49 protein-coding genes and 1 pseudogene (2 of these 50 only partly in view) are annotated in these 56,909 nt (G+C 72.2%); 27 read left to right on the top strand and 23 right to left on the bottom strand.

Annotation, left to right across the window (positions count from 1 at the left end):
• Both ACYSUO_RS13995 and ACYSUO_RS13990 read left to right on the top strand, forming a co-directional pair.
• Positions 1–58: the final stretch of a PucR family transcriptional regulator gene (locus ACYSUO_RS13995; RefSeq protein ID WP_461776403.1), read on the top strand. Its footprint begins 1,517 nt before the window's first position; the window shows 58 of its 1,575 coding nt (coding positions 1,518–1,575); the start codon falls outside the window, past its left edge; it ends in the stop codon at positions 56–58.
• Positions 59–175: 117 nt separating this feature from the next.
• On the top strand, positions 176–727 hold the full coding sequence (locus tag ACYSUO_RS13990; protein WP_461776402.1) for a DinB family protein: 552 nt from the start codon (positions 176–178) through the stop codon (positions 725–727).
• Between the two features lie 54 nt (positions 728–781).
• Here the strand turns inward: ACYSUO_RS13990 and ACYSUO_RS13985 are convergent, their stop codons facing one another.
• Positions 782–2,164: an MFS transporter gene (locus tag ACYSUO_RS13985; protein WP_461776401.1), complete on the bottom strand. Its 1,383-nt coding sequence runs from the start codon at positions 2,162–2,164 to the stop codon at positions 782–784.
• A 306-nt stretch (positions 2,165–2,470) separates the two neighbouring features.
• Here ACYSUO_RS13985 and ACYSUO_RS13980 point away from each other — a divergent pair, with 306 nt between their 5' ends.
• Genes ACYSUO_RS13980 through ACYSUO_RS13970 form a run of 3 tightly spaced genes read left to right on the top strand, consistent with a single transcriptional unit; the run spans position 2,471 to position 6,268 of the window.
• A complete protein-coding gene (locus tag ACYSUO_RS13980; protein WP_461776400.1) occupies positions 2,471–3,745 on the top strand; it encodes a glucarate dehydratase family protein in 1,275 nt (424 codons plus the stop codon).
• A gap of 49 nt (positions 3,746–3,794) precedes the next feature.
• Positions 3,795–4,613: a cyclase family protein gene (locus ACYSUO_RS13975; protein WP_461776399.1), complete on the top strand. Its 819-nt coding sequence runs from the start codon at positions 3,795–3,797 to the stop codon at positions 4,611–4,613.
• A 2-nt stretch (positions 4,614–4,615) separates the two neighbouring features.
• The gene (locus ACYSUO_RS13970) at positions 4,616–6,268 is read left to right on the top strand and encodes a thiamine pyrophosphate-binding protein (protein WP_461776397.1); all 1,653 of its coding nucleotides are present in this window, start codon (positions 4,616–4,618) and stop codon (positions 6,266–6,268) included.
• Between the two features lie 385 nt (positions 6,269–6,653).
• Here the strand turns inward: ACYSUO_RS13970 and ACYSUO_RS13965 are convergent, their stop codons facing one another.
• On the bottom strand, positions 6,654–7,547 hold the full coding sequence (locus ACYSUO_RS13965) for a LysR family transcriptional regulator (RefSeq protein WP_461776396.1): 894 nt from the start codon (positions 7,545–7,547) through the stop codon (positions 6,654–6,656).
• 148 nt (positions 7,548–7,695) lie between these two features.
• Between ACYSUO_RS13965 and ACYSUO_RS13960 the strand changes: the two genes are divergently transcribed.
• The 8 genes from ACYSUO_RS13960 (at position 7,696) to ACYSUO_RS13925 (ending at position 17,230) form a co-directional block, all read left to right on the top strand.
• The gene (locus ACYSUO_RS13960) at positions 7,696–8,946 is read left to right on the top strand and encodes an MFS transporter (RefSeq protein ID WP_461776395.1); all 1,251 of its coding nucleotides are present in this window, start codon (positions 7,696–7,698) and stop codon (positions 8,944–8,946) included.
• A gap of 177 nt (positions 8,947–9,123) precedes the next feature.
• Complete coding sequence (locus ACYSUO_RS13955) at positions 9,124–10,146, top strand: LacI family DNA-binding transcriptional regulator (RefSeq protein ID WP_461776394.1); 1,023 nt, start codon at positions 9,124–9,126, stop codon at positions 10,144–10,146.
• 112 nt (positions 10,147–10,258) lie between these two features.
• Complete coding sequence (locus ACYSUO_RS13950) at positions 10,259–11,551, top strand: ABC transporter substrate-binding protein (RefSeq protein ID WP_461776393.1); 1,293 nt, start codon at positions 10,259–10,261, stop codon at positions 11,549–11,551.
• The gene (locus tag ACYSUO_RS13945; RefSeq protein WP_461776392.1) at positions 11,548–12,483 is read left to right on the top strand and encodes a carbohydrate ABC transporter permease; all 936 of its coding nucleotides are present in this window, start codon (positions 11,548–11,550) and stop codon (positions 12,481–12,483) included. Before ACYSUO_RS13950 ends, ACYSUO_RS13945 begins: the two co-directional genes overlap by 4 nt.
• Before the next feature lies 1 nt (position 12,484).
• Complete coding sequence (locus ACYSUO_RS13940; RefSeq protein WP_461776391.1) at positions 12,485–13,345, top strand: carbohydrate ABC transporter permease; 861 nt, start codon at positions 12,485–12,487, stop codon at positions 13,343–13,345.
• A gap of 8 nt (positions 13,346–13,353) precedes the next feature.
• Entirely contained in the window at positions 13,354–14,439 is a 1,086-nt protein-coding gene (locus tag ACYSUO_RS13935) for a glycoside hydrolase family 130 protein (RefSeq protein ID WP_461776390.1), read from the top strand.
• Entirely contained in the window at positions 14,436–15,656 is a 1,221-nt protein-coding gene (locus ACYSUO_RS13930; protein ID WP_461776389.1) for a Gfo/Idh/MocA family protein, read from the top strand. Before ACYSUO_RS13935 ends, ACYSUO_RS13930 begins: the two co-directional genes overlap by 4 nt.
• The gene (locus ACYSUO_RS13925) at positions 15,653–17,230 is read left to right on the top strand and encodes a glycoside hydrolase family 13 protein (protein ID WP_461776388.1); all 1,578 of its coding nucleotides are present in this window, start codon (positions 15,653–15,655) and stop codon (positions 17,228–17,230) included. Before ACYSUO_RS13930 ends, ACYSUO_RS13925 begins: the two co-directional genes overlap by 4 nt.
• 26 nt (positions 17,231–17,256) lie before the next feature.
• Here ACYSUO_RS13925 and ACYSUO_RS13920 read toward each other — a convergent pair whose 3' ends face one another.
• On the bottom strand, positions 17,257–18,537 hold the full coding sequence (locus ACYSUO_RS13920) for a low temperature requirement protein A (protein WP_461776387.1): 1,281 nt from the start codon (positions 18,535–18,537) through the stop codon (positions 17,257–17,259).
• A gap of 190 nt (positions 18,538–18,727) precedes the next feature.
• Between ACYSUO_RS13920 and ACYSUO_RS13915 the strand changes: the two genes are divergently transcribed.
• Both ACYSUO_RS13915 and ACYSUO_RS13910 read left to right on the top strand, forming a co-directional pair.
• Positions 18,728–19,243, top strand: coding sequence for a hypothetical protein (locus ACYSUO_RS13915; protein WP_461776386.1), 516 nt, complete (start codon positions 18,728–18,730; stop codon positions 19,241–19,243).
• Between the two features lie 112 nt (positions 19,244–19,355).
• Positions 19,356–20,090: a dienelactone hydrolase family protein gene (locus tag ACYSUO_RS13910; RefSeq protein ID WP_461776385.1), complete on the top strand. Its 735-nt coding sequence runs from the start codon at positions 19,356–19,358 to the stop codon at positions 20,088–20,090.
• A gap of 67 nt (positions 20,091–20,157) precedes the next feature.
• Here the strand turns inward: ACYSUO_RS13910 and ACYSUO_RS13905 are convergent, their stop codons facing one another.
• From ACYSUO_RS13905 to ACYSUO_RS13880, 6 genes are all read right to left on the bottom strand, one after another.
• Positions 20,158–21,375, bottom strand: coding sequence for a 4-hydroxybenzoate 3-monooxygenase (locus tag ACYSUO_RS13905; RefSeq protein ID WP_461776384.1), 1,218 nt, complete (start codon positions 21,373–21,375; stop codon positions 20,158–20,160).
• 39 nt (positions 21,376–21,414) lie between these two features.
• Positions 21,415–22,410: an ornithine cyclodeaminase family protein gene (locus ACYSUO_RS13900; protein ID WP_461776383.1), complete on the bottom strand. Its 996-nt coding sequence runs from the start codon at positions 22,408–22,410 to the stop codon at positions 21,415–21,417.
• Positions 22,411–22,459: 49 nt separating this feature from the next.
• Entirely contained in the window at positions 22,460–23,386 is a 927-nt protein-coding gene (locus tag ACYSUO_RS13895) for an ABC transporter permease (RefSeq protein ID WP_461776382.1), read from the bottom strand.
• On the bottom strand, positions 23,383–24,525 hold the full coding sequence (locus tag ACYSUO_RS13890) for an ABC transporter permease (RefSeq protein ID WP_461776381.1): 1,143 nt from the start codon (positions 24,523–24,525) through the stop codon (positions 23,383–23,385). The genes ACYSUO_RS13895 and ACYSUO_RS13890 overlap by 4 nt, the downstream gene beginning before the upstream one ends.
• Before the next feature lie 318 nt (positions 24,526–24,843).
• A complete protein-coding gene (locus ACYSUO_RS13885) occupies positions 24,844–26,406 on the bottom strand; it encodes an ABC transporter ATP-binding protein (protein WP_461776380.1) in 1,563 nt (520 codons plus the stop codon).
• Positions 26,403–27,422 carry a BMP family ABC transporter substrate-binding protein gene (locus tag ACYSUO_RS13880; protein ID WP_461776379.1) on the bottom strand — a complete coding sequence of 340 codons (1,020 nt, stop codon included), beginning with the start codon at positions 27,420–27,422 and terminating at the stop codon, positions 26,403–26,405. The genes ACYSUO_RS13885 and ACYSUO_RS13880 overlap by 4 nt, the downstream gene beginning before the upstream one ends.
• A gap of 168 nt (positions 27,423–27,590) precedes the next feature.
• Between ACYSUO_RS13880 and ACYSUO_RS13875 the strand changes: the two genes are divergently transcribed.
• On the top strand, positions 27,591–28,310 hold the full coding sequence (locus tag ACYSUO_RS13875; protein ID WP_461776378.1) for a GntR family transcriptional regulator: 720 nt from the start codon (positions 27,591–27,593) through the stop codon (positions 28,308–28,310).
• A 55-nt stretch (positions 28,311–28,365) separates the two neighbouring features.
• Here ACYSUO_RS13875 and glsA read toward each other — a convergent pair whose 3' ends face one another.
• Complete coding sequence (gene glsA / locus ACYSUO_RS13870) at positions 28,366–30,168, bottom strand: glutaminase A (RefSeq protein WP_461776377.1); 1,803 nt, start codon at positions 30,166–30,168, stop codon at positions 28,366–28,368.
• Between the two features lie 83 nt (positions 30,169–30,251).
• Here glsA and ACYSUO_RS13865 point away from each other — a divergent pair, with 83 nt between their 5' ends.
• Positions 30,252–30,830, top strand: coding sequence for a DinB family protein (locus ACYSUO_RS13865; RefSeq protein WP_461776376.1), 579 nt, complete (start codon positions 30,252–30,254; stop codon positions 30,828–30,830).
• Between the two features lie 29 nt (positions 30,831–30,859).
• Here ACYSUO_RS13865 and ACYSUO_RS13860 read toward each other — a convergent pair whose 3' ends face one another.
• Positions 30,860–32,668, bottom strand: a complete 1,809-nt coding sequence (locus ACYSUO_RS13860; protein WP_461776375.1) for a TIM barrel protein — start codon at positions 32,666–32,668, stop codon at positions 30,860–30,862.
• A gap of 142 nt (positions 32,669–32,810) precedes the next feature.
• Positions 32,811–33,713 carry a shikimate dehydrogenase gene (locus tag ACYSUO_RS13855; protein WP_461776374.1) on the bottom strand — a complete coding sequence of 301 codons (903 nt, stop codon included), beginning with the start codon at positions 33,711–33,713 and terminating at the stop codon, positions 32,811–32,813.
• 125 nt (positions 33,714–33,838) lie between these two features.
• Between ACYSUO_RS13855 and ACYSUO_RS13850 the strand changes: the two genes are divergently transcribed.
• Positions 33,839–34,504: a TetR family transcriptional regulator gene (locus ACYSUO_RS13850; protein WP_461776373.1), complete on the top strand. Its 666-nt coding sequence runs from the start codon at positions 33,839–33,841 to the stop codon at positions 34,502–34,504.
• Positions 34,505–34,655: 151 nt separating this feature from the next.
• On the top strand, positions 34,656–36,014 hold the full coding sequence (locus ACYSUO_RS13845; RefSeq protein ID WP_461776372.1) for an MFS transporter: 1,359 nt from the start codon (positions 34,656–34,658) through the stop codon (positions 36,012–36,014).
• Between the two features lie 25 nt (positions 36,015–36,039).
• Here ACYSUO_RS13845 and ACYSUO_RS13840 read toward each other — a convergent pair whose 3' ends face one another.
• On the bottom strand, positions 36,040–36,342 hold the full coding sequence (locus ACYSUO_RS13840) for a YkvA family protein (protein WP_461776371.1): 303 nt from the start codon (positions 36,340–36,342) through the stop codon (positions 36,040–36,042).
• 143 nt (positions 36,343–36,485) lie between these two features.
• Here ACYSUO_RS13840 and ACYSUO_RS13835 point away from each other — a divergent pair, with 143 nt between their 5' ends.
• Complete coding sequence (locus ACYSUO_RS13835) at positions 36,486–36,656, top strand: hypothetical protein (RefSeq protein WP_461776370.1); 171 nt, start codon at positions 36,486–36,488, stop codon at positions 36,654–36,656.
• A 25-nt stretch (positions 36,657–36,681) separates the two neighbouring features.
• Here the strand turns inward: ACYSUO_RS13835 and ACYSUO_RS13830 are convergent, their stop codons facing one another.
• Positions 36,682–37,182, bottom strand: a complete 501-nt coding sequence (locus ACYSUO_RS13830; protein ID WP_461776369.1) for a DUF5709 domain-containing protein — start codon at positions 37,180–37,182, stop codon at positions 36,682–36,684.
• A gap of 313 nt (positions 37,183–37,495) precedes the next feature.
• Between ACYSUO_RS13830 and ACYSUO_RS13825 the strand changes: the two genes are divergently transcribed.
• Complete coding sequence (locus ACYSUO_RS13825; RefSeq protein WP_461776368.1) at positions 37,496–37,855, top strand: Ser-Thr-rich GPI-anchored membrane family protein; 360 nt, start codon at positions 37,496–37,498, stop codon at positions 37,853–37,855.
• Here the strand turns inward: ACYSUO_RS13825 and ACYSUO_RS13820 are convergent.
• The gene (locus tag ACYSUO_RS13820) at positions 37,830–39,050 is read right to left on the bottom strand and encodes an MFS transporter (protein WP_461776367.1); all 1,221 of its coding nucleotides are present in this window, start codon (positions 39,048–39,050) and stop codon (positions 37,830–37,832) included. The two genes, ACYSUO_RS13825 and ACYSUO_RS13820, sit on opposite strands and share 26 nt — an antisense overlap.
• A 71-nt stretch (positions 39,051–39,121) precedes the next feature.
• Here ACYSUO_RS13820 and ACYSUO_RS13815 point away from each other — a divergent pair, with 71 nt between their 5' ends.
• On the top strand, positions 39,122–39,892 hold the full coding sequence (locus ACYSUO_RS13815) for an AraC family transcriptional regulator (protein WP_461776366.1): 771 nt from the start codon (positions 39,122–39,124) through the stop codon (positions 39,890–39,892).
• A 48-nt stretch (positions 39,893–39,940) separates the two neighbouring features.
• On the opposite strand, the gene ACYSUO_RS13810 is transcribed toward ACYSUO_RS13815, so the two are convergent.
• The 4 genes from ACYSUO_RS13810 to ACYSUO_RS13795 form a co-directional block, all read right to left on the bottom strand.
• On the bottom strand, positions 39,941–40,279 hold the full coding sequence (locus tag ACYSUO_RS13810; protein WP_461776365.1) for a hypothetical protein: 339 nt from the start codon (positions 40,277–40,279) through the stop codon (positions 39,941–39,943).
• Positions 40,276–41,970, bottom strand: coding sequence for an aa3-type cytochrome oxidase subunit I (ctaD, locus tag ACYSUO_RS13805; RefSeq protein ID WP_461776364.1), 1,695 nt, complete (start codon positions 41,968–41,970; stop codon positions 40,276–40,278). The genes ACYSUO_RS13810 and ctaD overlap by 4 nt, the downstream gene beginning before the upstream one ends.
• A gap of 123 nt (positions 41,971–42,093) precedes the next feature.
• Entirely contained in the window at positions 42,094–44,811 is a 2,718-nt protein-coding gene (locus ACYSUO_RS13800) for an FUSC family protein (protein WP_461776363.1), read from the bottom strand.
• Complete coding sequence (locus ACYSUO_RS13795) at positions 44,808–45,281, bottom strand: MarR family winged helix-turn-helix transcriptional regulator (protein ID WP_461776362.1); 474 nt, start codon at positions 45,279–45,281, stop codon at positions 44,808–44,810. The genes ACYSUO_RS13800 and ACYSUO_RS13795 overlap by 4 nt, the downstream gene beginning before the upstream one ends.
• 331 nt (positions 45,282–45,612) lie before the next feature.
• Here ACYSUO_RS13795 and ACYSUO_RS13790 point away from each other — a divergent pair, with 331 nt between their 5' ends.
• From ACYSUO_RS13790 to ACYSUO_RS13780, 3 genes are all read left to right on the top strand, one after another.
• On the top strand, positions 45,613–48,210 hold the full coding sequence (locus tag ACYSUO_RS13790) for an ATP-binding protein (protein WP_461776361.1): 2,598 nt from the start codon (positions 45,613–45,615) through the stop codon (positions 48,208–48,210).
• Positions 48,211–48,310: 100 nt separating this feature from the next.
• Positions 48,311–49,726, top strand: a complete 1,416-nt coding sequence (locus ACYSUO_RS13785) for an FAD-binding oxidoreductase (RefSeq protein WP_461776360.1) — start codon at positions 48,311–48,313, stop codon at positions 49,724–49,726.
• 55 nt (positions 49,727–49,781) lie between these two features.
• The gene (locus tag ACYSUO_RS13780; protein WP_461776359.1) at positions 49,782–50,390 is read left to right on the top strand and encodes a DUF6629 family protein; all 609 of its coding nucleotides are present in this window, start codon (positions 49,782–49,784) and stop codon (positions 50,388–50,390) included.
• 16 nt (positions 50,391–50,406) lie between these two features.
• Here ACYSUO_RS13780 and ACYSUO_RS13775 read toward each other — a convergent pair whose 3' ends face one another.
• The 3 genes and pseudogenes from ACYSUO_RS13775 to ACYSUO_RS13765 form a co-directional block, all read right to left on the bottom strand.
• Positions 50,407–50,805: a hypothetical protein gene (locus ACYSUO_RS13775; protein ID WP_461776358.1), complete on the bottom strand. Its 399-nt coding sequence runs from the start codon at positions 50,803–50,805 to the stop codon at positions 50,407–50,409.
• An 86-nt stretch (positions 50,806–50,891) separates the two neighbouring features.
• The gene (locus tag ACYSUO_RS13770) at positions 50,892–53,417 is read right to left on the bottom strand and encodes an ATP-dependent Clp protease ATP-binding subunit (protein WP_461776357.1); all 2,526 of its coding nucleotides are present in this window, start codon (positions 53,415–53,417) and stop codon (positions 50,892–50,894) included.
• 121 nt (positions 53,418–53,538) lie between these two features.
• Positions 53,539–53,925: pseudogene (locus tag ACYSUO_RS13765) on the bottom strand (GlxA family transcriptional regulator); the annotation flags it as partial.
• A 111-nt stretch (positions 53,926–54,036) separates the two neighbouring features.
• Here ACYSUO_RS13765 and ACYSUO_RS13760 point away from each other — a divergent pair.
• Positions 54,037–55,575 carry a PstS family phosphate ABC transporter substrate-binding protein gene (locus tag ACYSUO_RS13760; protein ID WP_461776356.1) on the top strand — a complete coding sequence of 513 codons (1,539 nt, stop codon included), beginning with the start codon at positions 54,037–54,039 and terminating at the stop codon, positions 55,573–55,575.
• Between the two features lie 151 nt (positions 55,576–55,726).
• Positions 55,727–56,548 (top strand): LolA-like protein, encoded by an 822-nt coding sequence (locus tag ACYSUO_RS13755; protein ID WP_461776355.1) that lies wholly within the window; start codon positions 55,727–55,729, stop codon positions 56,546–56,548.
• Between the two features lie 13 nt (positions 56,549–56,561).
• On the opposite strand, the gene ACYSUO_RS13750 is transcribed toward ACYSUO_RS13755, so the two are convergent.
• Positions 56,562–56,909: the 3' portion of a helix-turn-helix domain-containing protein gene (locus ACYSUO_RS13750; RefSeq protein ID WP_461776354.1), read on the bottom strand. The gene runs 192 nt beyond the window's last position; 348 of the gene's 540 nt are visible here — the last part of the coding sequence; its start codon lies beyond the right edge, outside the window — the gene reads right to left on this strand; the stop codon is at positions 56,562–56,564.

The following is a 56,909-nucleotide window of genomic DNA, read 5'->3' as shown; positions in this document are numbered from 1 at the left end:
GGATCCGGACGAGCGCCTGGCCCTGCACCTGGCGTGCCGGACGGCCATGGACGGATGAATCAAGCGGAACAGGAAACGACCCCAACAAACGAACTAGGACACGATCCGACCTACTTGCTGGCTACCGTGACGGAACCGAACACCAAGCGGGCATTCCACGCGAGAGGCGAACACCATGACCACCAGCGAGCCGACCCCCCAGGCCCCCACCGTCACCGTCACTGGCGAACGGGCCGACATCTTTGAGTCGTTGGCCAAGCAGCGGCACTTCCTGGCCTTCACCACGCGGGATCTGACGGACGACCAGGCCCGGCAGCGGACCACGGCGAGCGAGTTGTGTCTCGGCGGTCTGATCAAGCACGTCACCGGGGTGGAGCGCGGCTGGGTGAGCTTCATCCTCGAAGGCCCGGCCGCCATGCCGGACTTCACGGCGATGACCGAGGAGGACTTCGCGGCCCGGGCGGACAGCTTCCGGCTGCTGCCCGACGAGACGCTGGCCGGCGTGCTGGCCGACTACGAGAAGGCCGCGGCCGCGACCGACGAGCTGGTGGCGACCGTGCCCGACCTGGACCACAAGTGGCCGCTGCCGAAGGCCCCTTGGAACGAGCCGGGCGCGGAGTGGTCCGTGCGCAGGGTCCTGATGCACATCGTCGCCGAGACCGCGCAGCACGCGGGACACGCGGACATCATCCGCGAGTCCCTGGACGGCTCGAAGAGCATGGGCTAGCACTCTCCCTGTCCCCACCGTCACGGCGCGCTCGCGTGGGCGCGCCGTGCGGGCTCATGCTTCTCCCGCGGTGAGTCGGTCCTTCGGGGCGTTGGCGGGGACCGGGTCGGAGGGGCCGCGGCCGTGGTTGCGGATGAGGGCCACGCCTATGAGGGCGAGGAGGGAGGCCGCGGAGAGGGTGTAGAGACCGCCGTTGGTGCTGCCCGTGGTGTCCTTGAGGTAGCCGAAGAGGGTCGGTGAGACGAAGCCGCCCAGATTGCCCAGCGAGTTGACGAGGGCCAGGCCCGGAGCGGCGATCTTCACGTCCAGGCCGTGCTGGGCCATCGGCCAGAACACACCCGCGGCCACCTTGCCACCGACCGCGGCCAGCGTGATCGCGACCAGCCCGAACCAGGGCGATCCGAGGGTCGCCAGGAAGGTGCCGAGCGCCGACAGGACCAGCGCCGCGGCCAAGTAGGGGCGCCGGTCGGGGAGTCGGTCGGTGAAGTGGTTGGTGGTGTACATCGCGACGACGGCGCAGATCCACGGGATCGCGGAGAGCAGTCCGACCTGGAAGGGCGACAGTCCGCCGATCTCTTCCACGAGGCTCGGCAGCCAGAAGGTGATGGCGTAGCCGGTGAGCGCCATGGCGAAGAACACGCAGGTCAGCGCGGCGACCTGCCCCTGGAAGAGGAGCTTGATGCCGCTGGTGCCGGGGGCCCGGGTGCGCTCCTGCCGGTCGCTCTCGACCGCCGAACTCAGCGCCTCCTTCTCCTCGTCGGTCAGCCAGCGGGCGTCACGGATGCGAGAGACGAGGAAGAATCCGGCGAAGATGCCGAAGACGATCGAGAAGCCGCCTTCGAGCGCGAACATCCAGCGCCATCCGGCGATGCCGCCGACGCCGTGCATCTCCAGGAGGGCTCCGGTGATCGGCCCGGTCACGATGTACGCGGTGGCCGAACCGCCCAGGAAGATCGCGCTGGCCTTGCCCCGGTGGGAGTTCGGCAGCCACTGGGTGAAGTACAGCATGACGCCGGGGAAGAACCCCGCCTCGGCGACGCCGAGCAGGAAGCGCAGCCCGTAGAAGGCCCACACGTCGTGGATGAAGCACATGCCGAGGATCACGGCGCCCCACGTGATCATGATCCGGGTGAGCCAGACACGTGCGCCGAGCCGCTCGAGGAGCATGTTGCTGGGCACCTCGAACAGGGCGTAGCCGATGAAGAAGAGGCCGGCGCCCAGTCCGTACGCGGTGGCGCTGACGCCGACGTCCGCACGGAGGTCGTCCTGGACGAAGCCCACGTTCGTCCGGTCCATCTGGTTGATCACCAGCATCAGGACGAGCACGGGCAGCATTCTGGTCAGGAACTTCCGGATCGCACGCTCCTCAGCGGTGCGTTCGGCCGCCGCCGCGGCCCTTTCGGCCCGGGTCTTCCACTTGAACGGTTGCGCGGCCATGCGGGCTCCCAAGTCTGGTGCCTCGTGGGGACGTTGGTTCGCGTTTCTGAATACTGATCAAGATCGTGGGCAATCTACGGACCGACCGGCACAGCGTCAATGGATCACACAGCATCAGTGATTCACGCATGTGAAAGGCCTTGTCAGGCCGCCCGTCGGGCCGCCCGTCAGGCCCGTGGGGATCGGTCAGACTGTTCACGGATACGAATCATGTGCTCTGATCTGAATGCCCGTCGCTCCCGCGAACAGACCACCGGACAGCCACTGACAGCCACCGGACAGCCGCCAGACAGAAGGGCCCGAGACATGAAGTCGCCCACCGCTCCCCCGGACGCCAGCACCCGCATCCGTGAACTCATCGTGACGCCCATCGCCTTCGCGGACCCTCCCCTGCTCAACGCCGACGGGGTGCACGAGCCCCTCGCGCTGCGCTGCGTCCTCCAACTCGTCCTGGAGGACGGCACCGTCGGGTTGGGCGAATCACCCGGCGGCAGCGCGCGGCTCGCCCGCCTGGAGCGGGCCGCGAAGATGCTGCCGGGCCGGGACGTCTTCGACACCACGGCCCTGTGCTCTGCCGTCGACGACGCGCTGAGCGCCGACGTACCGAGCGCGCACGAGCGCGGCTGGACCACCTCGGCGATCGAGGTGGCCTGCCTCGACGCACAGGGCAAGCTCACCGGCCGCCCGGTCAGCGACCTCCTGGGCGGCGCGGTGCGCGACAGCGTGCCGTTCGCCGGATATCTCTTCTACAAATGGGCCCAGCACCCCGCCCTCGACGGACGAGCGGCGATCGCGGACGAGTGGGGGGAGGCGCTCACTCCGGACGGCATCGTCGCTCAGGCGCGGCGCATGCGGGAGCTGTACGGGTTCGAGTCCTTCAAGCTCAAGGGCGGCGTCTTCGCGCCCGACGAGGAGATCGCCGCCGTCGAGGCGCTGCGCGACGCCTTCCCGGACGCGCCGCTGCGCCTGGACCCGAACACGGCCTGGACAGTGGAGACTTCGGCATACGTGGCCCGGCGCCTGGCCGGCACCCTGGAGTACCTGGAGGATCCGACCGGGACCATCGCGGGCATGGCCGAGGTGGCCCGCAGGTCCCCCATGCCGCTGGCGACCAACATGTGTGTGATCGCCTGGGAGCATCTGCGCCCGGCCGTGCGGGAGGACGCCGTCCAGGTCCTGCTCACCGACCACCACTACTGGGGCGGACTGCGCCGCACCCGTGAACTCGCCGCCGTTTGCGAGGCGTTCGGGCTCGGCCTTTCCATGCACTCCAATTCCCACCTGGGTATCAGCCTCGCCGCGATGACGCACGTCGCCGCTTCACTGCCTCGCCTGGACCACTCCTGCGACACCCATTACCCCTGGAACGCCGACAGCGACATCGTGGAGCCGGGCGTTCTGAAGCTGGAGAACGGGGCGGTTCGCGTGCCCACAGGGCCCGGGCTCGGTGTCACCCTCGACCGTGACGCGCTGGAACGGATGCACCGCGTCTATCTGGAGTCCGGCATCCGGGACCGCGACGACTCCGGCTACATGCGCCGTGTCCAGCCGGACTTCCGGCCGGGGCTGCCCCGTTGGTGACCGCGCCCGGCCATTGGCTCGGGCGGCACAAGCGTCGATGATGATGACCATGACTTCAGCACCGAACACACCCGGCGCGGGGAACGCGTCGACGCTCGATCTGGCGGCCGCGCTCGCCACCGGCTCCGTCCGTGTCGTCGACCTCACGGCGCCCCTCTCCTCCGGGACGCCGATCCTGCCGCTGCCCGAACCGATGCACCCGATACCCCACTTCGAGCTGGAGCGGCTCAACGACTGGGACGATCCCGGTGAGATCTCCTTCCAGAACCACATCCACACCGGCGAGCACGTGGGCACCCACTTCGACGCTCCGGTGCACTGGTCGTCCGGGCGTGACCTGGAGGACGTGGGCAGTGTGCCGGCGACGCGACTCGTGGGCCCCGCCGCGGTCGTGGACAAGTCGGCCGAGTGTGCCAAGGACCCCGACTACCTGCTCGGCCTCGACGAGTTGAAGGCGTGGGAGCGTGAGCACGGCGCGCTGCCCGAGGGCGGCTGGCTGGTGTACCGCACCGGTTGGGACGCCCGCTCCGACGACCAGGCGGCCTTTCTCAACGCCGACGACAACGGCCCGCACACGCCGGGCCTCACCCCGGAGTGCGCCCGCTACCTGGCCGAGGAGACCGGCATCGTGGGGATCGGCGTGGAGACCGTCGGCACGGACGCGGGTCAGGCGTTCCGCTTCGAACCGCCCTTCCCCGTCCACCACTTCATGCTCGGCAACGGAAAGTACGGCGTGACGCAGCTGCGGGGCGTCGGGGAGCTTCCGCCGGTCGGTGCGGTACTCGTGGTCGCGCCGCTGCGCATCGTCGGCGGTTCCGGCAGCCCCGCGCGCGTCCTGGCGCTGACTCCCGCCGCGGAAGGCAAGTGAGCATGCTCGTACGGGAAGCCATCGGCCGCGAGCTCCACCGGCTGGGTGTGCGCACCGCGTTCGGCGTGGTGGGCAGCGGCAACTTTCATGTGACGGGCGCGCTCGTGGCCGCGGGCGCGCGCTTCGTCGCGGCGCGGCACGAGGGTGGCGCAGCCGTCATGGCGGACGCGCACGCCCGCACCAGTGGCGAGGTCACCGTCCTCTCCGTGCACCAGGGCTGCGGCTACACCAACTCCCTCACCGGGGTGGCCGAGGCCGCGAAGAGCCGTACTCCGCTGCTGGTCGTGACGGCGGAGGCGACCGAGCGGACCTCGAACTTCCACGTCGATCAGCCGGCGATCGCCGAGGGCGTCGGGGCGGTGTCGGCGCGGGTCCGCTCCGCGCGCACGGCGCTGGACGACGTCACCCGCGCGTTCCGACTGTGCGCCGAGGAGCGCCGCACGGTGGTCCTCAACGTCCCCATCGACGTACAGGACGAGGCGCTGCCCGAGGACGCGGTGGCCCCTCGGCGCCGCCCGGCCCCCGGCCTGCCGCGCCCGGCCGCGGCCGACGCCGAGGGCTTCGCCGAGCTGCTGCGCCGCGCCGAACGGCCGGTGTTCGTGGCGGGCCGCGGTGCCCGTTCCGGCGAGGCGGGGGAGGCGATCGCTGCGCTCGCCTCGCGGACGGGCGCGCTGCTCGCCACGTCCGCGGTGGCGCGCGGGCTGTTCAACGGGCGGCCGGGCGAGGAGTGGTGCCTGGACGTGGCGGGCGGTTTCTCCACGCCGCTGGCCGCGGAACTCATCTCGGGCGCCGATCTGATCGTGGGCTGGGGCTGCGCCCTGAACATGTGGACCATGCGGCACGGGCGCCTCATCTCGGAATCCGCGAAGGTGGTCCAGGTGGACGTCGACCGCGACGCCCTCGGCCGCACCCGCGACATCGACCTGGGACTGTGGGGCGGCGTCACGGAGACCGCGCACGAGGTCGCCGCGCTCCTCGCGGACGGTCCCGCGGCGGGCGGCTACCGCACGCCGGACGTCGCCAAGCGGATTGCCACCGAGGGCCGTTGGCCCCACGTCCCGTTCGAGGACGGCACGGGCGACGGCCGCATCGACCCTCGGGCGCTCACCCTCGCGCTCAACGGCATGCTCCCGGCCGAGCGCACGGTCGCCGTCGACTCGGGAAACTTCATGGGCTACCCGAGCATGTACCTCGACGTGCCCGACCAGTACGGGCTGTGCTTCACGCAGGCATTCCAGTCGATCGGCCTCGGCCTGTCGACGGCGATCGGCGCGGCGCTGGCCCGGCCGGATCGGCTCCCGGTGGCGGCCTGCGGCGACGGCGGATTCCTCATGGGCGTCTCGGAGTTGGAGACGGCCGTGCGCCTCGGCCTGCCGCTCCTGGTGGTGGTCTACAACGACGCCATGTACGGGGCCGAGGTCCACCACTTCGGCCACCCCGGCGAGGCGGCGGACCTGTCCACGGTCACCTTCCCCGACACCGACATCGCGGCGCTCGCCCGCGGCCACGGCTGCGCGGCCCTCACGGTGACGGGGCCGAAGGACCTGGATCCGCTCGCCGAGTGGCTCACCGCCCCGGACCGGCCGATGGTGATCGACGCCAAGACGACGCGGGACGAGGGCTCTTGGTGGCTGCAGGAGGCGTTCGGCCACTGACCATTCACCCGGCCTCACAGGTCGGCCACCGACTTCCGCCCGGCCTCACGGTCGGCCACTGACACCCGCCCGACCGCTCGGGAAGGGCAGCAGCGACCCCCGCCGGAAATCGCTTCCGAACATCGGCGGGGGCCACACACGAGAAAGCACGGCTCCCCTTCGCGCGCTTCCTCGTCTGTTCCGTCCGGTGGCGCCGCGGGACCGCGGGAGGAAGCCCCAGCAGGCACACCTCGGACGGAGAACCACAGTCGCGTTGTCGGCGATGCGACTGTGGCGTCTTCTACCAAGTTGCCCGGGGACCAGGGGCGTTGAAGAGGGTAACCCTCTTCGGCGCATCCAAACGTATGGCACATGCCAGAGGCGTCTCAAGTATTCGTTTGCGCCGTCATGCGGTGGTGTCGGCCGAATCCCGCAGCAGTTGCGTGAGCGCGCGGGCCGCCGCGCTCGGCGGGCGGTCCGCCGGGGTCGCGAGGTAGAGCGACCAGCCCAGGTCCGCGTCCGTCACCGGCAGGACGGCCAGGCCGTGCGCGGTGTCGGCGAGGAAGCGCGGCACCAGGGCGACGCCCAGGCCCGCCCTGACGTAGTCGGCGCTGGTGGCGAGGTCCGTGATCTCGATGGTGACGTGGCGCGGGACGCCCGCCGTGGCGAAGGCGCGGTCGGCGACGGAGCGGTTGCCGTAGCCGACGGGACAGTCGATGAACCGCAGCCCGGCCAGTTCGCGGATCGCCACGCCGTCCCGCCCGGCGAGCGGATGGTCGGCCGGCACCACGAGGTCGAGGGTCGAGCCGGCCAGCGGCGTCAGCTCGACCTCGGCGGGACTTGCCCCCGGCAGGGACACGAGGGCAAGGTCGAGACGGCGTTCCGCGAGCGCCGTGAGATGTCCCTGGGACCCGGTCGGCGCGACGGTGATCTGCACCTGGATGCCCGGATGACGTCGGTGGAACTCGCCCAGCAGACCCGGCAGATCGATCAGCCGGATCGATGTGAGGGTGCCCAGGCGCAGGGTGCCGTGCAGCGCGCCCCGCACCTCGGCCACGGCGTCCGCCGCGTCGCGCGCGGCCTCCAGGACGGTCCGGGCGCGCGGCAGCAGCGCCCGCCCCTCGTCGGTCAGCAGCACCCGCTTGGAATTGCGGTCCAGCAGCCGCGCGTCCAGCTCCCGCTCCAGCGTTTTGACGGCGGCGGAGACCGCGGACTGGACGATGTGCAGACGGGCCGCCGCGCGCGTGAAGTTCTGCTCCTCCGCGACGGCCACGAAGTACTCGAGATGACGTAGTTCCACTCGTCGACTATCGCAGCAACCATCTGCCTTCGCGATCGTCACCAGCGCGAAGATTCGTTGGACGTGATGGCTGCGCGCGCGGAGAGTGGAACGCACCCACCCGCACCAGCCCACCCGCACCTCCCCGAGCCGAACGGACTCCTGCCCCATGGCCACGCCGACGCGCGCCCGCACCCCGTCCCACTCCCCCACCGCACGCCCCGCCGCCGGTTCACGCCGACACGGCATCGGCTTCTGGATCGTCGCGCTCGCCTTCCTCACGTCGATGGCGTTCTCGACGGTGCCCACCCCGCTGTACCCGCTCTACGAGGAGCGGGACGGCTTCTCGACCTTCATGGTCACCATCGTCTTCGCGGTGTACGCGGTGGGTGTCGTGGTCAGCCTGATGCTGGCCGGGCACGTGTCGGACTGGGTGGGGCGCAAGAAGATCCTGCTGCCGGCGCTCGGCCTGGAGTTCGTCGCCGCCCTGCTGTTCCTGTCGAGTCCGGAGCTTCCGGTGCTGCTCGTCGGCCGGTTCGTGTGCGGTCTCGGTATCGGCATGCTCAGCGCGACGGCCACCGCCCACCTGGCCGAACTGCACGGCGCGCACCGTCCTGACGCATCCCCGGGGCGCTTCGAGACGGTGTCGACGGCCGCCAACATCGGCGGACTGGGCCTCGGCCCGCTGGTCTCCGGTTTCCTCGCGCAGTACGTGACGGCTCCGCTGCGGCTGCCGTATCTGGTGTTCGCCGTCCTTCTCGCGGTTGTGACAGCGGCCCTGTCCTGCGTCCCGGAGACCGTGCGCGAGCTGCCGGTCAGGCCGCGCTACCGGCCGCAGCGGGTGAGCGCCGACCATGGCGACCGGGCCGGGTATGTGGCCGCGGCGGCCGGCGCGTTCGCGTCCTTCGCGGTGTTCGGCCTGTTCTCGTCGATCGCCGCCGGGTTCGTCGCGAACACTCTGCACCACCCGTCGCACCTGCTGGCCGGGGCGATCTCGTTCCTGGTGTTCGGGGGCGCGGCCCTCGCCCAGATCCTCACCAACCGCCTCGCGCCGCGGACGAAGTCGACGCTGGGGCTGCTCGCGGAGGGCGCGGGCTTCCTCACGCTCGTCGTCGGGATGCACACCGCCGACCTCGCCACGTTCCTGGTGGGTGGTGCGGTCGCGGGCGTCGGGGCGGGGCTGCTGTTCAAGGCGGCGGTCGGGGCCGTGGTCGCGATGGCGGCTTCCGCCCGGCGCGGCGAGGCGCTCGCGGGCCTGTTCCTGGTCGCCTATCTGGGGCTGAGCGGTCCGGCCGTCGCCCTCGGCGTCGCCACGCTCTCGCTCACGGCGACCTCGGCGATGACCTGGTTCGCCGTGGCCCTCTTCGCGCTCCTGGCGACGGTCGCCGTGCTCAACCGCCGCTCGCACGGCGGTCGTTGAACGACACCAAGACACCACCATCGCCACCACACTCGCCACCACACCTCTGAGCGACGCAGATCACATCGGCCAACCTCTTGACGCCTCCACGTTCAAACCGGTTTAGTCAACGCCGTTCGGCCGTTCAAACCGGTTTGAACGCCCATCCAGAGGCCGCCCTCGAGGAGTTGCGTACGCATGGCCCGCAAGCCCACCATCGCGGACGTCGCACGCCACGCCGGGGTCTCCCGCGCCACGGTCTCCTTCGCCCTCAACGACCGCCCCGGCATCGCGGAGGACACCAAGGCCCGCGTGCTCGCGGCGGCCGCCGACCTCGGGTGGACGCCGAGCCGCCAGGCCCGCGCGCTCTCGCTCGGCAAGGCCGGGGCGTTCGGTCTCGTCCTGACCCGCGAACCGGAGCAGATCGGGGCGGACCTCTTCTTTCCGGCGTTCATCGCGGGCGTCGAGGCCGTCATCGGGCAGCGCGGCGACGGCCTGATGGTGCACGTGACCACGCCGGAGAAGGAGCAGGGGGTGTACGAGCGGCTCGCGGCCGAGCGCCAGGTCGACGGCGTACTCCTCACGGACCTCCGGCACGACGACCCGCGCCCCCCGCTGATGCGCCGGCTCGGCCTGCCCGCCGTGGTGGTGGGCCAGCCCGAGTGGGGCGGCGGCCTGCCCACAGTCAGCCTGGACGACGAGCCCGCCTACTCCGCCGCGGTCCGGCGCCTCGCCGATCTCGGTCACCGGCGGATCGCGCACGTCGAGGGGCCCCGCGAGTTCCGGCACGCACACCGGCGCCGCCTCGCCTGGGAGCAGGCGCTGCGCGACCTGGGCCTGCCCGAGGGCCCGGTGCTGCCCGGCGGGTTCAGCGCCGAGGGCGGTGCGCGGGCCACCCGTGAGCTGCTCGCGCTCGACACCCCGCCGACCGCGATCGTCTACGGCAACGACCTGGCCGCGATGGCCGGGCTCTCGGTCGCCCAGGAGCTGGGTGTCCCGGTGCCCGAGCGGCTCTCGGTCGTCGGCTACGACGACGCGCCCCTGACCCGCTACAGCTATCCGCCGCTCTCCTCCGCCCGCGCGGACGCCCGCGGTTGGGGCGAGGCCGCGGCCCGCGCCCTGGACGCGGTGCTCGCCGGGGACGAGCGCGCGGCGCATGTGGCGCTGCCGCCCGCCGAGTTCATTCCCCGTGCGTCGATCGGTCCCGCCCCGCGCGACTGAGTCCGCACGACGCAGCGACAAAGCGATAGAGCAACAGACTTCGGCCGCGCCGTGCGCGGACCGGGAATTGCGCACGGCGACGAGGCCGCGCGTGAACAGTTCGGAGATCATCATGCTGAGGAGAACGGCGTCCTCGCTGCTCGTGCTCGCTCTCGCGGGGACGGCGACAGCCTGCGGCCGGGCCGCCCCCGACGCGAACGTCGCCGCCGACGCGCGTGGACCGATCACGGTCTGGCTGTCCAACAACGCCCAAGAGGTGCAGTGGGGCGAGCAGATGGTGGCCGCGTGGAACAAACGCCATCCCGATCAGCACGTCACCGCCCAGCAGATCCCTGCGGGCAAGACGTCCGAGGAGGCGATCAGCGCCTCGATCATCGCGGGCACGACGGCGTGTCTGGCCTTCAACACCTCGCCGGCGGCGGTGCCGACCTTCCAGAAGCAGAACGGGCTCGTGCCACTGGACGACTTCCCGGGCGGCACGTCGTACGTCACCGGGCGCAGCGGCGGCCTCGCCGACCAGTACAGGTCGCCGGACGGGAAGTTCTACCAGCTGCCCTGGAAGAGCAACCCGGTGATGATTCTCTACAACAAGAAGCTGTTCAAGAAGGCCGGCCTCGATCCGGAGCACCCGAAGCTCGCCACGTACAAGGAGTTCCTGAAGACCTCCCGCACGCTGGTGCACAGCGGCGCCGCGAAGGCGGCGATCTGGCCCTCGCCGTCGAGTGACTTCTTCCAGCCCTGGTACGACTTCTATCCCGCGTTCGCCGCGCAGAGCGGCGGCAAGCAGCTGATCGAGGACGGCAAGCCGCAGTTCGACTCCGCGGCCGGGCGCCAAGTGGCGGCCTTCTGGCGGGAGTTGTACGCCGAGAAGCTGGCGCCGCAGGAGGCGTATCCGGGCGACGCCCTCAACGACGGGAAGGCCGCGATGGCCACCGTCGGGCCGTGGGCCGTCTCCGCGTACAAGAACGCCGTGGACATCGGCGTCGCGCCGGTCCCCACCTCCGAGGGAGGCAGCGGCAAGCACTCGTTCAGCGACGAGAAGTCGGTGGCGATGTTCAGCGCGTGCAAGAACCGGGCGACGGCCTGGGACCTGCTGAAGTTCGCGACGTCCAGCGCGCAGGACGGCCGGTTCCTGGAGACGACCGGGCAGATGCCGATGCGCGAGGACCTGACGAAGCGCTACGCCGGCTACTTCGCCGAGCACCCCACGTACAGGGCCTTCGCCGACCAGGCGGAGCGCGTCGTCGAGGTGCCGAACGTGCCGGGTTCGGTCGACATCTGGCAGGCCTTCCGTGACGAGTGGACGAAGTCGGTCGTCTTCGGCCGCGAGTCCACGCGTACGGGCCTGCGCAACGCCTCGTCCGAGATCACCGACCTGCTGAACGAGTACGGAGACCAGTCATGAGCCTGACTCTCCAGTCGCGCCCCGCCGCGGCCTCCTCCACGGAGCGGCCGCCCGCGCGCAGGAACCGCTTCCGTTCCCGCGTCGGCGCCCTGTTCGTGTCCCCGTACGTGCTGTTCCTGCTCGTCGTCTTCGCGATCCCGCTGGTCTACACGGTGTGGATGTCGTTCCACCGCTTCTACTTCACGGCTCCCGGCACGGACGTGGACGCGCCGTGGGTGGGACTGTCCAACTACAAGGACGTGTTCACCGACCCGGTGGTCGGCCGGGCGTTCCTCAACATCCTGATCTTCCTGGTCATCAACGTGCCGCTGACCGTGGGCCTCTCGCTGGTCCTGGCCGCCGCGCTGAACGCGAAGATGCGGGGGCGGGCGTTCTTCCGCGCCGCGTTCTACCTCCCGTACGTGACCGCGAGCGTCGCGCTCGTCGCGGTGTGGCAGTTCCTCTTCGGCCAGGACGGCTTCGTCAACCATCTGCTCGGCTCGCACGCGCCGGACCCGTCGTGGCTGGTCAACTCGCATCTCGCGATGCCGATGATCGCCGTCTTCGTGACCTGGAAGCAGCTCGGCTTCTTCGTGATGCTGTACCTCGCCGCACTCCAGAACGTCGGCAAGGAGCTGTACGAGGCGTCCGCGATGGACGGCGCCGGCAAGGTGCGGCAGTTCTTCTCGGTGACCGTGCCGGGTGTGCGTCCCGCGACGACGCTGGTCGTCATCTACGCGATCATCACCGGCGCCAACATGTTCAGCGAGCCCTACCTGCTGACCGGTGGCGGCGGCCCGGACCACGCGTCCACGTCGCCGGTGCTGCTCATGTACCAGAAGGGCATCGAGCAGGGGCACCCCGATGTCGCGGCCGCGCTCGGCGTCGTCCTCATCGCCTTCGTCATGGTCGTCTCGCTCGCCGCCCGCAAGCTCACCGAGAGGGGCAACTGACATGAGTGCCACCACCCCGTCGGCGCCCCGCCGCTTCGGCTTCGGCGGCAAGGCCCTGCGCTACGTACTGCTGTCGCTCGGCGCGGTCGTCTTCCTGTTCCCCTTCTACTACATGGTCGTCGGCTCGCTGCGGAAGGTCACGGCCGGCGATCTGTCGGCGGCCGTCCCCTCCGGCCTGACCGGCGCCAACTACGCGGCGATCAACAGCACGATCTCGCTGGGCCGTTCGCTGCTGAACTCCGGGATCATGACGATCGGCGTCCTCATCTGCACGCTCGTCTTCGGTGTGCTCGCCGGGTACGCGCTCGCGGTGCTGAAGTTCCGCGGCAAGGGCGCCGTGTTCGGGGCGCTGCTGCTCGTGCAGATGATCCCGTTCCAGCTCCTGACTCTGCCGCTGTACGTTCTCGTGGTCCGTGACTACGGGCTCGGCGACAACTACTTCGGCATGATCCTGCCGTTCGCGATCAACTCCACGGCCGTCTTCCTCTTCCGCCAATTCTTCTCGCAGATGCCGCAGTCCCTCTTCGAGGCGGCGCGCATCGACGGCGCGAGCGAGCTGCGGATCCTGTGGAGGATCGCGCTGCCGATGGCCAAGCCGGCCATCCTGACCGCGCTGCTCCTGACGTTCATCGGGCCGTGGAACGAGTTCCTGTGGCCGTTCCTCGTCACCAAGAACGCCGACATGCAGCCCCTCGCGGTCTCCCTCGCGAGCTTCCTCTCCAATCTTCAGGGCACGGTCGCCAACCCGGCGGGCGCCCTGCTGGCCGGCGCGTGTGTGCTGGCCGTCCCCGCGGTGGTCCTGTTCCTCGTGTTCCAGCGCCACTTCACCTCCACCGACATCGACTCCGCTACCAAGGGCTGAATCCGCACATGAGCAACACCACCGACGACACTGCCACCACGATCCCCTACCGCATGGTCCGCAAGGGTGTGGTCATGTCGCCCCTCGCCGGTGAGGCGAACGAGGTCGAGGGCGTCCTCAACCCGGCCGCGGGACGCACCCCCGACGGCACGCTGCACCTCCTCCCCCGCCTCGTCTCCGAGGGCAATGTCTCCCGCGTCGGCCTCGCCGAGGTCACTTTCGACGCGCAGGGCGTGCCGAACGGTGTCGAGCGCCGCGGCGTCGTCCTCGCCCCCGACGAGGGCTGGGAGCGCGGCAAGAACAACGCGGGCGTCGAGGACCCCCGCATCACGTGGGTCCCCTCGCTCGGCAAGCACGTCATGTCGTACGTCGCCTACGGCCCGCTCGGCCCGAAGCCCGCGCTCGCCGTCTCCGAGAACCTCACCGACTGGACGCGTCTCGGCCCGATCCAGTTCGCGTACCAGGCCGACCTCGACACCGACCTCAACCTCTTCCCGAACAAGGACGTCGTCCACTTCCCCGAGCCGGTCCCGGCCCCCGACGGCGAGCTGTCGTACGCGATGCTGCACCGCCCGATGTGGGACCTCGGATGGTTCCGCGAGGGGGAGGGCGTGCACCTGCCCGCCGGTGTCACCGACGAGCGGCCCGGCATCTGGATCTCGTACGTGCCGGTCAAGGAGGTCGAGGCCGACATCCGCGCCCTCGTCCGCCCGCGTCAGCACACCCTCGTCGCGCTGTCCGAGTACGAGTGGGAGTCGCTGAAGATCGGCGGCGGCCCGGCCCCGATCCGCGTGCCCGAGGGGTGGCTGCTCATCCACCACGGTGTCTCCGGCACCATCGAGGACCCGTGGGCGCAGAACCAGAAGGTGTCGTACGCGGCCGGAGCGATGATCCTCGACCCGGTCGACCCGTCGAAGATCCTTGCCCGCTCCGACCAGCCGCTGATGGCGCCCGAGACCGAGGAGGAGCTGTCCGGCACCGTCCCGAACGTCGTGTTCCCGACGGCGATCGAGGAGATCGACGGCGAGCTGTACGTCTTCTACGGCATGGCCGACGCGCACATCGGCGTGGCCCTCCTGGAGCGCACCGCATGACACCCCCTGCCCTGGGCATCGGCCTGGTCGGCTGCGGCGGTTTCGCCGAGTTCGTCCTGGACGCCGTCGCCGGGCTGCCGGGCCTGCGCCTGGTGGCGGTCGCCGACCCGTCGCGCGAGCGGGCTTCGCGGCTCGCCGCGCGGCACGGCGTGGCGGCGCTCGGCTCCCTCGACGAGCTGCTCGAACGGGACGACGTGGCGGCGGTGTTGATCGCCACGCCGCCCGCCACCCATGCCGCGATGGCCACCCAGGCGCTGCGTGCGGGGCGCCATGTCTTCTGCGAGAAGCCCCTCGCCACCACGACGGAGGACGCGGCATCGGTCGCCGACGAGGCGCGCCGCGCAGGCCGCGTCCTGGTCGTGGATCATGTGCTGCGCTACAACCCGCTGCTGCGGGCGGTCCAGCGGCTCACCGAGCGGGAGCTGCTCGCGCCCGTCCGCCGGTTCCTGTTCGAGAACGACGCCGCCGACGAGGACCTCGACCCCGACCACTGGTTCTGGGACCCGGCGCACTCCGGTGGCATCTTTGTCGAGCACGGTGTGCACTTCTTCGACGCGGCGCGGGCGCTGCTCGGCACGGACCCGGTGAGCGTGCGGGCCACGGCGGTGGCGCGGCCGGGCGGACCGGTCGACATGGTGAGCGCGGATGTCGTGCACCCCGGCGGCGTCCTCGCCTCCCATCTGCACTCCTTCACCCACGCCCACCGCGCCGAGCGGCAACTCATGCGCCTGGACCACGGGTTCGAGGAGACGCGGATCACCGGCTGGATCCCGGCCTACGCGGAGATCTCGGCGTGGACCGACGAGGCGGGCGCCCGCCGCTGGGAGCAACTGTCGCTCCAGCTCGGCCCGTTGCTGGCGGTCGAAGGGTTCCGGCCGCACGGCGACGAACAGCTCACGGTCCACGTCGAACGCGACGCGGGACCGGCCGCGCCCGCCCGTGGACGCGGCGAGCGGCGCACCGCGCCGCACCACGTCCACGCCGTCATCGACCTCGGCGGCGAGGCCCGCAAGCCGTACGTGTACGCGCAGAGCGTGCGCGCCGCGATGGCCGACCTCGTCCGGGCGGTGCGCGAAGGCACCCCGCCGGCGGCGGACGCCCGCAGTGGCTTCGGCGCGGTGGCGGTCGCCGAGGCGGCCACGGTCGCCGCCGCGACGGGCCGCGAACAGCCGGTCCTCCCCGCGTTCCCGTGGGCTTCGGAAGGAGTCGTCGCATGAGCTGGTGGCAGGACATGGTCTGCTACGAGGTGTACCCGCGGGCGTTCGCCGACTCCGACGGCGACGGCGTCGGGGACCTGCGCGGGCTGACCGAACGCCTCGAACACATCAAGGATTTGGGCGCGGACGCGGTGTGGTGCACGCCGTTCTATCCGTCTCCGCTGGCCGACGGCGGCTATGACATCGCCGACTACACGGGCGTCGCCCCTGACCTCGGGACGACCGCCGACGTCGACGAACTCACCGCCCGGGCACACGCGTTGGGCCTGAAGTTCATCGTCGACCTCGTCCCGAACCACACCTCCGACCGGCACCCCTGGTTCCTGGAGGCGCTGACCGCCGGGCCAGGTTCGGCGGAGCGGGAGAGGTATCTTTTCCGGCCCGGCCGGGGTGCGGGCGGTGAACTGCCGCCCAACGACTGGCAGTCGGCGTTCGGCGGGCCCGCCTGGACGCGGGTCGCGGACGGCGAGTGGTACTGCCACCTGCACGCGGCCGAACAACCGGACCTCAACTGGCGCAACCCCAAGGTGCGCGACGACTTCGCCGACGTGCTGCGGCACTGGCTCGACCGGGGCGTGGACGGGTTCCGGGTGGACGTGGCGCACGCCCTGTTCAAGGCGGAGGGCCTGCCCGACGCGGGCCCGGGGCAGCACACCGACCCGCTGCGCAACCACCTCATGCCCTATTACGACCAGGAGGAGTTGCACCCGCTCTACCGCGAGTGGCGGACTCTGCTCGACACGCATCCCGCGCCACCGGGTGCGGTGGCGCCCGAGGACCGGGTGATGGTCGCGGAGTCGGCGGTCTTCGACCCGGCCCGGCTCGGCCGCTACATCCGCCCCGACGAGATGCACCAGGCCTTCAACTTCGCCTTCCTGGAGGCCTCTTGGGACGCGGCGGAGCTGCGCGAGGTGATCGACGGCTCGTTCGCGGTGCCCGGTTCCGCCGTGACCTGGCTGCTCTCGAGCCATGACGCGCCGCGGCCCGTCACCCGGCACGGGTCCCTGGCGCGCGCCCGTGCGGCCGCGCTCCTCATGCTGGCGCTGCCCGGATCCGCGTACCTCTACCAGGGCGAGGAGCTGGGTCTTCCGCAGGCGTTCGTGCCCGACGACCGCATCCTCGACCCGCTGTGGGAACGCTCCGGGCACACCGAGCGGGGCCGCGACGGCGCACGCGTCCCGCTGCCCTGGTCCGGCACAGCGGCGCCGTACGGCTTCAGCAGCGCGGCACCCGAGGCGACCTGGCTGCCGCAGCCCGACGACTGGGCGCAGCTCACGGTGGCCGCGCAACAGGCGGACCCGGGTTCGACGCTCGCCCTGTACCGGCGGGCGCTCAGGCTGCGCCGCATCCACCCGGCGCCGGATCCGGCGGCGCCGCCGCAGTGGCTCTCCGTGCCCGATGCGCCCCATCTCGCTTTCCACCGCGGGAACTTGGTGTGCGTGGTGAACCTGTCCGAGCAGCCGCTCCCCCTCTCCACCCTCGGCCTCACCGGCCCTCCGGTCCTCACCAGCGGCCCCCTCACGGCGGGCGCGCTGCCGAAGGACACGGCCGCGTGGGTGGTGTCCACGGCCTGAGCGCGAACGGCGACGGGGCGGCCGACTCAGCCGGCCATGGCGGGCTCGGCCGCACCCCGTCGCGCCCGCCACACCACCGGCCAGCCGACCGCGACCACCGCGAGCACGACCGCCTGACCGGTGCCGAGCCCCTCGGACACCGACGGGCCCTGGCCCACGGTCAGCAGACCGGCCACCACGAGGGCCGGCAGCACGGCCCCCGCCGTCCACCGCCACCCCCGGCCGGAGACCGTCGCGCACACCGCCCCGGTGAGCAGGATCAGCGCGACGACGGCGCCGAGCAGCATCCGCGCAGGACCCGGCAACGCGCCGTCCGCGTCGGCCACCGCCCTGCCGAGCACGGCCGCGAGCGCCGCCACGGCCCCCGCGAACAGGCAGTGCAGCGGCAGCACCAAGTGCACGGGAAGTGCCTCCGGGGCCAGCAGCGGCAGCCCGTGCGCGCCACCGAGCAGCGCCAGCGCCCATACGAGGACCAGGATGGCGAAGGCGCCGACGGCGACGATCCGCACCGAGCCGTTCCACTCCGCCTCCCCTGCGGCGTCGACGGACTGCACGAGCCCTTCGCCGAGGACGATCAGCACGAACAGGCCGAGGCGCTCGGAGAGATGCGTGACGTCCGCGGTCACCAGTTCGGGCTTCGCCAGGGCGCGGCGGCCGCGCTCGCCGATGTCACGGGTGGGGTGCCCGGCACCGCCCCTGCGCTCCTCCTGATCAAGGCGCCGCCGCACCCGTTGCCTGGCCTGGTCCCAGTGTTCGTCGACCGCGTCCCGCATCGCGTCGCGCGAGACCCGCACCATGACGACCACGTCGATGGCGAGCCCCAGCGCCCAGAGCCAGAGCCGGGCGTCGCCGCCCACCCACAGCGACACGATCCACGGCACGAGGCCGCCGCTGAGCTGGAGGATCGGCAGATCGACGACCACCCGTCCCGGCCGGTTCGCCGCGCGGGACGCGATGATGCGCACCACCACGTAGGCGAGGGCGAACGCGAACGCCTTCTCGTCCGACTCCCGCACCCCCGGCACGGCCGCGGCCATCACGGCCATCCCGAACATGGCGACGATGACGACGAGCGTGCGCGCCCGGTCCTGGGCCACGTTCCCGTACATCGTGAACATCACCCAGGTGAGCCAGAACGCCAGGAACAGCAGGCCGTACTCGCCCAGCGCCGCCCACGTCGGCCCGGTGTGCAGCAGGTGGGCCAGCTGCCCCACGCCGGCGACGACGATCAGGTCGAAGAACAGCTCCAGCCAAGAGGCGTGGCGTTCGGGGACGGGTTCGTCCACTGCGTCGAGAGAATCCGGCATAGCGGAATTATCCATGCAATGGGCACGCTTGACGTGGAGCCCCGCGTGCCGCCACCCCGCACACGTTCCGGCATGTGCCAACAGCGAAGTCCGCCGCCACCGCGGCAGCCATGGCCAAACCTTCACCGAGCGAGTCCACAAGATTGATGAATCCGCTGACCAGACAGGGCAGTTGACGTATGGTCACCCAATGGACGGAGCGCAGTGGTTGGCCTCCTGTCACCGAAAGCCGAGCGAGGCATATGCCGCATGGGGGCAGTCGCCGTTTCTGGCGAAGCTCCCGGCGGGCCGCGACTGGGACGCGTTACGCGTGCAGCAGCCGCTCGGTCTGACGGTGCTGTGGGAGCTTGGCGAAGAGGCGGACGCCGTGCCGGTACTCGAGGAGCACGCCAAGCCACGCCCGGTGTTCTACATCCTCACGCGCCCCGACCCGGCGGGCGCCTCGGTGACCTGGCCGGAGACGGAGGACGTGCGGCTGCTCACCGCGGGTGAGCACCTGTGCATGCCGTCCCCGGACGCCGACGGCATCACGGGCGTGCGCCACCACTCGTTCCTGTGGCGCACCCCTCCGGACGGCAGCGGCAAGCTGGTCGACCCCGAGCTGCTGCGCACCGCCCTCAAGTCCGCCCTCGATCCCGGCCGGCAGGCCGAGCGCATAAGGGCGGCCCGCGCCGTCTTCTGGGCGAGCAAGCGGCACAGCCACTGAGCACCACCCCCTGGCACACCCCGCGCGAAGAGCCGTCGCGGCGGACAAATGTACTGTGCACGGGTATCGGTTGTTCCAGGAAGGATGATCCGCCATCGCCATCAGCAAGACAGTGCAGATACCCACCCCGGACGGCCGGGCCGACGCCTTCGTCGCCTTCCCCGACGACGGCGCGCGGCACCCGGGCGTACTGCTCTACATGGACGCCTTCGGCGTGCGGCCCGTGATCGAGGAACTGGCCCGCGAGCTGGCCGGGCACGGCTATTACGTGCTCGTGCCCAACGTCTACTACCGGCGCGGGGCCTCGCCCGTCGTCGAGCTTCCCGAGTACATCAGCGAGGAGAACCGGCCGGAGATCTTCGGCAAGCTGATGCCGCTGCTCCAGGAGCACACCGCCGAGCGCGCCCTGAGCGACGCCGACGCCTTCGTCGACTTCCTCACCGCCCAGCCCGAGGTCGCGGACGGCCCGATCGGCACGACCGGCTACTGCATGGGCGCCGCCCTCGCACTGCGCACCGCCGCGGCCCGCCCCGGCCGGGTCGGCGCCGTCGCCGGTTTCCACCCCGGCATGCTCGTCACCGACGCCCCCGACAGCCCGCACCTCGCCGCCGACAAGGTCACCGCCCGTGTGCACCTGGGGCTCGCCGAGGGTGATCTGAAGCCCGAGGCCGTCGCCGAGCTCAACAAGTCCTTCGAGACCGCCGGTGTCGACCACTCCATCGAGCTCTACCCCGGCAGCGTCCACGGCTTCACGATGGCCGACACCTCCGCCTTCTCCGCGGAGGCGCTGAAGCGCCACTGGGACCGGCTGCTGCCGCTCCTCGACAGCGCCCTGCGGGCCGGCTGAGAGCTACACGCAACAGGGGCGCGGCGCCCGCTTCGTGCAGACGTCGGCGGCGGCGCCGCGCCCTCGCTCAGTACCTCTCCGCCGACCCCAGATACTGCTCCGCGAACGCCGTCGCCGCCGCCCGCGACGTGAACAGGCGGCGCAGCCGGGCCAGCGTCGTGCCCGTGCGGAACGGGTCGCCGAACGACGCGCCGTGGTAGACCTCCGACAGCCACTGCGAGAACTCCTGGTAGTCCCACACGCGCCGCAGACAGGCCTCGCCGTACCCCTCGATGCCGCTGCTGTCGCCCGCCGCGTGCGCCACGATCGCGTCCGCGAGGAGGAACGCGTCGTGCAGCGCGAGGTTGAGGCCCTTGGCCGCGATGGGGGCGACCAGATGGGCGGCGTCCCCGGCCAGGAAGAGGCGCCCGTACGACATGGGTTCAGTGACGTAGTCGTGCATGTCGAGGACGCGCTTCTCGATCAACTCGCCCTCGGTGAGCGGCGGGGCGCCCTCTGCGGCGAGCCGCCTGCGCAACTGCGTCCACACCCGCTCGTGCGACCAGCCTGAAGGATCGTCGCCGGGCGGGCACTGCAGGTAGTAGCGGGTGACTTCGGGGCTGCGCGGCATCTGCCCGGCGAAGCCCTCCTCGTGCATGCCGAACAGCACGCGGTCCGTCGACGGCGGCGCCTGGGCGAGCAGCGCCAGCCAGCCGATCCCGTAGTCGTGCCGCGCGACACGGACCCGACCGACGGGCAGCGCCTCGCGCGTCGCCCCGCGGGCCCCGTCGCACCCGGCGACGAACTCGCAGTGCAGCAACCGCCGTTGACCGGTGTCGCCGCAGGTGTACGAGACCGAGGGGCGCTCGCCCTCCAGGTCGTGGAGGCGTACGTCGCGGACACCGAAGCGGATGTCACCGCCGCGCACGTCGGCGTACTCCCGCACCAGGTCGGTCACGAGCAGCGGCTGCGGGTAGACGAAGTGGTGCTGCCCGGTCAGTTCGGTGTAGCCGAAGCGGTGCCGCTCACCCGCGAAGCGGAACTCGCACTCCGTGTGCCGCTCCGCGCGCTTGAGCAGCTGCGCGGCGAGACCGCGCCGGTCGAGGGCGCGCACCGCCCATTCCTCGATGACACCGGCCCGCGGCCGCCGCTCGATGAACGTACGGCTTTCGCACTCCAGGACCACGCAGTCGACGCCCGCGGCCCGCAGGAGGTTCCCGACGGTGAGTCCGGCGGGGCCCGCACCGACGATCACCACCGAACTCCGCTCCGGCGCAGGCGTGTTGGGACGCATCATGTCCGTCATGTCGCTCATTATTGCCCGGCGGGTGACCTGGACCGACGGTCACGATCCCAGGTCGATCAGGACGCCCGTCCCCCGCTCCCCCGCCAGGTCGATCAGCATCCGTGCGACGGCCAGGTCCTGGAGGCCCACGCCCACCGAGTTGAACAGCGTCAGCTCCGTGTCGGCGGTGCGGCCCGGGGCCCGGCCGGTGAGGACGTCGCCGAGTTCGACGCGGAAGTCGTCCTCGCGCAGGGCTCCTTCGGCGAGCGGGACGAGGACCTCACCGGACTTGGCCCGTGCCGTGTCGTAGGCGTCGACGACGACGCGGCAGCGGACGACGGCCTCGGTGTCGAGTTCGCGGTGGTCGGGGCGGGGCGGGGCGCCGACCGCGTTGATGTGCTGCCCCGGGCGGAGCCAGGCGCCGCGTACCACCGGCTCGCGGGACGGGGTGAGGGTGCACAGCACGTCGGCCGCCTCGGTCACGGCGCGCGGTTCGTCCAACGCCTTGGCGGGGAGCCCGAGTTCGGCGGTGATCCAGGCCGCGAGGGCGTGGGCGCGCTCCGGGGTGCGGCCCCACAGGACGACCTGCTCGTAGGGGCGGCCGGGGAGCAGGGCGCGGGCGTGCGCGCGGGCGAGGGGTCCGGTGCCGATGAGGCCGAGGGTCGTCGCGTCGGTGCGGGCGAGGGCGCGGGTGGCGACGGCGGTGGCGGCCGCGGTGCGTACGCGGGTGAGTTCGGCGCCGTCCAGAAGCGCCGCGCAGGCGCCGGTGTCGGCGTCCATCGCGAGCACGGTGGACCGCTGCACGGGCAGTCCCGCCGCACGGTTGCCGGGGAGGTCGGCGAGGAGCTTCACGGTGGCGAGCCGGTCGGTGGCCGAGGCGGCCGCCATCGCGACGAACGCGCCGTCGCCGTCCGGGAGACGCATGGCGGGCGGCGCGGGCAGCACGGCCCGGCCCCGCGCGAGGTCGCGGTGGGCGCGCGCCACGGCGGCCTCCACCGCCTCGGCCCGGTCGGCCAGCAGGGCGCGGATGGTGGAGCGGGTGAGGATCAGGGTCATCGTGCGGGCTCTCCTCGATGAGGTACGGGCGCGGGGCGGGGTCTGCGGGTCAACTGCCGCGTACGAAGGGGGTGGTGAGCCCGGACGGGGCGCGGCTGCGGCCCACGAGTCCGCTCACGGCGAGGAGGGCGAACACGTACGGCAGGGTGGTCAGGAGCGGCGCCGACAGGTGCAGGCCGAGCGCGGGCGCCGCGAACTGGAGGGACTGGACGAGCCCGAAGACGAGGCAGGCGAGCAGGGTCGGCCAGGCGCGCCAGCGGCCCGCGATCACGGCGACGACCGCGAGGTAGCCGATGCCGCCGGTGATGTTGTCGCTGAAGGCGTGCACCTCGGCCAGGGCGAGCTGGGCACCGGCGAGGGCGGCGGTGGCGCCGGTGAGGAGCACGGTCGCGTACCGGACCGTACGGACGGGCAGTCCGCAGCGGTCGGCGGTGCCGGCGTCCTCGCCCACCGCGTCGACGACGAGCCCCCATGTCGTACGACGGCTCAACGCGACGGCCAGCACAGCGGTGACGGCGAGCGCCGCGTATCCGAGCAGAGTCTGCTCGAACAGGGCCGGGCCGAGTACGGGGATGCTGTGCAGGCCGGGGACGGGCAGCGGATCGAAGCCGGGCAGCGCGTTCTGCCGCGCGTCGTCGCCGAACAGCAGCCGGGATCCGTACGTCGTGGCGCCGAGCGCGAGGGCGTTGGCGGTGATGCCGGTGACGATCTGATCGGCGCGCAGGGTGACGCTGAGCAGTGCCTGGAGCGCGGCGAAGAGGAGTCCCGCGCCGAGCGCTGTCAGCACGCCGATGCCCGCGCTGCCCGAGGCGTACGCTCCGGCGGCGCCCGCGAAGGCGCCGGTCAGCATCATGCCTTCGACGGAGAGATTCAGCACTCCCGCGCGTTCGCTGAGGAGTTCACCGGAGGAGGCGAGCAGGAGCGGCAGCGCCATCCGGACGCCACCGGAGGCGAGTTCGTCGACGACGGCGCTCATGACGGGCTCCCGGGGCGGCGGTGGGTGATCAGCATGGCGGCGGCGACGAACAGGACGAGCACGCTCTGCACGATCTGTACGGTCGACGCGGGTACCTGGGCGGCGAGTTGCAGGTTGATGCCGCCGCTGGTGAGGAAGCCGAAGAGGAGACTCGCGGCGGCGACGGCGGTGAAGGAGCCGCGGGCGAGCAGCCCGACGACGAGGCCCGAGAAGCCGTAGCCGGAGGAGAAGTGTTCGGCGAGGACGTACGGGGCGGTGGCGACGAGGGACGCGCCCGCGACGCCCGCGAGGCCGCCCGCGAAGGCGAGGCCGCCGCCTTCGAGCCGGCCCACGGACAGCCCGAGCCGGGCCGACGCGGCGGGCGAGTGCCCGACGGCGGTCAGGCGCAGTCCGACGGCGGTGTGCCGCAGCACGATGCCCGTGGCCACGGCGAGGACGGCGGCGATGACGACGACGGCCGTCGCGGGTGACTCGACGCCGCCGATCAGGGGCAGTTGGGCGCCTGCCGGCAGCGGAGCCGACTGCGGCAGCGTTTCGGAGGAGGTGACGGGCTGCCGCAGCAGCGCCTCTTCGTGCACGGCGACGGCGACCATGCCGATGCCCACGAAGTTCAGCAGCAGCGTGGTGATCACCTCGCTGGTGCCGCGCCGTACCTTGAACCATGCCGCGATACCCGCCCATCCGGCCCCGGCGAGGAACCCGGCCGCGAGGATCAGCGGCACCCCGAGGGCGCCCGGTGTGCCTGCGGGAAGGGCGAGCCCGGTGGCGGCGGCCGCGACACCGCCCGCGCACAACTGGCCCTCGCCGCCGACGTTCACGAGTCCCGCGCGGTGGGCGACGGTGAACCCGGTGGCGATGAGGGCGAGCACGGCGGCGGAGTTGAGGGAGCTGCCGACGGCGTACGCCGAGCCGAACATGCCCTCGTTGAGCGCGGCCCAGGCGACGGCCGGGTCGGCGCCGGCGCCCACGACGAGCACGAGGCCCACGCCGACGGCGAAGAGTCCGGCGTACGCGGCGACGGACACGGGGTGCCGGGCCAGGCCGCGCAGCCGGACGGCGTCACGGCCGGGCCCGGTGCGGGCGTCGGAGGGTGGCGGGGCCGCCGGGGGCGGTGGTGTGGCGGTGACGGGCAGGGGCATGGCGGTCCTTGAGCGGGTCGGGGCCGGATGGGGCGGTGGCGGCGAGGTGGGGACGTGTGCGTGGAGGAGGGAGAGGCGGCGGGGTGCTCCCTGGTGGGCACCAGTACGAGGGCGAGGGGCTCCTTGGGCTGCGCACGCCGCTCGGTCCTGCGGGCGAGCAGCCGAGGTCGAAGGCGGGTTTCTTGCCGGAGCCGGTGCGGCCCCGGCCGAGATCGTCGCGTCGGTGCGCGGGAGGTACCCGCGGATCACTACCGGGGGCTGTGCGACGACCTACGGAGCCGCGGAATCGGCCGATCCCTTCGCCGCGCCCCCGTGGCGTCAGACTCCCGCCCGCATATCTGCGCCCGTGTCGGCGCCCACCATCAGCTCCCCGATCCGCTCCCGCGCGTCGGGGTCGCGTGGGTCGACGGGGCCCAGGAGGCGGCCTCGGTAGGCGATGAGGACGCGGTCGCACAGCGCCAGCAACTCGTCGAGTTCGGCGGAGACGACGAGCACGCCCGCACCGCGTCCGGCGGCTTCGCGGATCCGGCTGTGCACGGCGTCCACCGCGCCGATGTCGAGGCCACGCGTGGGCTGCGCCGCGGCCAGGCAGACCAGCGGATCGAGCGCCAACTCCCGGGCCAGGACGACCTTCTGCTGGTTCCCGCCGGACAGGGACGCCATCGGCGCGTCGGGCCCGGCGGCGCGGACGGCATGGTCGGACAGGACCTCGGCAGTGGCGCGCCCGAGGGCGCCCCGGTCCAGGAGGAAGCCCAGCCTGCGGAACCGGCCGAGGCGCCCGAGGTACAGGTTCTCCGCGACGGACAACTGCGGGACGCAGCCCTCGTGGTGCCGGTCCTCGGGCACCACCCCGAGACCCGCCCGGGTGCGGACCGCGGGCCCGGCCCCGGTCAGATCACGGCCGCCGATCTCCACCCGGCCGCGCTGCGGTGCACGGGAGCCGCCGAGGACGGCCATCAGTTCGTTCTGGCCGTTGCCCTCGACGCCGGCCACACCGACGATCTCACCGAGTCCGATGTCGAGTGAGACGCCGTCGAGCGCGTACGTGCCGTCGGGGCGGCGCACGGTGATGTCGTGCAGGCACAGGGCGGAGCCGGTCGGTGCGGCGCGCTCGTCCGGGGTGGCAGGCGCCGGTGCGCCGAGCCCGACCGCGCCGGCCAGCGAGGCGTCGAGGGTGCCGGCGGCGCGGCCGATCATCATCGGGACGAGGCGTTCGGCGGGCAGCTCCGCGAGGCGGCCGCCGCCCGCGACCCGGCCGCCGCGCAGCACGGTCGCCGCGTCTCCCGCCCGCGACGCTTCGCCGAGCTTGTGCGTGACGAGGACGACGGCGTGCCCGGCGTCGGCGATGCGGCGGCACGTGTCGAGCAGGGCGTCGGTCTCGGCGGGGCCGAGGACGCCGGTCGGTTCGTCGAGGACGAGGAGCCGTGGCTCGCGCAGCAGCGCCTTCACGATCTCGACGCGCTGACGTAGGCCGACCGGCAACTCGCCCACCACGTCGTCGAGTTCGAGGTCGAGTCCGTACTCGTCACGGACCCGGGCGATACGGCGGTCCAGGTCGGGCAGGCGCAGCAGGCGCAGGTTCTCGCCAACGGTGAGGGTCGCGACGAGGCTGAAGTGCTGGTGCACCATCGCGACCCCGGCGGCGAGCGCGTCGGCGGGACGGCGCGGAGCGTACTGCGTCCCGTACAGACGCAGACTGCCGCTGTCCGGGGTGAGCGAGCCGCCGACGGCGTGGCACAGGGTGGACTTCCCTGCGCCGTTCTCGCCGAGGACACAGTGGACGGTTCTGGCGTCGACGACGAGGTCGATGTCGTCCAACGCCCGTACTCCGCCGTAGGACTTGGTGAGTCCGGTGATCGCCAGTGCGGGTGCCGCCGTCATCGGGTGGTGATCTTCCCGGATGTGATCTTCGCCTTCAGATCGTCGAGCTTCTTGGTCACGGCCGGGTCGGCGTCCCCGCACAGCACGATGTCGTTGTGCGGCTCGTCGAAGGTGAGCCCGAAGTGCACGGACTCCGCCTTCCAACTCCCCTTCACCAACTGGTCGGTGGCGTACTCGATCTCCGCGCCGATGTCGGTCTCGACGTATCCGGCGTACGCCTCGTCGGTGCCGCACTCGTGGGCGACGGGGCCGCCGATGAGGGTGCCGCCGCGGCCCTTCGCGGCCTGGGCGACGCCCTTGTGGCCGAGGTTGAGGACCTGGCCGAGGACGTCGGCGCCCGCGCCGTAGTCGGCGAGGGCGGACTGTTTGGCCTTCGCGGCGTCGTTGAAGTCGCCCACGTACTGCGGCGTGAGGACCTTCACCTTGGGCTCGGCGGCCTTGGCGCCGTTCTCGAACTCCTCGGCCGCGTTGACGATGGCGGGCAGTTCGGCGCCGCCGACGAAGCCGACCGTGCCCTTCTTCGTCAACAGTGCGGCCGCGGCGCCGGACAGGAACGCCGCCTGGGCCTGCTGCGGGTCGTACAGGGCGAGGTTCGCCGTGGGCCTGCCGTCGGCCGGGCCGCCGATCTCGGCGAACTTCACCTTGGGGAAGCGGGCGGCGACCTTGCGCACGTCGGCGTCGGTCTGGCCGCCGAGCGAGATGACGAGGTCGGAGGTGGTGGCGAAGCGGACGAGGGCCTGCTCGTAGTCGGCGGCCTGGACCTGCTCGACCTTGCTGAACGCGACCTTTCCCTTGTGCTCCTCGGCCGCGCGCCGGTAGCCGCGGTACGCCGACTCCATGAACCCGTCGTCGGAGAGCGAACCCGGGAACAGGACGCCGACCTTCAGATCGCCGGAGCCCGAGCCGGAACCGCCGTCGCCGCTCTGTGCGGACGAGGCGCCGCCGCACCCGGTGAGCAGGACGAGACCGAGTCCGGCCGCGACGGCGCCCGCGCGACGTGGATGGGTGTGTGCCACTGAGATGCCTCCAGGGGAGGGGCCCGCGAGCCCGATAGTGGTATACCGTTACGCGCCCTCAGTCTGGGAGCCCTGTGTTGCCCGCGTGTTAGCGGACGGTTAGCAGTACGCTCCCCCGCCGCCGGTCCGCTTACTGTGAGGGCGGTATCTGAGCGGAGGAAACCCTTGGTGACAGCGGCAGAGCCGGCGGGACCGGAACGCGGATCGCTGCGCGACCGTGCGTACGACGCGCTGCGGCGGCGCATCCTGGAGGCCGAACTCCAGCCGGGCGAAAGGCTCGTGGAGCGCGACCTCGCGGCGGAGCTCGACGTCTCCCGCATCCCCCTGCGCGAGGCGCTGCGCCGGCTGGAGGCGGACGGTCTCGTCCTGCTGGTGCCTCACCGGGGCGCGCTGGTCTCGCCGTTCACGCCGGCCGACGTCCGCGATCTGTTCGACGTACGGGAATCCCTCGAGTCGTTGGCGGCGCGACTCGCGGCCGAACGGTCGGACGGGGAGGGGCTCGTCCGCCTGGAGGCCCGCTTGCACGCAGCACGCGCCGCGACCCACGAGGGGGACCGCGCCTCGATCGCCGCCGCGAACGCGGGATTCCACACGGACATCGTGGAGTTGGCCGCGAACCCGCTCCTGACGAGCATGATGCGCCCCTTGGCGGCGCGTACGCACTGGCTGTTCCGGCTCACCGCGCAGCGGGATCCGGCCCGGCAGTGCGCCGAGCACGAGGAGCTGTACGCGGCGATCGCGTCCGGGGACGCGGACCGGGCCGCCGCCCTGGCCCTCGAACACGTCGCCGACGGCCGGGCCGAGTCCCTGGCGCTCGCCGAGCGTTGGTCCCACCCGGAGATCGACCCCCAGGCGGTCGCCGCACGGCGGCGGCGCCGCGGTTCGTGAACCGCGACCCCCGGCGCTGAGAGGCGGAAGACCACGACACGCCAGGTTCCACGCGTCAGGTGACGTCGGCGCGGTCCACCGTCTCTGCCCCCTCCAGCGGCGCCCGCTCCAGGAACGCGACCGCGTCGGGCTCCCGCTCCCGCAGGCGCCGGAAACCGGCGGCGGTGAGGGTGCGGCAGCGCGTGTCGCGTTCGGCGAGGACCTTGCGGGTGCGGCCGGGTGGGAAGTCGGCGGGGGTGAGGGCCGCGCCGGGGCCCGCCGACCAGGTGCGGCGCGTCGTCACCGTGTCCGCGGCGTTGGCGCACACGGCGAGCCGGCCCGACTCGACGTACCAGAGGACGATCCGGTCGAGCGGCGCCGTCTGCGGCGGCGCGACGGACTCGCCCGCCGCGAGGTCGAGGGTGTCGAAGGCGTCGGCGAGGGCGGCGCGAAGACCGGCGTCGGCCTCGCCGAACAGATCGCAGTCGGCGAGCGGCACCGGCCGGTCCGGGTCGAGGCCGATCCTGGTGAGCAGCTCGTCCTCGCAGGCCTCCAGGGCCCGGCCGAGGTCGGGGAACTCGTCGGTGGTGCGGGTCATGGCCTGCCGCTCGTCCGGGTCGGCGAGCACCATGCGCAGGTCGCGTGTGCGCAGCTCCTCGGCGAGGCCGCGCAGCAGGTCGGCGCCGACGGGTTCGATGCGGCCGACGCGGGTGAGGTCGAGCACGAACCAGCCGACGGCGTCCGGGAGTTCGAGGGCGGCGCGCACGGTCTGCTCGGCGGTGGCGAAGTCGAGGTCGCCCTGGAGCACGTGGACGCGGATCCGCTCCGCGCGGGCGTCGAGCGCTGCCCGCTGGGCGCGGGTGCGGTGCCGCAGGGAGCGCAGCGGGGTGGCGTGCAGGGAGCGGGGCGGCAGCGGCCGGCGCTCCGGGGCCGAGGCCCGCATCAGGTGCAGGCCGAACTGGTCGGAGATCAGGTGGCAGGCGGCGATGCCGCGCACGCTGTTGCCCTTCTCCTCCAGGGGCGGGCTGAACACACCGATGCCGAACTGGCTCGGCAGGGCGACCCCGATCCCGCCGGACACTCCGCTCTTGGCCGGCATCCCGACCCGGAGCATCCACTGCCCCGACGCGTCGTACATGCCGCAGGTGGCCATGACGGCGAGGACGTGCTGGGCGTGCCGGCTCGCGACGACGCGTTCGCCGGTGACCGGGTTGATGCCGCCGCCCGCGAGGGTCGCGTGCATCACGGCGAGGTCGTCGCAGGTGACGAGGACGGAGCACTGGCGGAAGTAGACGGCGAGCTCCGCCTCCACGTCGCCGGTGAGCGAGCCCGCGTTGTGCATGAGGTAGGCGAGGGCGCGGTTGCGGTCGCCGGTGGCGCACTCGGAGGCGTACACCGCCTCGTCGACGCCGAGGGCTCGCCCCGCGAAGGCGCTGAGCCCGTCCAGGATGCGGTCGAAGCGGGCCTTCGGGGTGTCGCCCGCGACGAGCGAACTGGTCACGATGGCCCCGGCGTTGACCATCGGGTTCGGCGGCCGCCCCGTGCCGGGTTCGAGGCGGATCGAGTTGAACGCCTCGCCGCTCGGCTCGGCGCCGACCCGCGCCAGGACGTTCTCCAGGCCGTGGTCGGCGAGCGCGAGCGCGAACACGAAGGGCTTCGACACGGACTGCGCGGTGAAGTGGACGTCCGTGTCCCCGCTCCCGTAGACCCGACCGTCGAGGGTGCACAGGCTGACCCCGAACAGGCGGGGGTCGACGCGGCCGAGCTCCGGGATGTACGAGGCGGGCTCACCGTCGTTCAGATCGCGCAGCCGCAGCCGCACGCCGTCGAGGAGTGCGGTCAGCGGGTCGTGAGCGGGCTTTTCCGGCTTGTGTCCCATCTCGTCCATCGAATCGCATGAGGTGCGCCGCTGCCTCCCGAAAACGCCTGTTCCACGTCCGTCCGAGGCAGCAGAGTGTCCGCATGACCGAAACCGACCGCAAGAACGATCTCCTGCGCTACCTCCAGGATGCCCGCGACGCCCTGCTGTGGAAGCTCGACGGGCTCTCCGAGTACGACGTGCGGCGCCCGCTGACGCCGACGGGCACGAACCTGCTGGGCCTGCTCAAGCATCTGACCGGGGTGGAGCTCGGCTATCTCTGCGACACCTTCGGCCGGGCGCACGGCGAGCCGCTGCCCGACTTCAAGGGCGGCGAGGACCCGAACGCCGACATGTTCGCGACCGCCGACGAGTCCCGCGAGGAGATCGTCGAGCGCTACCGGCGCGCCTGGACGCACACGGACGCCTCGGTGCGGGAGCTCTCGCTGGACACCGTCGGCAGTGTGCCGTGGTGGCCGCAGGAGCGCGCCGAGACCACGCTCCACCACGTCCTGGTCCGCGTCCTCGCCGACACCCAGCGGCACGCGGGCCACGCCGACATCCTGCGTGAGGAGCTGGACGGCGCGGCGGGCTGGCGCCAGGAGAACGACAGCCTGCCGCCGCTGGACTGGAAGCGGCACCGCGCCCGCCTGGAGGAGATCGCCGCGCGTTTCAAGGAGTAGACCGGCGGTTCTACAGCCAGGCCGGGCTCCTAGTTCGGCGCGTGCTGCGCCGCCAGCCGCACCGGTGCGTTCTGCGCCCCGTATCCCTGGTAGCCGTCCTCTCGCTGGGCGAGTTCGAAGAAGACGCGGCCCACGGTGCGGGTGTAGCAGTGGCGGAAGGTGCCGTGGGCGTCGCGGTCGTAGAGGATGCCGAGTTCCTGGTACGTCTCCAGCTCGCCGGGCGCGAACTCGAAGCGCGCCGCCAGATCGTCGTAGTAGTTGCCCGGCATCGGCAGCAGCTCCCCGCCCGCCGCGCGGAAGCGGCGGGCGGCCGCGACGACGTCGCTGGTGGCGAGGGCGATGTGCTGGGCGCGGTCCTGGTCCTCACCGGGCCCGGGGCCCGCGCCGAGCGCGATGCGGACGGCGCCGTCGGCGGTGGCGACGGCGCGGCTGCGCAGCAGTCCGTACGGGTCGGCGACGTCGACGCTCGCCCGCGGTTCGAGGCCGAGCACGCTGCGGTGGAACAGGGCGGCCTCGTCGAACTGGTGCCAGGGCTGGGTGAGCTGGAGGTGGTCGACGCCGGTGACGTCGGTCTCGGCGGGCCGCTCCCCCGTGGGCTCGAAGTCCCGGATCCAGCTGGGGAGTTCGGGGCGATCGGTGGCGCAGAAGAAGAGTTCCGTGCCGTCGGGCGCGGCGACCGCGTCGAGGAGTACGTCGCCGGTTCCGCGGCGGCGCGGCAGGACCGGGGCGAGCAGGGCCTCCGCCCGGCGGGCGGCGGCGGCCGGGTCCGGGGACTCCAGGCCGACGGCGGCGAGGACGGTGCCGTCGCGGCGGGCGGCGGGCCCGGTGTTGAGGAGCACGCGGGCCTCGCCCTGCTCCCACAGGTCGACCGGCTTGCCGCGGTGGCGTCCCGTGCGGGTGAAGCCGAGGGCGGCGAGGAGGTCGGCGGCCGGGGCGACGTCGGGGGTGACGAGTTCCGTGAAGGCGACGCCGGTCGGCACCACGGGCGCGGGCAACGCGCCCTGCGCCACGACGTCCCGCACACCCACCGCCTCCTGGAGGGCGAGCAGCGAGCGCAGCGCGTCCACGGCGGCGGGACCTGCTTCGGCCTGCCGGAACACATCGTTGAAGATCTCGAGCGACAGCGGCCCCCGGTACCCGGCGCGCAGCACGTGCCGCAGCAGGCCCGCGACGTCGAGGTCGCCCTGGCCGGGGAAGCAGCGGTAGTGGCGGCTCCACTTCAGGACGTCCATGTCGAGCAGCGGCGCGTCGGCGAGCTGCAGGAAGAAGATCTTGTCGCCGGGGATGTCCTCGATGCCTTCGAGGTCCTTGCCCTCGGTGCCGCGGGCGAGGATGTGGAAGCTGTCGAGACAGGTGCCGAGCGCCGGGTGGTCGGCGGCCTCGATGATGCGCCAGGCATGGTCGTACGTGTTGACGTGCCGACCCCAGGCGAGCGCCTCGTAGGCGACCCGCACCCCGAAGTCGCTCGCCCGCTCGGCGAGCCCGCGCAACTGCTCGGCGGCCAGCGCGTCGTCGCCGATGGAGAGCGGGGAGACGGTGGAGCACACCAGGACGGTGTCGGTGCCGAGGCGCTGCATGAGGCGGAACTTGTGCTCGGCGCGCCGCAGGTTCTGGGCGAACACGTCGGCGGGCACGGCCTCCATGTCGCGCATCGGCTGGTACAGGTCGATGCTCAGGCCGAGGTCGGCGCAGCGGTCGCGGACCTCCTCGGGGGTGAGGGGGCTGGCGAGCAGGTCGTTCTCGAAGATCTCGACGCCGTCGAAGCCCGCGCGGGCGGCCGCGGTGAGCTTCTCGGTGAGCGATCCGCTGAGCGAGACGGTGGCGATGGAGGTGCGCACGGGGCTCCTTCCGGAGGGGGCGGGTCTGCGGGGTGGGGCGGCGGCGGGGGTTGCAAAGATCGGGGCTCTGCCCCGTACCCCGCCGGCTCTCGTCCAAAGGCGGGGCTCAATCTGCTCAATCGGCGCAGGGTTGATGGGCTGCTCAATCGGTGCCGGGGCTTGATGTGGCTGCTCGCAGCGCCCCCTCCATGCCCGCCAGTTCGGCGAAGTGGGTGAGCATCCTGGCGGCGTCCGGCTCGCGCCCGGTGAAGAGGCGGAAGGCGTCGGCGGCCTGGAAGACGGCCATGCCGCCGCCGTCGAGGACGGCGCAGCCCAGGTTGCGTGCGGTGCGCACGAGTTCGGTCTCCAGCGGCCGGTAGACGACCTCGGCGACCCACAGGCCGGGGTGCAGCAGCTCGGCGGGGAACGGGAGGCCGGGGTGGGCGGCCATACCGGTGGGGGTGGCGTGCACGATGCCGTCGGCCTCGGCGATGTGCGTGGAGAGCTCATACATACCCGCGGGCACCGCGCGGCCCTCGCCGAAGTGCCGGTTCAGGGAGTCGGCGAGGGCGGCGGCCCGCTCCGGCAGTGCGTCGACGAGCACGATGCGGCCGGCGCCCAGGGTGAGCACGGCGTGGGCGACGGCGGCACCCGCTCCCCCGGCGCCGAGCTGGACGACGCGCTCCATGCGGGCCTCGGGCAGCCCGCGGGCGAAGGAGGCGGCGAACCCGGTCACGTCGGTGTTGTGGCCGATGGCGCGGCCGCCGTCGAAGACCACGGTGTTGACCGCGCCGAGCGCCGCGGCACCCGGCGACAACTCGTCGAGGTGCTCGATGACGAGCTGCTTGCAGGGGTGCGTGACGTTCAGGCCGTCGAAGCCGACGGTGCGGGCGGCCCGCAGCAGCTCCCCCACGTCCTCGGGCCGTACGCCGATCTCACCGATGTCGAGCCGCCGGTACAGATACCGCAGGCCCTGCTCGTCGGCCTCCTGCTCGTGCAGGGCCGGGGAGAGCGAGGGCCCGATGCCCTCGCCGATCAGACCGACGAGATAAGAGTCCTGGGGCACGGGGTCCTCCTGGCCGAGCGTCACGCTTAATGTACGAACTGGTTCGTTACTCATATCAAGTCCGACGCCCTTCTGGGAAGGGACTGACCGGAACCACCCCCGGGCACGGCTCCTACAATCGCCGGATGACCACTGTCGAAGAGCCGGCGCGACGCGCGGGACGCATCCGCGACGCGGCCCGCACCAAGGCCGAGATCCTCAAGGTCGCCACGGAGGAGTTCGCCCGCGCCGGGTACACGGGCGCCCGCGTCGACGAGATCGCGGCCCGCACCCGCACCACGAAGCGGATGATCTACTACTACTTCGGCGGCAAGGAACAGCTGTTCACGGCCGTCCTGGAGCGCAGCTACGCGGTGATCCGCGAGGCCGAACAGGACGCCGACGTCGAGGATCTCGACCCGGTCGCCGCGATCCGGCGGCTCGCCGAGCTGACCTTCGACCACCACGAGCAGCACCCGGACTTCATCCGCCTCGTGAGCATCGAGAACATCCACGACGCCGAGCACATCACGGCATCCGAGACGATCGGCTCGCTCAACTCGCCCGCGATCGACGTGATCGGCCGGATCCTGGAGTCGGGCCGGGCCGAGGGCCTCTTCACGGCGGACGTGGACGCGGTGGATCTGCACGCGATGATCAGCTCGTTCTGCTTCTTCCGGGTCTCCAACCGGCATACGTTCGGCGCCCTGTTCGGCCGCGATCTGACGGCGCAGGACCGCCGCGAGCACTACCGGACGATGCTGGGCGACATGGTCATCGCGTACCTGACGGCGGGCGGCGGCGAGCGCTGACCGGCTCGTACGTCCTCGTCGCAACCTCTTGACAGGCGGGAAACACGGGCGCAACATCGCTGGCCATCAGCTGTTAACTATCCAGTGGGTTAATTAATCCGGCCGGCCCAGGGCCCGTCGGGTTGATCCACCCAGCCCTCAAGGAGCCCGCGTGTCCGTCCCCGCAGAATCACCGCGCGCACCACAGGGCCAGCCCCGCAAGGCGGCATTCGCCGCCTGGAGCGGCAGTGCCCTCGAGTACTACGACTTCTTCATCTACGGCAGCGCCGCCGCGCTCGTCTTCCCGAAGGTGTTCTTCGACGAGTCGGATCCGGCCGACGCCACCCTGCTCTCGCTCGCCACGTTCGGCGTCGCGTACGCCGCGCGGCCCGTCGGCGCGTTCTTCCTCGGTCACATCGGCGACCGCCTGGGCCGCCGCAAGATCATGGTGTTCACCGTGGTCCTGATGGGCCTGTCGACGTTCCTGATCGGCTGTCTGCCCACCCGCGAACAGGTCGGCGGATTCGCCCCGTTGCTGCTTGTGCTCTGCCGCATCATGCAGGGCATCTCGGCCGCGGGCGAGCAGTCCAGCGCCGGTTCGATGACCCTGGAACACGCGCCGGAGGACAGGCGCGCGTACTTCACGAGTTTCACCCTCAACGGGACCCAGGCCGGGCAACTCCTCGCCACTGTCGTCTTCCTGCCGATCGCGGCGCTGCCCGAGGACCAACTGCTCTCCTGGGGCTGGCGCATCCCGTTCTGGCTGAGCCTCGGCGTCGCCGTCGCCGGCTACGTCATCCGGCGCTCGCTGGACGAGACGCCCGAGTTCGCCCGCAAGGCCGAGTCCGGCGAGGTCGCCAAGCTGCCGCTCGCGGTGCTCTTCCGCGACCACTGGGTGGACGTCCTGCGCGTGATCGGGGGCGCGCTGGTCGCCTCCGTGAGCACGATCTTCACGGTGTGGGCCCTGTCGTACGCGACGAGCGACGCGGTCGGCATGGACCGGTCCGCCATGCTGTGGGTCGGCGCGCTCGCCAACCTCGTGGCGCTCGCCGCGATCCCGCTGTGGGCGAAGCTCGCCGACCGCATCGGCCGCCGTCCCGTCTTCCTCACGGGTGCCGCCGGCAGCGCGCTGCTGATGTTCGGCTACCTGTGGGCGATCTCCACGGGCTCGTACGCCCTGACGTTCGTGCTCGGCATCCTGGCCTTCGGAGTCGTCTACAGCGCGGCCAACGCGGTGTGGCCGGCCTTCTACGGCGAGATGTTCCCGACCCGTGTGCGGCTCTCGGGCATGGCGATCGGCACCCAGATCGGCTTCGCCATCTCCGGTTTCGCGGTCACGTTCGCGGCGCAGATCGCGGGCCCGGCCGGCGACAACTGGGGCGCGGTGGCTCTCTTCACCGCGGCGCTGTGCGTGCCGCCGGTGGTGGCCGCTCTCACGGCTCGCGAGACGGCGAAGGTGCCGACCGCGCAGCTGGGCGAGCGGGGCGCGGACGCCGCCGTACTCAAGGACGCTCCGGGCGCGGCGGTCTGACCGCGCTCGATACCGGCGCCGGGCCTCACGGAGTGGGGGTCCGGCGCTCTCCTGTGCCGATGCCCGCCTTGTGCGCGGCGCCGTGCAACATCTTCAGCGCCACCAGCAGCACCCCGATGTCGTCGAGGTAGATCGGGTCGGGCAGCAGGTCGACCGGGGAGATCGTGTACGCGATGGCAGCCCAGAACAGCGCCTTGTTGTGCAGCGGGATGCCGGCGTCGACGAGCAGTTTGCGTGCCTTGAACACCCGGACCAGGAGCACCACGACAGCCACCAGCATCGCGAGTGCCACGATCGTGCCGAGAACGATCCACGTGGTGCTGTCCATGCCGGTCCCCCTGGGGCGTGCGGGCGAGACGTCCCAGGCTAGACGGTGTGGGGCGGGTTCTCCCCCACGTGCGACGGGCGGCTCGCCGGGCGAGGATGTGATCCGAACACGCAAGCGGGGGTCGTGAGAAGGAGGGGCCGACAGTGCTGATCTACGTGGCCATGATCCTTGGAGGGATCGGCGTGATCTGCATAGGCATCACGGCGCGGCGGATGGTGACAGGCGATGTCGCCCTCGGCCCGCCGATCCTGGCTCTCGTGACGGCGTTCGCCGCCGCCGCGCTGATGCTGACGGCGACGGCCCTCGGCCAGTGACCGGGGGCCCTGCCCCATACGGACCTCAGGTCTCGTCGTCGTCCACCACGTGCACGGCGGCCTCTTCCGCCGATGCCGCTCCCCCGCCGTAACCGGCGTCCTGGGCCAGCATGTCCTTCTCGGCGTCCTCATGGGCGCCCTCGTCCGGTGCGATCAGGCGGCCCGCGCGCCGGGTGCCGACCTCTGAGTCCAGTGGCTCGCCGTCGCCGTCGCGCAGGTCGCCCACGTCGTCGCCGTCCTCCTCGCCGGACTCCAGCGCCTCGTACGCGTCGATGACCGGATCCGGCCGCTCCTCCGCGAGGCGCTCGTCGAGCGTCTCGCCGGCCTGCCGCTCGGCAGCCGTGTTGCCGCTGTGCTCGACGGCCAGCGGGCGCTCGGGCGGTGACCATCCCTCGTCGTACGGGTCGACGCCACGGTCGTTCAGGGTGTCCTCGACATCGAGGATGCCCTCGTCGTCCCGCACGTCAGGGCCCGAGGGCTGATACACCTCGTCGCCCATGGCCGAGTCGTCGCTGCGCTCGGTCATGCCGCGTCACCTCGTCTCCTTGCTCCGTGTCTCCTATCCAGCGTGCACCAGTACGCGCCGCCCGGCCGCTTCGGGGGGCCTCGCGCGCGTGCGCGAGGGTGCACCCGCCGGCCCCGGCCTGTCCTGCCGACACGACCGGTTCGGGGACAGTTCCGTCCCTCGTGGGGTGGGGCCTGCGACCGAATGCTCGGGTCCGGCCGCGAAGACGGGAAGAGAACCCTCTGTCCGCTTCCGTAACTCTCGGTCCATCCCCATTCACCATCCGCATCTCTTCGCCATCTGTCCCTTCGATACGACGGAACGAGGTCGTCGCATGCGCCGCACCGGATTCCTCTCTTTCGCCGCCGCCCCGCTCCTGGCCTTCGCGCCCATGGCCGGGCCGGCCCAGGCCGAGGCCCTGACCGTCACGGAGCCCGCAGCGGGCTCCGTGCACAGCTCGGGCTCCAGCATGTTCGTCACGTGGAACAACCCCACCGGCCAGAAGCTGGACATGTGGCTCGTCCGGGGCGACGACGCCCGCGTCGTGCAGCTCGCGTCGCGGCTGACCGCGGCGCCGCGCAGCCAGACGTCCACCGTCCTGCCGAACGTGCCGGACGGCAACGGCTACGCCATCGAGCTCGTGAGCCGTGAGAGCGGCGAACGCGGCGTCAGCCCCTCATTCGCGGTGCGCTGACCTCCCGCGGCGCCCTCGCCCGCGCCGACAGCGGCAGCACCCCGACGACGAGCCCGGCGGCAGCCGCGACCATGCCGGTGACCACGACGCCCGGCCAGCCGCCCGCGCCCCACGCCACGGTGCCGACCAGCGAGCCGAGCGCGATCCCGAGGAAGCGCAGCGTGAAGTACACGGTGTTGAGGCGGCTGTGCACGGCCGGGTCGAGCGTGAACAGGACGGTCTGGCACACGGCCTGGCCGCCCCACACGCCGACGTCGAGCACGATCACGCCCACGACGAGCGCCACGAGCGAGCCGCCCCCGGCCGGCAGCACGACCAGCCAGCCGACCAGCACGAGCGCGGTCAGCAGGGCGATCGCGCCGCGCCTGCCGAGCCGTTCCGCGCTCCGGCCCGCGTACGGCGAGGCGAGCGCGCTCACGGCGGCGACGAGCCCGAACATCCCGGCTGCGGTCGACCCGAGCCCATAGGTGTCCGTGACCAGGAACGTCAGCGTGGTCCAGAACGCGCCGAACGCGATGCCGACCAGCGCCCCGGACACCACGACCCGCGCCACGAGCGGCTGCCGGGCGAGGCCGGGCAGCGAGGCGAGTGCCGTTTTGTACGAGGCGGTGGCACGCCCCCGCGCCCTGGGCAGTCGGCGGGCGAGCACGCCCATGAGCGCCAGCGTGAGCAGGCAGGACGCGACGTACACGGTGCGCCATCCGGCGAGCTCGGCGAGGGCGCCCGCGTACGCGCGCGAGGCGAGCACCCCGACGAGCAGGCCCCCCTGCACCGCGCCGACGGTGCGCCCGCGACCCGGCCCGCGCCCGCCCTCGTCGGCCAGGGCGACGGCGAGCGGGGTGATCAGCTGCGGCACCGGCGAGCACAGCCCGACGACGAAGCTCGCCACCGCGAGGAAGGGCACCGAGGGCGCGAGGGCGCAGGCGGCGAGGGCGACGGAGGAGGCCGTGCCGAGGGCGAGGATGATCCGGCGCCGGTCGTGGCTGTCGCCGGCCGGGACGACCAGCAGGATGCCGAGCGCGTAACCGAGCTGGGTGGCGGTCGGCACCGCGCCCAGCGCGTCGGGGGACGTGCCGAGGGAGGCGGCGACCGAGCCGAGGATCGGCTGGCAGAGGTAGACGTTCGCGGCGGTCACGGCGCAGGTGACCGCGAGGAGGACCGTCAGGGCTTGGGTTCTGGGAGGTGCGGCGTTCACATACCGCGACGTTAGGCCGCCGCCTGGTGGCACACTTTCGTGGTCCGGCCAATACCTGTCGAGAGTGCGCCATGTACGGCAAGAGCGAGAATCGGGACGACTACCAGGACGTGCCACGGCCCCTGGCCGCGATGGCCCGTGACCTGGCGGACGGGCATCACATCCCGCCGCACCACCACCGTCGCGCGCAGCTGATCTACGGCACCACGGGCGCCATCACCGTCACCACCGGGCACGGCACCTGGGTCGTCCCCGCCACTCGCGGCGCCTGGATCCCGGGCGGTCTCACCCACGCGATGACCTGCGCGGGAACCGTGGCCATGCGCACCCTGTACATCGCCACCGACGCGGCCGTGAGCCTGCCCGACACACCCACCGTCGTCTCGGTCTCCCCGCTCCTTCGCGAGCTGATCGACGAGGCGACCCGGATCCCGGTGGAGTACGACCACGAGGGCCGCGACGGCGTCCTGATGAACCTCCTGCTGCACGAGCTCGCCCCGCACCCGGTGCCCGCACTGCACCTGCCGACGCCGAAGGACCCGCACCTCGACGCGTTGTGCGCGGCGATCCGGGAGCGGCCGGACGAGCGCTGGACGACGCGGCAGGCGGCCGCGCACGCGCACCTCAGCGCGCGCAGTCTGCAACGCCGGTTCGCGGCCGCGACGGGAATGAGCCTGGCCCGCTGGGTCCAGCAGGCCAGGCTCATCCACGCGGTGACGCTGCTCGCCAGGGGCGTGCCCGTCACGACGGTCTCCGGCGCGGTCGGCTACGCGACGCCCAGCGCGTTCACGGCGATGTTCCGCCGGGCGCTGGGCACGCCGCCGACCGCGTACTTCACCTGAGCACGCGCGCGTACGCCACTCGAAGGCGACAGAACACGCGCGCGTACGTCACTTCAGGGCGACCAGCGAGGCCAGGCCCATCAGGCCGACGAGGACGCCGCCGCAGAGGCCGACGCAGCGCGCCTTCAGCCGCTCGTAGCGCTTCTCGTACTCGGTGCGCAGCTCCGCGGCCCGCGTCACGATCTGGCCGAGCGCGGCCCGGTGGAAGACGAGGCGCTCCTCGACGAAGACGCGCCGCACCTCCTCGCGCTGCGCCCCGGTGAGCCACTCGAGCCGGTCGGTGAACGCCTCGGCCTGCACATGGGCCTCGGTGACCTTCGAGTTCCACAGCAGATAGCCCTCCATCTGCTGGATTCCCGCGTTCACGTCGTGCTCGGTGCTGCTCATGCGGACGCGTCCTCGTGCCGGTTCTCGGCGTGGTCGAGGGCGGAGACGCCGGGGTGGTGCAGATCAAAGGCCGGGGACTCGGAGCGGACGCGGGGCAGGGTGGTGAAGTTGTGCCGCGGCGGCGGGCACGAGGTGGCCCACTCCAGCGAACGGCCGTAGCCCCACGGGTCGTCGACCTCGATCTTCTTGCCGTACTTGGCGGTCTTCCAGACGTTGTAGAAGAACGGCAGCATCGACAGGCCCAGCAGGAACGCGGAGATCGACGAGATGGTGTTCAGCGCGGTGAAGCCGTCCGACGCCAGGTAGTCCGCGTACCGGCGCGGCATGCCCTCGACGCCCAGCCAGTGCTGCACCAGGAACGTCCCGTGGAAGCCGACGAACAGCGTCCAGAACGTGATCTTGCCGAGGCGCTCGTCCAGCATCTTGCCGGTCATCTTCGGCCACCAGAAGTGGAAGCCGGCGAACATCGCGAAGACCACGGTGCCGAAGACCACGTAGTGGAAGTGCGCCACCACGAAGTACGAGTCCGAGATGTGGAAGTCCAGCGGCGGCGCGGCCAGGATGACACCGGTCAGACCGCCGAACAGGAAGGTCACGAGGAAGCCGACCGACCACAGCATCGGTGTCTCGAAGGACAGCGAGCCCTTCCACATCGTTCCGATCCAGTTGAAGAACTTCACGCCTGTTGGCACAGCGATGAGGAACGTCATGAACGAGAAGAACGGCAGCAACACACCACCGGTGACGTACATGTGGTGCGCCCACACCGTGATGGAGAGACCGGCGATCGCGATCGTGGCACCGACCAGGCCCGAGTAACCGAAGATCGGCTTGCGGGAGAAGACCGGGATCACTTCGGAGACGATGCCGAAGAACGGCAGGGCGATGATGTACACCTCCGGGTGGCCGAAGAACCAGAAGAGGTGCTGCCACAGCAGCGCGCCGCCGTTGGTCGCGTCGAAGACATGGGCACCGAACTTGCGGTCCGCCTCCAGGGCGAACAGCGCGGCGGCCAGCACCGGGAAGGCCAGCAGGACCAGCACACCGGTCAGCAGCACGTTCCAGGTGAAGATCGGCATGCGGAACATCGTCATGCCGGGCATGCGCATGCAGATGATGGTGGTGATGAAGTTGACCGAGCCGAGAATGGTGCCGAAGCCGGAGAAGGCGAGCCCCATGATGCCCATGTCGGCACCGATGCTCGTGGTGTGGATCGCGTCGGACAGCGGCGCGTACATGAACCAGCCGAAGTCGGGGGCGCCCTGCGGGGTGAGCAGTGCGGCGGCCGCCATCAGCGAGCCGAACAGGTACAGCCAGTAGGCGAACATGTTCAGTCGCGGGAACGCGACGTCGGGGGCGCCGATCTGCAGCGGCATGATCCAGTTCGCGAAGCCGGAGAACAGCGGTGTCGCGAACATCAGGAGCATGATCAGGCCGTGCATCGTGAAGGCCTGGTTGAACTGTTCGTTCGACAGGATCTGCATGCCGGGGCGGGCCAGTTCGGCGCGCATGAAGAGCGCCATGATGCCACCGACGCAGAAGAACGCGAACGACGTGATCAGATACAGCGAGCCGATCGTCTTGTGGTCAGTGGTGGTGAGCCACTTGATCACCACGGCACCGGGCTGCCGCGCGTGGGCGGCCTCCGAATCCGGTGCCTCGGCGCTCGCGGCGCTCTCCAGGGACGTCATCAGGTAGTCGCTTCCTTGGCCGTTGTAAGACAGGACACGACCACGACTAGCGGACGTCCGCGCGGGAAGCGGGGACACGCGCGCCCGCGCGTCCCCGGTTCCCTCGAATGCAGCAGCGAACCGTCAGTGCGACAGTCGGATGTCGTGCTGTACGACGCCCAACGTGTCCTCCACGCCGACCAGTTCGGCGCGCGGAGTGTGCTGCGACGCGGAGATCACGAGGGTGTGGGTGCCCGTGGGCAGCCCCTCCACCGTGTAACTCCCCTGGTTCACCGCGGCCTTGGCGAGCCGCTTGCCGCGGGCGCTGATCACGGTGATCCAGGCGGGGCAGCCCGCGGGGTGCTCGGCACACTCCACCCGGCCGGTGACGCGGGCCCGGCCCACGGGGGCCGCTTCACGACGCTGCTGCGGAGCCTGTGCCTGCGGGGCCGGCTTGGGCGCGGGGGCCGGCCGGGGCTGCGCCTGCGGCTGCGGGTCCGGACGCGGTTCGCCCCAGGCCGCCATCACCGCGCGGGTGCGGCGCTGCATCGGCGACGCGGGCCGCTGCGCGGCGCCGTTCCCGGTGGCGACGGGCAGGCCCGCCTGCTCGGCGTACGCGGCCAACGTCTCGTCCAGGGCGTCGAGTTCGCGCAGCGCGGTGTGCAGGCGCAGGGCGCGCTGCCCGGCCCTGGCCGGCGCCAGCTCGGAGCGCAGCTCCCGAAGGAGGGGGCTGACCCTGCGGTACGTGCCCTCGGGCTCGCCGGTCGCGAAGAACCGGTCGAGTTCCTTGAGGGACGCGGTGACCGTGGCGGTGACGAGGCGGGCGCGCTCGACGAGCCGCGGCGGCAGGTCCACGTCTATGTCGGCGGCCGAGGCCAGGGCGCGGGCGTGGCCGGTGGCGGAGGTCAGCAGGGCGACGCGGTGCTCGGCCGCGGGGCCGCTGACGCCGACCGGCATGCGCACGAGCGGCTTGGCGACGGACTGCACCTGGAGCAGCGCGGCGTCCACGGCGCGGGCGGCGCCACGCAGTCGCACCGGGGTGTCGGGCTGGGTCCAGCGCTGCTCGACCTGCGCGACGACCTGGGCGAGTGCGTCGACGTAACCGCGCTCGGCCTCCTGGACGACGGTGCGGCGGGCCAGCGGGAAGATCAGCGCGGCGCAGGCGGTGGCGACGAGGACGCCGATGCCGTTGTCCAGGAGCCGCTCGCCCAGCAGGTGGTCCATGCCGCTCTCGGGCGTGGTCATCGCGTACAGCTGGCACAGGGCGACGACGAGGCCGACGACCCAGCAGGCGTAGGCGCGGGCCATGCCCCAGGCGCCGAAGGTGAGTCCGGCGACGATGATCGTGAGCGTCCAGTAGACGTGGTCGCGGCCGACGAGGTGGACGAGGAGGATGCCGAGGACGGCGCCGATGACGGTGCCGACCATGCGGTGGCCGAACTTCCGCAGCCGCTCGTGGGTGGTGTTGGTGCCGAACAGCGTGATCATCACGCCGACCAGGCCCCAGTAGAAGCGGCCGGGGTCGATGGCGTCGGAGATCGGGACGACGATCGCGGCGGCCACGGCGGCGTGCGCGGGGACGCGGATGTACGGGATGGCGCGGCGCCAGCCGGACTCGGTGGTCCCGGCGAGCACGCGGCGGGTGGGGCCCGCGGAGCCGGGCAGCCGGTTGTTCTCCAGGGCGACGGTCGGCTTGAACGGCACCTCGGCCTTGCCCGCGACGGCGCTCGCCCCGAGCGTGAGCCAGTTGTGCAGGGCGCGGGCGAGGGAGTCGAGGAGGTGGCCGACGCGGCGCGCGAGGACCGCGGCCTCCACGTCGTCGGCGGGGGCGGCCGGGTCGGCCAGGACCGCCTCGGCGCGCTCCTGGATGTGGGCGGCGGCCGGCTGGAGGCCCTCGGCCTCGCGTATCGGGGTGTCGCGGGCCAGCACGAGGCCCACGGCGAGAGCCTCGCGCAGCTGCTCGGGGACGGGCAGCCGGGTCAGCTCCTGGACGGCCTGGCCGATGCCGCGCAGCGCGAGCTCGGCGTCGAAGAGGTGCCGGTGCAGCAGCTCGGCGGCGGCCGGGTCTGCGGCGACCTCGGGCTGGGCGAGGCGGCCGTCGATCGTCACGGTGGTGATGTTGAGGCGGCGCAGCGAGCGGTCCATGCGGCGCACGGCCCGCTCCTGGTCGGCGTCGGGGTCGACGGCGTCCACGGCGGCGTCGGCGACGCGCCGCGCCTCGACGACGAAGGCGCGCTGGGTGCGCAGCAGGTCCTCGCGGGGCATCGGGTAGCACAGCACCAGCCGCGTCACGAGGACGGCGGCGGCGGACACCAGGGCGACCGCGAACGCCTTGCCGACGAGCGCGACGGGGATGCCCGCGAGCATGCCGACCATCATGCCGTTGAACAGCATCATGCCGGTGACCAGCGGAATCGCCCCGAACCTGGCGAGCAGGAAGGTCACGGCGAGGGCCGCGATCATCAGCACCATCTGCGGTACGCGCTCGCCGTTGAGGGTCGCGCACAGCCACAGCGCGGCGGTGTACGGGAACGGCATCCACAGGATGGCGCGGGCGAGGCGGTCCCAGGTGTTCTCGGCGACCGCGAAGGCGCTCATCAGGCCCATCATCCCGGCGACCATCATGCCGATCATGTCGGGGATGCCGAGCGCCTCGGCCATCGCGTAGCCGACGACGAGCGCGGTCACCATGGCGACGAGGGTGCGCCAGCCGGTCTGCATCTGACCGAGTCCGGGGTCGGCCGCGAGGACCCAGTCCCACCATCTGCGGGGTCCGGCGACCCGGTGGGGTGCGAGGTCGGCGCCCGGCGGGGCGTCGCTCGCGGCTGTTTGCTGGTCCGGCAGGGTGCCCGGGGTGGTCAACTGGCCTCCGCTTCCATGGCGTTCAACAGGGTGTTCAGCGCATCCCGCGCGGTGGACACCGCGCGCTCCGGGTCGTCGACGGCGCCGCCCTCGAGCGCGGTCAGCAGGGCGGCGGCCATCCGCTGCCGCCCCGTTTCGAGCAGGGCGCGGCCCGCAGGCGTCAGCGAGGTCTCGACGGCGCGCCGGTCGTCCTCGCAGCGCCGCCGCTCGACGAGCCCGGCCTCCCCCAGCTTCTGGAGGAGCACGGTGACGCGCGGCTGCGCCATGCCGGTACGGGCGGCGAGCCCGGTCACCCGGCACGGCCCGCCCTCCAGCGCGTCGAGCAGGGCGACCTGGCTCCGCGTGAGCCCGAACTCGCCTTCCCTGAAGAGCGACTGACCGAGCTGAGCGATCCCCCGCAGCAGCCCTCTGGCGGCACCTTCGATGCGCTGGGCCTCGGTGGCGTCGAGGGGTCCCGGAGATAGATGCATATAGAAAGAATATACATGGGACTTACACGGGACCGGTGGGCGGGGGCTGGTGCCCCGCGCTTTCGGCGGCGGGTGGGCATTCCCAGCCCCTGCGGCGTTTGAGCAGCGGGGCCCGGGTCGGAGCTCCGATATTTGAGGCCCGCCGGCGCCTGAGGCGCGGGATCCGGGACAGAGCCCCGATCTTTCAGCCCCGCCGGCGCTTGAGGCGCGGGATCCGGGGCAGGGCCCCGCGACCGCACCCCCGCGTGGCCGCACGCACCGCATCCGGCGATAGACGTATCCGCCCCGCCACCCGCTCCCGGCGGACGCCCTCCGGTGCGAGGATCCCCGTATGGACGGGGGGATCCTCGAGCGGGATCTCGAACTGGGGCGACTGGCCGACGCCGCAAGGGACGCCGCGGACGGCGACGGTTCGATCACACTCGTCCTCGGCGAGGCCGGCATCGGAAAGTCGTCCCTGGTCCGGGCCCTGCCCACCGTGCTGCCGCCCACCGCCCGCCTCCTCGTGGGCCACTGCGACGACCTGGCCACCGGCCGCCCGCTCGGCCCGCTGCGCGACCTCGTCGGCAGCGTCGGCGCCGATCTGGCCCGCGCCGTGCGCGACGCCGGGGACCGGCACCGGATCTACGAGGCGCTGCACGCCGAGCTGGCCGGCGCCCCGCACCCCGCCGTGCTCGTCGTGGAGGACGTGCACTGGGCGGACGAGGCCTCACTCGACGCGCTGCGGTATCTGGTGCGCCGCATCGAACGGCTGCCCGCCGTGCTCGTGCTCACCTACCGGGACGACGAGCTGGGGCGCGGCCATCCGCTGCGCCAGCTGCTCGGCCAGGTGTCGGGCGCGGCCCGCGTGCACCGCCTGCCCCTCGCTCCACTCTCGCGCCGGGCCGTCGGCAGCCTGTGCGCGGCGGCCGGGCTCGACGCGGCGCAGGTGTACGCGGCGACGTCGGGCAATCCGTTCTTCGTCGCCGAGGTCGTGGCGGCCGGCGGCACCGGAGTGGTGCCGCCGACGGTGGTGGACGCGGTCCTGGCCCGGCTCCGCCGACTGGACGACCGCACACGCGACGCGCTCGAGCAGCTGGCCGTGGTGCCGTCGGCCGTGGAGCGCTCCATGGTCGACGCGCTGGTCCCGCAGGGCGACGACGCCCTCGCCGCGGCCGAGCAGGGTGGGCTGCTCGTCGTGGCGCCCGACCGGGTGGCGTTCCGGCACGAGATCATCCGCCGCGCGGTGGCCGACTCGCTGCCCGCGGCCCGGCGCATCGCGCTCGACCGCGCGGTGCTGGCCGCGCTGGTGGCCGCGCCGGACGCCGACCGTTCCCGGATCGTGCACCACGCGGCGGCGGCAGGCGACCTCGACGCGGTCGCGCGGTACGGTCCCCGGGCCGCCCGTGACGCGGCGCGGGCGGGCGCGCACCGGGAGGCCGCCGCGCATCTGCGCCTCGTCCTGCGACAGCGCGGGCGCTACGGGTCCGCCGAGCTGGCCGGGCTGCTGGAGCAGTACGCGGTCGAGAGCTACACCATCGGTGATTCGGTCGCCGCCGTCGCCGCGCAGCGGGAGGCGGTGGAGCTGCGTCGCGGGCTCGGCGAGCCGCGGGCGCTCGGCGCGGATCTGCGCTGGCTGTCGCGGATCCACTGGTGGGCGGGCGACGCGACGGCGGCGGAGGCGTCCGCACGGGAGGCCCTGGCGGTGCTTGAACCAGCCGGTGACGACCGGCTGTTGGCGCTCGCGCTCAGCAATACGGCGCAGTTGCGGATGCTGTCGGACGCGTACGCCCAGGCCGTCGAGTACGGCGAGCGGGCCATCACGCTGGCGCGCCGGGCGGGTGACCCGGCGATTCTCGCGCACGCGCTCAACAACGTCGGCTCGGCGCGCTGGCGGGACGGGGATCCGCTGGGGCAGCGGCAGTTGGAGGAGAGCCTGGCGGTGGCGCTCGAGTCGGGCGAGGTGGAGCACGCGTGCCGCGCCTACGCCAACATCGTCTGGTCGCTGCTCGACGAGCTCCGCTTCACCGAGGCGGACCGGCTCCTCTCCCCCGCCATCGACCTCGCCGACCGGGCCGAGCACCTCGGTTTCCTGACGTACCTTCATGTCGAGCTGGCACTAAGGAAGTTCGCGGCGGGCGACTGGGCAGAGGCCGAGCGGTACGCGCGGCTCGGCGCGGACGTCTTCCCGCCCGCCCGCTGCCCCGCCCTCACGGTCCTGGCCCGCGTCCGGGTGCGGCGCGGCCAACCCGGCGGCGGTGAACTGCTCGACCAGGCCTGGCGGATCGCGCTCGGCACCGATGAGTTGCAGCGCCTCGGCCCGGTCGCGGCGGCCCGCGCGGAGGCCGCGTGGCTGCGCGGCGACCGGGCGGGCGTGCTCGACGCCGCCGAGTGGGTGCACGAGCGGGCCCGCAGACTCGCCGCACCGCAGCGCTACGAGCTCGGCTACTGGCTGGCACGCGCGGGCAGGCCCGCACCGGCCGACGGGGCGACCCATCCGTACGCGCTCCAGGCCGCGGGCCAGTGGGACAAGGCGGCCGAGCTGTGGCACACGGCGGGCTGCCCGTACGAGGAGGCGGCCGCGCTCGCCCAGAGCCCCGACCCGGCCGTCAAGCTGAGCACACTCGCCACCCTGGACGCGTTGGGCGCGGCGCCGCTCGCCCGCCTGGTCCGCGCCGAACTCCGTGAACTCGGTGTACGCCATGTCCCCCGCGGCCCGTACGCGGCGGCGCGCGGCAACCCGGCGGGCCTGACCGACCGTCAACTCCAGGTGGTGCGGCTCCTGATGGCGGGCCTGACCAACGCGGAGATCGCCGGACGCCTCGTCCTCTCGGTCCGCACGGTCGACAACCACGTCCGCGCGATCCTGGAGAAGTTCGACGCGCCCACCCGCCGCCGGGCCGCCCAGCGGGCCGCGGAGATCGGGCTCACGGCGGCCGGCGAAACGTAGGTACCCGCCCGGCCCGAGGTGGGTGTCGCCCACGCATGCCCGACGGCATGCAACGCCCGTAGAACGGAGCGGACGACACCCACTCGACACGGGGGACCGCATGACCAGCACACCCGCACAGACCGCACGCCGCGAACTGACCGGATTCCAGGGGATGTTGACCGGCCCCAAGGACCCCGGGTACGAGGAGGCCCGCGCCGTCTACAACGCGATGATCGAACGGCGTCCCGCGCTCGTCGCGCACTGCGCAGGCGCGGCCGACGTGGCGAAGGTGATCGCCTTCGCCCGCCGCCACGAACTTCCGCTCGCGGTGCGCGGCGGCGGCCACCACGGCGCCGGACTCGGCACCTGCGAGGCCGGCGTGGTCGCCGACCTGTCGCCCATCAACTCCGTCCAGGTCGACGCGGCCGCCCGCACCGTGACGGTCGGCGGCGGCGCCACCTGGGGCCAGGTCGACACGGTGACGCACGAGCACGGCCTGGCCACGCCCAGCGGCATCATCTCCACCACCGGCGTCGGCGGCCTCACGCTCGGCGGCGGCCTCGGCCACCTCACCCGGGGCTACGGACTGACCGTGGACAACATCCTGGCGGCGGAGGTCGTCCTCGCGGACGGCACCCCGGTGCGCACGGACGCCGACACCAACACGGACCTGTTCTGGGCGATCCGGGGCGGCGGCGGCAACTTCGGCGTCGTCACGTCCTTCACGTTCCGGCTGCACGAAGTGGGCACGGTGGTGGCAGGGCCGACGTTCTGGCCGGCCGAGCAGAGCGCCGAAGTCCTCGCCGCCTACCGCGAGTTCCTGCCCTCCGCGCCTCGCGACGTCAACGGCTTCTTCCTGTTCGGGTCGGTGCCGCCGGCGCCGCCGTTCCCCGAGGAGCTGCACATGCGGAAGGTGTGCGGGGTCGTGTGGTGTCACACGTCCGGGGACCCGGAGGCGGCCGAGCGCGCGATGGCGCCGCTGCTCGGTGACCTGCCCGCGCCGCTGCTGCACGCGGTCGCGCCGATGCCGCACCCCACGATGCAGTCAATGTTCGACGGCCTGTACCCGCCGGGCGACCAGTGGTACTGGCGCGCCGACTTCGTCCGCGAGATCCCCGACGAGGCCGTGGAGCTGCACGCGAAGTTCGGGCCCGACACGCCGTCCATGCAGTCGACGATGCACCTGTATCCGATCGACGGCGCAGCTCACGACGTCGGACCGTCCGACACCGCGTTCAGCTATCGGGACGCGCGCTGGGCGAGCGTGTTCGCGGGCGTCGACCCGGACCCGGCCAACGCGGATCTGCTGCGGCGCTGGACGGTCGACTACTTCGAGGCCCTGCATCCGTACTCGGCGGGCGGCGCCTACGTGAACATGATGATGGACGAGGGGCAGGAGCGGGTGCGGGCGAGCTACCGCGGAAACTACGCCCGCCTGGCCCGCGTCAAGGCGGCCCTCGACCCGGACAACGTGTTCCGGGGCAACCAGAACATCCAGCCCGACCCGGCCGCGCAGGACAACGTGCGGCCCTAGCGCGGCCGTGCCCTCACGACGCGCCGTCCGGCCTGCGGAAACGTAGCGTGGTCGCATGTGCTGGAGTGCGACGGCCGATCTCGTGGCGGGTGGCGCGATCGCCGCGGTGGGCGTGGGGTGCGTGTCGCGGGCGGCACGCACCCGGCCGCGGGCCCTGCCGCTCGCGGCGCTGCCGCTGCTGCTCGGGGCGCACCAGATCATCGAGGCGGTGATCTGGAACGACCTCGGTGGCACGGGCCCGGTAGTCCTCGCGTGGGCGGTGATCGCGCTGCCGCTGCTGCCGCTGTGGGTGCCGGTGGGCGTGTGGTGCGCGGTGGTGCCGGACGCCCGCCGTCGGCTGCTCGTGCCGCTCGCGGCGGGCGTCGTGACGGCGGGCGTGCTCGTGCACGTCCTGGCGACGAGCACGGTGACCGCCGAGGTCCGCGGCCACACCATGGGCTATTCGGTCGGCATTCCGGGCGCCGGGTGGCTGCTGGCGGGCTATCTGCTGGCGACGGTCGGCTCGCTGCTGTTGTCGGGCGAGCGGGGCCTGGTCCTGCTCGGTGTGCTGGCGGCGGTCGCCGCGGCCGTGTGCGCGGCGCTGTGGCGCTGGGAGTTCATGTCCACGTGGTGCGCCGGCGCCGCGCTGTGCTCGGTGGTGCTCTACCGGTGGCTGCGGGAGTGACGCTGCCGGGCCGCGGTCAGTCGGTGATCGTCACACAGGGCAGGCCGACGCTCTCGCCCCCTCGGAAGCCCTCGGCACACAGCCGGGTGCCGGCCGGAAAGTGCCGCTGGGGGTAGGCCTGGTCGCGGTAGGTGCGGAAGGCGTCGACGTCCTCGACCTTCGTGTTGGCGCTCCAGCCGTTCGTGGTCCACACGCGGGCGGAGATGCGGTGCGGCTGGTTGGTGTTCACGACGGACACCTCGACGCGGCCCAGGTACGTGCCGCTGTCGTAGGTCTCGATGCACACCGCGTTGTTGCACCACTTGCCGTCGGCGGCGGCCGGCTGCCCGGCGGCGATGACGCAGCCGAGCGCGGCGACGGCCGCCGCGACCGTGGCGAAGGTCTTCTTGAAGGCGGCCCGCATGATGTCCCGCATGGGTGACTCCCTGTGTCTCGTACGACGTGGTGCGCGCAGCCCAGTGCCCGCGCTTCGCGCACCTCAACGTCGTACGCGACCAGGGGTTACGTCTCCTGCGGCCGGACGGTGAGGGCGCCGTCGCCCGCCTCGACCCGGATCCGGCCGCCCGCCGCGATCTCGCCGTCGAGCAGCATCCGGGAGAGCCGGTTGTCGACCTCGCGCTGGATGGTGCGGCGCAGCGGGCGCGCCCCGTACTCGGGCTGGTGGCCTCGCCGGGCCAGCCACTCGACGGCTTCGGGGGCGAACTCGATGGTGATGTCCTGGGCGGCGAGGCGGCGCCGGGTCTCGTCGAGGAGGAGGTCGGTGATGCAGGCCAGCTGTTCGGTGCTGAGCCGCCGGAAGATCACGATCTCGTCGACGCGGTTCAGGAACTCCGGCCGGAAGTGCTCCCGCAGCGGGCGCATCACCTGTTCGCGGCGTGCGGTCTCGTCGGCTTCGGTGCCGTCGACGCGGAATCCCAGCGCGGCGCCGCGTCCGGCGATGGCCTCGGAGCCGAGGTTGCTGGTCATCACGATGACCGTGTTGGTGAAGTTCACCGTGCGGCCCTGCGCGTCGGTGAGGCGTCCGTCGTCGAGGACCTGCAGCAACGTGTTGAAGACGTCGGGGTGTGCCTTCTCCACCTCGTCGAGCAGGATCAGCGAGTACGGGTGCCGGCGCACGGCCTCGGTGAGCTGCCCGGCCTCCTCGTGGCCGACGTATCCGGGCGGCGCGCCCACCAGGCGGGAGACGGTGTGCTTCTCCTGGAACTCGCTCATGTCGAGCCGGACCATGCGCTCCTGGCTGCCGAAGAGTGCCTCGGCGAGGGCGCGGGCCAGTTCGGTCTTGCCGACTCCGGTGGGGCCGAGGAAGAGGAAGCTGCCGATCGGCCGGTCGGGGCTGGCGAGCCCGGCGCGGGAACGCAGGACGGCCTCGGCGACGGCGGTGACGGCCTCGTCCTGGCCGATGACCCGCTCGTGCAGATGCTGTTCGAGGCCGAGGAGGCGCTCCTTCTCCTCCTTGGTGAGGCTGCTGACGGGGATGCCGGTCTGCCGGGACACGATCTCGGCGATGTCCTCCGCGGACACCTCGACGATGTGCCCGTCGCCGGGGTCGGGATCGCGGGCTCCCTCGATCCGGCCGGTCAACTCGGCGATGCGGTCGCGCAGTTCGGTGGCCCGCTCGTACTGTTCGGCGGCCACCGCCTCGTCCTTGTCGCGGGTGAGGTCGTCGACCTGGCGTTCCAGGGCGCGTACGTCGGTGGGTTTGGTGCGGTCGCGCAGCCGGACGCGGGCGCCGGCCTGGTCCATCAGGTCGATGGCCTTGTCCGGCAGGAAGCGGTCGGTGAGGTAGCGGTCGGAGAGGTCGACGGCGGCGAGCAACGCCTCGTCGGCGTACCGGACTTGGTGGTGCGCCTCGTAGCGGTCGCGCAGTCCGCGCAGGATCTCCACGGCGTCGGCCGTCGACGGTTCGGGCACCAGGATCGGCTGGAAGCGGCGGGCGAGCGCGGCGTCCTTCTCGATGTGCCGCCGGTACTCCTCCAGGGTGGTGGCGCCGATGACGTGCAACTCGCCGCGCGCCAGGGCGGGTTTGAGCATGTTACCGGCGTCCATCGAGCCGCCTTCGGAGCCACCGCCCGCGCCGGCGCCGACGACCGTGTGCAACTCGTCGATGAACACGATGAGTTCGTCCGCGTGGGCACGCACCTCGTCGATGATGCCGTTCAGGCGTTCCTCGAAGTCGCCCCGGTAGCGGGTGCCCGCGACGACGCCCGACAGGTCGAGCGAGACGAGGCGGCGCCCGCAGAGCGTCTCGGGTACGTCGCCGTCGGCGATGCGCTGGGCGAGACCCTCGACGATGGCGGTCTTGCCGACGCCGGCGTCACCGATGAGCACGGGGTTGTTCTTGCCCCTGCGGGAGAGCACCTCGACGGTCTGCTCGATCTCCTCGTCGCGGCCGATGACCGGGTCGAGGCGGCCCTGGCGGGCCCGGTCGGTGAGGTCCTCGCCGAACCGGTCCAGGTTGGGGGTGGAGGCCGTGCTCCTCGTCTGCTGGCCGCCGGGCCGGGTCTCGGCAGACCCCGGAGGCGGGGTCTGCGGCGCCGGGTCCGGGGTGAAGCGTGCCTGGTTGAGGAGGTGCCCCGCCGCCGAGTCGGGGTTGGCCGCGAGCGCGAACACGATGTGGTCGGGGCCGATGTAGGCGACGCCCGACTCCCGCGCGATCACATGTGCGTCGAGCAGGGCCCGTTTGACCGCGGGGGTCACGGAGAGGGACTGCGGGGTGCGGCTCGGCTCGCCGCCGCCCGCGTGCCGGTCGATCTCCTCCGCCAGCCGGTCGGGGTCGGCGCCCGCCCGGGTCACGAGGCCGCGGGTGGGTTCGAGGGAGAGCGCCGCCCACAGCAGGTGCCCGGTGTCGAGGTCGCCCCGGCCGTGCTCGGTGGCGTAGTTCGCGGCCGTGGCGACGAGATGGCGGGCGGGCCCGCTCATCAGCCTGCCGATGTCGATCTGCCGTCGGCCACCGCCGAGGAACCGCGAGAAGAAGTCGCCGAAGGGGTCCTGCCCGTAGCCGTCGGACCCGGTGAATCCGCTGCTCATGCCCATCCGTCCCGGCGCGCGCCGTCCGCGTGCGACAGCGCTGCCTCGTCGACGTTTGTCCGGGATGCGCGTAGCCCGCTGCGGCGTGGATAAACGTCGTGAGCCGTACGGGGCGGCCGTGTCAGGTGAAGGTACGGCGGTACGTCTGGGGGCTGACGCCCGTGGTGCGCTTGAAGCGGTCGCGGAACGCGGTGGGCGAGCCGAAGCCGACCTGCGCGGCGATCCGCTCCACGGAGTGCGGTGTCGTCTCCAGCAGGTGCTGGGCCTGGCGGATCCGGGCGCGGTGCAGCCACTGCAACGGCGTGCTGCCGGTCTGTTCGCGGAAGCGGCGCATGAGGGTGCGGGTGCTGACACCCGCGTGCGCGGCGATGTCGGCGAGGCCGAGGTCGCGCTCCAGGTTCTCCTGAAGCCAGGTGAGAAGCGGCTCGAAGGTCGAGCCCTGCGGCGTCGGCGCGTGGTCGTGCACGATGAACTGGGCCTGGCCGCCCTCGCGCTCCAGCGGCATGACGCCCGGTTCCACGACCAGCTCCTGACGGGGACGTTGAACGGACGACGAACAGTGGGCGAAGCTCGGCGACCGTTCCCGCCGCCCGGGTCGGCGGGACCGTACCGTCCCCGCATGGGATGGCTCGAGATCGCCCTCACCACCGCGGGGCTGCTGATCGGCGTGGTCTCCGTGGCCACGCCGTTCGCGGCCGACCGCAGGGCGCGGCGCAGCAAGCGGGTCGGGTTCCGCAAGCAGATGGACATCGCGATAGGGCACAACGGCCCGGCCGGCGAGGGCGATCCGCGCTTCGGGCTCTTCAACGACCTGCCCGGGATGCGCGACGCGACCCTGGTGCTGCTGCGCATCGAGAACGACGGCTCGCGGCACGTCGAGGCGTCCGACTACATCGATGCGAACCACGGGCTCACCGCCGAGTTCCCCGGCCGCAGCATCCAGGCGCTCGATGTCACGCTGACCGATGAACACGCCAGCCTGTGGAGCCACTTCGAGGACGAGCCGGGCCTGGTGGTCGCGGCGCCCGGCACGCTGCGCATCCCCAAGGTCCCGCTGAAGCCGGGCGCGTACTACAAGATCCTGGTGCTGCTCACGGGCGGCAGCGAAGGGGACAAGGTCACCGTCACCGGTGACATCAAGGACGGCAAGCTGCACGAGAACCACAGCCTCACGCCGGACGAGAAGCCACCGGTGTTCAGCAGCCGGGCCCGCTGGACCACGGTCACGCTCGGCGTCGCGCTCATCGCGGCGGCGACCCTGCCGCTGCTCACGCCGTCGCCGCTGCCGGACGACTGCGAGTCGGGCAGGCTCCGGCTGACCGGGTCCACGGCGTTCGCCCCGGTGATGAGGGAGCTGGCTCAGAAGTACCGCGACCATTGCGGGGACGAGCCGCGGATCACGGTCGCCGCGCGCGGCAGCCGCACCGGAGTGCGTGAACTCGCCCTGTCCGGTGAGGAGTCGGGCAGCACGGCAGGCCGCATAGCGTTCTCCGACGGGCCCCGCCCCACCAGCTACACCCGGCTCAGCGAGAGCCGTATCGCGGTGTCCCTGTTCACGCTCGTCGCGCACGACGGCGTCCGCCTGACGAACCTGTCCGTGGCCGACGTGCGGCGCGTCTACCGGGGCGAGATCCGCAACTGGTCCCAGCTCGGCGGCCCCGATCTGCCGGTCGTCCTGGTCAGCCGCACCTCCGGCTCGGGCACCCGGTCCGCGCTCACGTCGCGGGTGCTCGCGGGCGCGGACGAGCCGCCCGCCTCCTCGGACGACTGCGTCAACCGCACGGCCCGCACCGGCGCCCGCGTACTGCGCTGCGAGCTGGACTCCACGGGGCAGGTCCTCGACACCGTGGCCCACACGCCGGGCGCACTCGGCTACAGCGAGCTGCGCGCCGCGTCGCCGCCGGACGCGCCGAAGGGCCTGCACCGTCTCACCCTCGACGGCCACACCCCGGACCCGGACCGGCTCGACGCGGGCGGCTATCCGTACCGCGAGATCGAGTACGCGTACACCTACGGCCGCCCGCCGGCGGACTCGCTGGCCTCCAGCTTCCTCTCGTACGCCGTCGACAACGGCACGGGCAAGGGTGTCGTCGCCACACACGGTCACCTTCCGTGCGGGACGCCGGTGGGGCTGCGGGTGTGCGGCAAGGACGCCTGACGCGCGGGGCACCTCGCGCCAGGCGCCTCACGAAGCACACCTCACGGACGACGCCTGGCGCGCGCCTCGCGGACGACACCGACACCCCGCAGAACGTACAATTTACGGGTATTTCGGACGTGCCGTGCGTCCGGGAAGGCGAGGTGACGTGATGGCCGGACCGACCCCGACCCGGCTGCACCGGGCCGCGCGGGCGCCCGTCGCCGCGGCGTTCGTGTGCGCGAGCCTGTTCTCCGCGGGACCCGCCCTGGCCGACGACGGCGACGCCAAGGACAAGAGCGCGCAGGAACTCGCCGACGCGGCGAAGAAGGAACTCCTGGACGCGAAGTCCCTGCATCTGACGATGCGGAACGGCGCCGACGACAAGGACACCCGCACTCCCGCGCTCATCGATCTGCGTCTCGACGAGGACGGAAACTGCACGGGCGAGCTGCGCATGGGCACCGGCGGGGCCAAGGGCGGCAGGGTCGACCTGGTGAAGCGCGGCGACGAGGTGTGGATCAAGCCGGACGCCACGTTCTGGAAGGCCCAATTCCCGGGCCGGAGCGGCGAGTTGGCCGCCGACCTGATCGGCGACCGCTATGTGCACGGCACGACCGACGACCCGATGCTCGACGGGCTGTCCGGCACCTGCGACCTCGACTCGTTCCGCGAGCGCCTCAAGGACGGCTCGAACCGCGCCGCGAAGGACGAGCTCACGAAGGGCGACCAGAAGAAGGTCGCGGGCACCGAGGTCGTGCCGCTGACCTCCACCAAGAGCGATGACAGCAAGGAGCGCACCACCCTCTACGTCACCGCCGACGAGCCGCACCGGCTGGTGCGCGCCACCGAGAAGGGGTCCGACGAGTCCCTGTCGATGACGCTGACCGACTATGGCAAGGCGGTACCGAAGAAGACGCCGTCCGCGGACGACTCGATCGACGTCTCGGACCTGCGCAACACCGAGCCGTCGCAGGCGCCGCACGCCGCCTGAACCCTCGGAGCCGTCAACTTCCCTTCGGATAGCGGACGAAGAGGATCCCCTGCACGTCACCGTCCGGCGCGCCGTAGATGTGCGGGGCGTCCGCCGCCCACTGGGCGTGACCGCCGGGCCCCGCGGTCGTGGGTGCGTCCGGCGGGCCGACGACGGCCGTCCCCGAGAGCACCATCAGGCTCTCCGTGGTGCGCGGGACATGCGCCGCGGACTCCTGGGTCGCGCCCTCGGCGATGGTGACGCGGAAGACATCGGTGGCCGCGTCCTCGTCCTCGTACCGTTCGATCAGCACCGCGGTGACCGCACTCCCGGAGACACCAGCCGCGCCCGCGCCCACGCTCCGCGGCGGGTCGTCGAGCAC

It is taken from the genome of Streptomyces sp. UC4497, from assembly GCF_054871485.1.
The sequence above is the reverse complement of the archived record's forward strand: the minus strand, read 5'-3'. Positions and strand labels throughout refer to the sequence as shown.

Coding starts and splice junctions, on each gene's coding strand:
- ACYSUO_RS13990 (WP_461776402.1), top strand. CDS start 176: ATGACCACCAGCGAGCCGACCCCCCAGGCCCCCACCGTCACCGTCACT.
- ACYSUO_RS13985 (WP_461776401.1), bottom strand. CDS start 2,164: ATGGCCGCGCAACCGTTCAAGTGGAAGACCCGGGCCGAAAGGGCCGCG.
- ACYSUO_RS13980 (WP_461776400.1), top strand. CDS start 2,471: ATGAAGTCGCCCACCGCTCCCCCGGACGCCAGCACCCGCATCCGTGAA.
- ACYSUO_RS13975 (WP_461776399.1), top strand. CDS start 3,795: ATGACTTCAGCACCGAACACACCCGGCGCGGGGAACGCGTCGACGCTC.
- ACYSUO_RS13970 (WP_461776397.1), top strand. CDS start 4,616: ATGCTCGTACGGGAAGCCATCGGCCGCGAGCTCCACCGGCTGGGTGTG.
- ACYSUO_RS13960 (WP_461776395.1), top strand. CDS start 7,696: ATGGCCACGCCGACGCGCGCCCGCACCCCGTCCCACTCCCCCACCGCA.
- ACYSUO_RS13955 (WP_461776394.1), top strand. CDS start 9,124: ATGGCCCGCAAGCCCACCATCGCGGACGTCGCACGCCACGCCGGGGTC.
- ACYSUO_RS13950 (WP_461776393.1), top strand. CDS start 10,259: ATGCTGAGGAGAACGGCGTCCTCGCTGCTCGTGCTCGCTCTCGCGGGG.
- ACYSUO_RS13945 (WP_461776392.1), top strand. CDS start 11,548: ATGAGCCTGACTCTCCAGTCGCGCCCCGCCGCGGCCTCCTCCACGGAG.
- ACYSUO_RS13940 (WP_461776391.1), top strand. CDS start 12,485: ATGAGTGCCACCACCCCGTCGGCGCCCCGCCGCTTCGGCTTCGGCGGC.
- ACYSUO_RS13935 (WP_461776390.1), top strand. CDS start 13,354: ATGAGCAACACCACCGACGACACTGCCACCACGATCCCCTACCGCATG.
- ACYSUO_RS13930 (WP_461776389.1), top strand. CDS start 14,436: ATGACACCCCCTGCCCTGGGCATCGGCCTGGTCGGCTGCGGCGGTTTC.
- ACYSUO_RS13925 (WP_461776388.1), top strand. CDS start 15,653: ATGAGCTGGTGGCAGGACATGGTCTGCTACGAGGTGTACCCGCGGGCG.
- ACYSUO_RS13920 (WP_461776387.1), bottom strand. CDS start 18,537: ATGCCGGATTCTCTCGACGCAGTGGACGAACCCGTCCCCGAACGCCAC.
- ACYSUO_RS13915 (WP_461776386.1), top strand. CDS start 18,728: ATGGACGGAGCGCAGTGGTTGGCCTCCTGTCACCGAAAGCCGAGCGAG.
- ACYSUO_RS13905 (WP_461776384.1), bottom strand. CDS start 21,375: ATGACGGACATGATGCGTCCCAACACGCCTGCGCCGGAGCGGAGTTCG.
- ACYSUO_RS13900 (WP_461776383.1), bottom strand. CDS start 22,410: ATGACCCTGATCCTCACCCGCTCCACCATCCGCGCCCTGCTGGCCGAC.
- ACYSUO_RS13895 (WP_461776382.1), bottom strand. CDS start 23,386: ATGAGCGCCGTCGTCGACGAACTCGCCTCCGGTGGCGTCCGGATGGCG.
- ACYSUO_RS13890 (WP_461776381.1), bottom strand. CDS start 24,525: ATGCCCCTGCCCGTCACCGCCACACCACCGCCCCCGGCGGCCCCGCCA.
- ACYSUO_RS13885 (WP_461776380.1), bottom strand. CDS start 26,406: ATGACGGCGGCACCCGCACTGGCGATCACCGGACTCACCAAGTCCTAC.
- glsA (WP_461776377.1), bottom strand. CDS start 30,168: ATGGGACACAAGCCGGAAAAGCCCGCTCACGACCCGCTGACCGCACTC.
- ACYSUO_RS13865 (WP_461776376.1), top strand. CDS start 30,252: ATGACCGAAACCGACCGCAAGAACGATCTCCTGCGCTACCTCCAGGAT.
- ACYSUO_RS13850 (WP_461776373.1), top strand. CDS start 33,839: ATGACCACTGTCGAAGAGCCGGCGCGACGCGCGGGACGCATCCGCGAC.
- ACYSUO_RS13840 (WP_461776371.1), bottom strand. CDS start 36,342: ATGGACAGCACCACGTGGATCGTTCTCGGCACGATCGTGGCACTCGCG.
- ACYSUO_RS13830 (WP_461776369.1), bottom strand. CDS start 37,182: ATGACCGAGCGCAGCGACGACTCGGCCATGGGCGACGAGGTGTATCAG.
- ACYSUO_RS13825 (WP_461776368.1), top strand. CDS start 37,496: ATGCGCCGCACCGGATTCCTCTCTTTCGCCGCCGCCCCGCTCCTGGCC.
- ACYSUO_RS13815 (WP_461776366.1), top strand. CDS start 39,122: ATGTACGGCAAGAGCGAGAATCGGGACGACTACCAGGACGTGCCACGG.
- ACYSUO_RS13810 (WP_461776365.1), bottom strand. CDS start 40,279: ATGAGCAGCACCGAGCACGACGTGAACGCGGGAATCCAGCAGATGGAG.
- ctaD (WP_461776364.1), bottom strand. CDS start 41,970: ATGACGTCCCTGGAGAGCGCCGCGAGCGCCGAGGCACCGGATTCGGAG.
- ACYSUO_RS13795 (WP_461776362.1), bottom strand. CDS start 45,281: ATGCATCTATCTCCGGGACCCCTCGACGCCACCGAGGCCCAGCGCATC.
- ACYSUO_RS13790 (WP_461776361.1), top strand. CDS start 45,613: ATGGACGGGGGGATCCTCGAGCGGGATCTCGAACTGGGGCGACTGGCC.
- ACYSUO_RS13785 (WP_461776360.1), top strand. CDS start 48,311: ATGACCAGCACACCCGCACAGACCGCACGCCGCGAACTGACCGGATTC.
- ACYSUO_RS13780 (WP_461776359.1), top strand. CDS start 49,782: ATGTGCTGGAGTGCGACGGCCGATCTCGTGGCGGGTGGCGCGATCGCC.
- ACYSUO_RS13775 (WP_461776358.1), bottom strand. CDS start 50,805: ATGCGGGACATCATGCGGGCCGCCTTCAAGAAGACCTTCGCCACGGTC.
- ACYSUO_RS13770 (WP_461776357.1), bottom strand. CDS start 53,417: ATGAGCAGCGGATTCACCGGGTCCGACGGCTACGGGCAGGACCCCTTC.
- ACYSUO_RS13760 (WP_461776356.1), top strand. CDS start 54,037: ATGGGATGGCTCGAGATCGCCCTCACCACCGCGGGGCTGCTGATCGGC.
- ACYSUO_RS13755 (WP_461776355.1), top strand. CDS start 55,727: ATGGCCGGACCGACCCCGACCCGGCTGCACCGGGCCGCGCGGGCGCCC.